Source organism: Kitasatospora sp. NPDC101157, assembly GCF_044768255.1.
GTDB lineage: Bacteria > Actinomycetota > Actinomycetes > Streptomycetales > Streptomycetaceae > Kitasatospora.
The window spans coordinates 1-57,000 of the sequence record NZ_JBIWPL010000006.1 but is presented as its reverse complement, the minus strand read 5'-3'; the positions used below and the strand labels follow the sequence as shown (position 1 = coordinate 57,000).

Below are 57,000 nucleotides of genomic sequence, written 5' to 3'. Positions count from 1 at the left end.
CGCGCGGGGGTGCGGGGGTGCGGGGGTGTGGGGGGTGCACGGGGCGCGGTACGTGGGTTCGTGCCCTTCTCCGTGGGCACGACGACGGGGCCCCGGACGGTGGGAACACCACCCGAGGCCCCGCCGCAGCTTCAGCGCGTCGCGCCCGCTGCGCGCTCCGCCGTCAGCGCCGCACTCAGCCGTTGCCGCCGTTCGGCGGCAGCTGGGCCTGGATCTGGCTCATCACCGTGCTGTCGGCGAGGGTGGTGGTGTCACCGACCTCGCGGCCCTCGGCGATGTCGCGCAGCAGGCGGCGCATGATCTTTCCGGAGCGGGTCTTCGGCAGCTCGCCGACCACCTTGATCTGCTTCGGCTTGGCGATCGGGCCGAGCGTGCGGCCGACGTGCGCCCGCAGCTCCTCGACCAGCTCGGGGCTCTCGGTGACGCCGCCGCGGAGGATCACGAAGGCCACGATGGCCTGGCCGGTGGTGACGTCGGCGGCGCCGACCACCGCGGACTCGGCCACGGACGGGTGGCCGACCAGGGCCGACTCGACCTCGGTGGTGGAGATGTTGTGACCCGAGACCAGCATGACGTCGTCCACCCGGCCGAGCAGCCAGATGTCGCCGTCCTCGTCCTTCTTGGCACCGTCACCGGCGAAGTAGCGGCCCTGGAAGCGCGACCAGTAGGTGTCGATGTAGCGCTGGTCGTCGCCCCAGATGGTGCGGAGCATCGACGGCCACGGCTCGGTGAGCACCAGGTAGCCGCCGGAGCCGTTCGGGACCTCGTTGGCCTCGTCGTCCACCACGGTGGCCGCGATTCCCGGCAGGGCGCGCTGGGCCGAGCCCGGCTTGGTCTCGGTGACGCCCGGCAGCGGGCTGATCATGATGGCGCCGGTCTCGGTCTGCCACCAGGTGTCCACGATCGGGCACTTGCCGCCGCCGATGTGCTCGCGGTACCAGACCCAGGCCTCGGGGTTGATCGGCTCGCCGACGCTGCCCAGCACCCGCAGCGAGGACAGGTCGAACTTCGCGGGGATGTCGTCGCCCCACTTCATGAAGGTGCGGATCGCGGTCGGCGCGGTGTAGAGGATCGTCACGCCGTACTTCTGGACGATCTCCCAGAACCGGCCCTGGTGCGGGGTGTCCGGGGTGCCCTCGTAGATGACCTGGGTGGCGCCGTTGGAGAGCGGGCCGTAGACGATGTACGAGTGGCCGGTGACCCAGCCGATGTCGGCGGTGCACCAGTAGATGTCGCTCTCCGGCTTGAGGTCGAAGACCGCGTGGTGGGTGTAGCTGGCCTGGGTCAGGTAGCCGCCGGAGGTGTGCAGGATTCCCTTGGGCTTACCGGTGGTGCCCGAGGTGTAGAGGATGAACAGCGGGTGCTCGGCCTCGTGCGCCTCGGGGGTGTGCTCGGTGGACTGGCGCGCGGTGATCTCGTGCCACCAGACGTCGCGGCCTTCGGTCCAGGGGATCTCCTGCTCGGTGCGGCGGATCACCAGGACGTGCTCGACGCCGTCGACCTTGGTGAGCGCCTCGTCGATGGCCGGCTTGAGGGCGGAGGGCTTGCCGCGCCGGTAGCCGCCGTCGGCGGTGATGACGAGCTTGGCCTGGGCGTCCTGGATGCGGGAGGCGACGGCGTCGGCGGAGAAGCCGCCGAAGACCACCGAGTGGGTGGCACCGATCCGGGCACAGGCGAGCATCGCGACGACCGCCTCGGCGATCATCGGCAGATAGACCGCCACCCGGTCGCCCTTGTGGACGCCGAGCTCCAGCAGCGCGTTGGCGGCCTGCGAGACCTCGTCCTTGAGCTGGGCGTAGGTGATCGAGCGGCTGTCGCCCGGCTCGCCCTCGAAGTGGATGGCGACCCGGTCGCCGAGGCCGTTCTCGACGTGGCGGTCGACGCAGTTGTAGGCCACGTTGAGCTTGCCGTCGGCGAACCACTTGGCGAAGGGCGGGTTGGACCAGTCGAGCGTCTCGGTCGGCTCGACGGCCCAGCTGAGGCGGCGGGCCTGCTCGGTCCAGAAGCCCAGCCGGTCCTCGGAGGCCTGGGCGTACGCGGCAGCGGTGACGTTGGCGGCCGCGGCGAGCTCTGTCGGCGGGGCGAAACGCCGCTCCTCCTTGAGCAGGTTGGCCAGGCTCTCGTTGCTCAACGCGCACTCCTCATCGAGTCATGATCTCGGGCGATCCCGTGCGTGGGGATTGTCCCGTGTGTCCCAGCGCACAAGCTCACCAGGCGAACGGGTCAGTTGACAAGAGGCTCCTTGGAATTGGTGTAGACCTATGACCGAAGATCGAACGACCGGCCGCGCGGTCCGCCGCGCTGGGCGGTGGGTCGCACGGCGGCCGGTGGGCCCGTGCCCCGGCCCGCCCGGCGGGGACACGGGCCCGGCTCTCAGGCGGCCAGCTGGGGGCCCTCCTCGCTTCCGTCGGCCGGAACCCGCCCGTCCTTTCTCACCCGTTCGGCCGACTCCCCGTCGGGTCGCCCGTCCGGCCGGGCGCCGGCGCAGGCTCCGGTGCGGGCCTCGACGCGGGCCTCGACCGGACTGAACGTCCCGGCGGCGCGGTCGAGGACGTAGGCCTGGGCGGTGGCGAAGTCGAAGTACATCCCGACCAACCGCAGGCTGCCCTCCTCGACCCGGCGCTCCACCGCCGGATTCGCCATCAACTGGTCCAACTGCTGCACCACGTTGGTGATGCAGAGCTGCTCCACGAGATCCACCACCGGCCGGTCGGCGAACTCGGCCGGGACCCGTCGCAGCCGGTCCAGCGAGCCGCGGCCGTTGCGCAGCCAGCGGGTCAGCGGGGTGGGCGATCCGCCGCGCTCGTGCACGCCCTCCAGCAGGGCCTTCATCGCGCCGCAGCCGGAGTGGCCGCAGACGGTGATCGAGCGCACTTCCAGGACCTCGACCGCGTACTGCACCGCGGCGGCCACCGAGTCGTCGGCCGCGCCGGGCTCGAACGGGGCCGGCACCAGGTTGCCCACGTTCCGGACGGTGAACAGGTCGCCCGGCCCGCTGTTGGTGATCATGCTGGTCACCATCCGGGAGTCGGAGCAGGTCAGGAAGAGCTGGGAGGGCGTCTGCCCCTCCCGGGCCAGCCGGGCGAGTTCGGGCCTGATCAGCGGAGCGGTGTGCTGCTGGAACACCCGGACGCCGTCCAGCAGCCGGCCGTGCGGGTCCTCCTGCTGCTCGATGCAGTGGTGGCCGACCCAGGGCGTCCAGGCCCGGCAGCGGTGCGGGCCCGGCGAACTGCCGGTACGGACCGTGCCGTCGGGGTCGAGCACCTCGTCGTCCTGGCGCCGCGTCACCAGCGAGACCCGGCCGCCCGCGGCCTGGTGGTTCGTCCGCCAGTCGTGCAGCGTCTCGTACGCGGCATGGTCCAGGAAGGAGCCGTCGTGCACCACGGTGACCTCGGCGGACACGGGGATCCCGGCCAGCGCCCGGCTCAGCCGGGGAACGGCGGTGAAGGTGAGCGGCCCGTGGGTCTGGACGGTGACCGAGCCGTCGGGGCCGGTCTCGACGTCCACGTGGGCGCGGGTCAGCCGGTAGAGCGCGAGCAGGACGGCGGTGGCGGCGCCGAGGCCGACGCCCCACAGCACACCGGAGGCGACCACGGCGAGCATGGTGATCAGGTAGACCGGGAACTCGCGGTGCCGGTGCACGTTGCGGATGTGCGCGAAGCTCACCATCTGCAGCCCGACCACCAGCACCAGCGCGGCCAGGGCGGCCAGCGGGATCCGGCGCAGCCCGCCAGCCAGCGCCAGCGCGGCCGCGAGCACCCAGACGCCGTGCAGCACCGAGGCCCACCTGGTCTGCCCTCCGGCCCGCACGTTGGCGGTGCTGCGCACGGCGCCACCGGCGATCGGCAGTCCGCCGACCAGCCCGCTGACCAGGTTGGCGAGGCCCTGCCCGCGCAGCTCGCGGTCGAGGTCACCGGTGCGCTGGGACATCCGGTCCACCGCCACGGCGGACAGCAGCGACTCCACGCTCGCGACGGCCGTGACGGTGAGGACGGCGGCGAGCACCCCGGCGAGCGAACCGTGCGGCAGTGCGGGCACGAGCGACTGCGTTTGCCAGGCGGGCAGTTCGATGTGGGCGAGCCGTAGGTCAAGTGCGAGGGCGAGCGCGGTGGCGACGGCCACGGCAGCCAGCGGGCCGGGCACCTTGGTCAGCCGGGCGCCGAACTCACCCGCGCGGCCGGGGAGTCGGTCGAGCCGGGGCCAGCCCAGCAGCACGACAACGGTCACCGTGCCGGCCAGCATCGCCGGCGGGTGCGGACCGGCCAACTGCCCCGGCAGGGCCAGGAGGTTGGCGATCGCCGAGCTCTGCGGGGAGCCGCCGAGGACGACGTGCAGCTGCGCGATGGCGATGGTGAGCCCGACCCCGGCCAGCATGCCGTGCACGATCGCGGGCGAGACGGCGAGTGCCGTCCGCGCCACCCGGCGTGCTCCGAGCAGCAGTTGGAGCAGCCCCGCGGCGACGGTGACGGCGCAGGTGGCCCGCCAGCCGTACTGGGTGATCAGCCCGGCGGTGATCACGGTCAGCGCGGCGGAGGGGCCGCTGACCATCAGCGGGGTGCCGCCGGACAGTCCGACCACGATGCCGCCCACGGCCGCGGCTGCCAGTCCGGCGGTGAGCGGGGCGCCGGTGGCGAGCGCGATGCCGAGGGAGAACGGCATGGCGATCAGGAAGACCACCAGGGAGGCGGAGAGGTCGTGGGCCCAGCGGGTCCGGGGGCTGGGGTCCGGTGGCGCGTGGTCGTTGGTGTCGGAGGCGATGGGGGCACTGGAGATGTCGAGGGTCATGGTCTTCCCGTCTGTCCGGGGGAACGAACGCAGTCAGGTCCGGTGGTGGGCCCGGGGTCGGGCTCCGGGGCGGATCGGCTGTCGTGGGTCGCGACGGTGTGGCGGGATGGCGTGGGCGCGGCGGGGGAGTGCGGGTGTCACCGGCCGGCGTCGACCATCTGACCCGCCGAGGGCCTGAGCGAGGTGCGGGATGTCTCGCCGAGGGCCGTGGGGGCGGGCCGTCAAGACTCGGTAAACCGAGGGTAATGAAAGCTTTGCACAGCGTCGTTCCCGTAGGGAAGCGGAAAATCCCTGGTTCACCCCATTGGGTGGTGCTCGAACCGACGGGAATTCGCTGGTGAGCGGGCTCCCGACGCCGAAACGGCGGACGGGCCGCAGGCTTCCCTGGGTGGAGGGGAGCCCACGGCCCGTCCGGACGGCGGCCCGCTTCTTGGCGCGCGGGATCAGGCGGTGGCTCCCGCTGGCGCGGCCGACGCGCCGTCGGTCGCGAACTCGCCCGGGAACCCCCCGAGCACGAAGCCCTCGTCCACCTGGGTCGCGAGGTCGATGCCGACCTTGGCGTTGGCCCAGCTCTCCGCGTTGCGCCGGTGGAAGAGCACGGCCTGCTCGGTGTAGCGGCGCGCGTCGCGCAGCCCGTACGCCGCCTCGGCCTCGGTCCGCAGTTCCTCCAGCACGGCCCGGTTGGCCGGCTCCAGGGACTTCAGCGGAGGCTCGGCGCCCTGCTCCAGCCGGCGCACCCAGTCCGACTGCCCGAAGGTGGTGAACAGGTCCTCGCCGACCTCGCGGCGCAGGAACGCCAGGTCGTCCGGGCCCTGCACCTTGTTGCCGATCACCCGCAGCTGGACGCCGAAGTCCCGCGCGTAGTCCTTGTACTGACGGTAGACCGAGACGCCCTTGCGGGTCGGTTCGGCCACCAGGAAGGTGAGGTCGAAGCGGGTGAAGAGGCCGGAGGCGAAGGAGTCCGAACCGGCCGTCATGTCGGTGACGAGATACTCGTCCGGGCCGTCCAGCAGGTGGTTGAGCAGCAGCTCCACCGCGCCGACCTTGGAGTGGTAGCAGGCCACCCCGAGGTCCTCCTCGGTGAACGCGCCGGTGGCCAGCAGCCGGACCGAGCCCTCGTCCAGCGCGATCGGGCGGGCGCAGGCGGCGTAGACCGGGTTCTCCTCGACGATCCGCAGCAGGCGCGAACCACGGCCGGGCGGCGTGGTTTTGATCATCTCGTCGGCCGAGCGGATCAGCGGATTGCTGCCGCGCAGGTACTCCTTGATCTGCGGCAGGTGGCCGCCGAGCGGGGGCAGTTCGGCCGCCTGGGCGTCGGTCAGGCCGAGGGCCGGCCCCAGGTGTTGGTTGATGTCGGCATCGACGGCGATGACCGGCCGGCCGATGGCGGCCAGGTGGCGGATGAACAGTGCGGACAGCGTGGTCTTCCCGCTGCCGCCCTTGCCGACGAAGGCGATCTTCATCTGGGGCTCCGGCTCTCGCTCTGGGCCCTGGGGGCGGGCCGCGTGCTCAGGGGTGCGTGCGGGGGCACCCTAATTGGAAATCGTTATCGTCTCCGATAGTGGCCATGCTAGCGGGGGTTTGCGCGCCGCCGGGGGAGGGAAGCGAGGATTGCCTCGAACGGGTGATGCGGGGTTGCTGTTCCGGGAGGGGCGGGCCGTTCATTACTCTCGGGTAGGTGAGCACTGGAACAGATTCCCTCGCCCCGCTGGCCCAGCTCCCCGGGGTGCCCGACGCCGTGGCCGAGGTGCGCAAGGCCGTCGACCGGCTCTACGGCCACCGGGTGATGCGCCGCCGCGCGGCCGAGGTCACCTCCGAGTCCGCGCTGCGCGGCGCCCGCGCGTCGGCGGCCGTGGCCGGGGCCGACTGGCCGCTGGAGGAGGTCCGTCGCCGCACCGACTTCAGCCTGGACGCCGAGGCCCGCACGGTCGGCGCGGCCCTGCGGATCGCCGCCGAGGCGGGGCAGCTGCTCAGCGTCTGGCGGCACTCGCCGCTGCAGGTGCTGGCCCGGCTGCACCTGCTTGCGGTCGGCGACGCGGACCCGTCCGCCGGTCGGCCGCGCCGGGCGGGGGAGCACGCCGAGGAGCTGTTCCCGCTGGAGCTCAAGCCGGTGGAGAGCGTCGAGGTCGAGGCCGGGACGGGGCCGCTGCCGGTGCTGCCGCCCGCCCCGGGCGCGGAGGAGGTCGCGGCCCGGCTGGACCAGCTCTCCCGGCTGCTGGTGGCCCGCGCGGAGGGCCACGGCGTGGGCACGCCGGCCCTGGTGGTCGCCGCGGTGGTGCACGGCGAGCTGCTGGCTCTGCGACCGTTCGGCACCCACAACGGACTGATCGCGCGGGCCGCCCAGCGGATCGTGCTGATCGCCGAGGGCCTCGACCCGAAGGCGATCTGCCCCGCCGAGGTCGGCCTGGCAGAGCTGGGCACCGACGCCTATCGCCGCGCCCTGGCCGGCTACCTGGCGGGCACGCCCGAGGGGATGGCGGCCTGGATCGGGCACTGCGGAAGGGCGCTGCGGCTCGGCGTGCGCGAGAGCACGGCGGTCTGCGAGGCGATGCAGCGCGGCATGGCCTGAGCGGGCCGGCCGTCCTCGCCGGAGGGCGCTGCGGGCGTGGTGGGCGCTGACGGTCGGCGGCTGCGGCGGGCATCGCCGGCCTCCGCGAACACGAAGATGCGGCGGCACCTGATCCTGCTGGGTGCCGCCGCTGGTGCAGATACCGGGTGACCAAGCATGCACCGGAAGTGCCGATCAGACGGGGATCCTGCCCGTTCGTCTGGTCCGGCGGCCCGACAGCGGGTCGGCTGCATGTGGGTGCCCGGATATCTGTACGTGCGGTCCGTGGGGCCTGAACTGCGTTGTCGGTTTGACCTCTTCGGTCCTGACCGGGTCTCGCGGGCCGTGCTTCATTTGTATCGCGTTTCGGCCGAAAGGGGAACCCGAAACGAGAAGTCTGTGTCGATTGCCCGTTTTGGCAGCTTTCGTGCTAGATCACGGCTTCCGTCGGCAGCCCCGGACGGTGGGCCGGCGCCGACGCGCCAGGTACCAGATGACCCCGGCGGTCACCGCGGCCGTCCCGATCGCCACCGCGGTCAGCACCGAGCCGCTCGGCGCGGAGAACTCGGGCAGCCGCCGTCGCAGTTGCACCGGCCGGTCGAAGACCAGCACCGGCCACTCCCGGGCCTGCGCCTCCTTGCGCAGCGCGCGGTCGGGGTTGACCGCCGAGGGGTGGCCGACCGCCTCCAGCAGCGGCAGGTCGGTCGAGGAGTCGCTGTAGGCGTAGGACTCGGCCAGGTCGTACCCCTCTGCCCCGGCCAACTCCCGGATGGCGGCAGCCTTGTTCTCGGCGTACGCGTAGTACTCGATCTCGCCGGTGTAGCACCCGTCCTCGACCTTGAGCCGGGTCGCGATCACGTGGTCCGCGCCGAGCAGTGCGCCGATCGGCTCGACCACCTCGGAGCCGGAACTGCTGACGATCACCACGTCCCGGCCGGCCGCGTGGTGCTGTTCGATCAGTGAGGCGGCCTCGTCGTAGATGAGCGGGTCGATCAGGTTGTGCAGGGTCTCGGCGACGATCTCGCGGACCTGCTGGACGTTCCAGCCCCGGGTGAGCGCGGAGAGGTACTCGCGCATCTTCTCCATCTGGTCGTGGTCCGCGCCGCCGACCAGGAAGACGAACTGGGCGTACGCACTGCGCAGTACGGCCCGACGGTTGATCAGGCCGCCCTGGTAGAAGGAGCGGCTGAAGGCCAGTGCGCTCGACTTGGCGATGATGGTCTTGTCGAGGTCGAAGAAGGCGGCCGTGCGCGGCCCGTTCGGCCGGGGACGGGCGGGCGAGGTCGGTTCGTCGGGCCCGGTGGGGCCGCCCTGGGACTCGTCGGCGTGGTCGTCGGCGTTCTCGGTGGTGTCCACGGGAACCGAGGATAGAGGGAGCCGGAAAACACCCCGCCATTCGGCGTACTCGTGGGCGTGCGGGTTTGTGTTTCTGGCCGCTCGGGTACACCATGGAAGTCACGGATCGTTCGCGACCGTGCTAACCCGGTCCGGCTCCTCCCCCCCCGAGTCGGGCTGTGGATAGACGACCCCCGCTCTCCCCCCCGGCGGGGGTCGTCGCACGTCCGGGGCCATTTTCAGGGCTTGAAGCCCATCCCGGCAGCTTCCGCGAAGCCTCGTCGTCGGGGTCCAGGGCTTGTCGACAGCTCCGTCCGTTCACCACCTTTCGTCACTCTGCGTCGCCGTCTGCTCATGCGGGCCCCTCGGGCGTGGTGCGGGTTCCGGTCCGTTCCGCAGGCCGCTCCGGCGGAGTGCGGAGGGCGCGGCCGCGTGGGTGTCGGGGAGGCGGCCGGGCAAGTGTCGACGGAGGGCCGGTTCATCTCCGTGGCCCCCTTTCGTCAATTCTTCGCCGAATAGCCCCCCGCCCGGGTGAACGTTTTCATCCACAGCCCCCGAGTTATCCACAGGCAATCGGAACGTGGATGACGCAATCCCGATCTCCCCCCACCGTGATGGTCGGCGGCGGTCGCCGGGCGGAGTCTCATCCCCTTCTTCGAGAGGTCCGCTCGGCGGCCGTCCGTCGGAACCGTCCGACGTGCGTCGTGGCCGCCCCGGTGGCCCACGGCGCAGAGGGGAGAGGACCATGTCGACGCCGATCGCCGACCACGTCACCACCGAAGGCCCCGCGCCCGCCGGGCCGCTCGTCGTCACCGAGGACGAGGGCCTGGCCGAGCACCTGCTGCGGCTCTGCGCGGCGGCCGGCACCGAGCCCAGGCTGATCAGGGGTACGTCGCCGCCGCGCGAGCTCTGGGACGCCGCCCCGCTGGTCCTGGTCGGGGACGACCAGGCCGAGCGCTGCGCCGGGCTGGGCAGGCGCTCCGGGGTGCTGTTGCTCGGGTTGGACCTCGACGATCCCGGGGTGTGGGTCAGAGCCGTCCAACTGGGCGCCGAGCACGTGCTGTTCCTGCCCGACGCCGAGGCCTGGCTGCTGGACCGGATCGCGGACGCGGCCGAGGGCGTCGGCTCGCCGGCGGTCACCGTCGCCGTGCTCGGCGGCCGGGGCGGGGCCGGGGCCTCGACGCTGGCCTGCGCCCTCGCGGTCACGGCCGCGCGGACCGGGCGGCGGACGATGCTGCTCGACGGTGATCCGCTGGGCGGGGGCCTGGACATCCTGCTCGGCGGGGAGACGGCGCGCGGGCTCCGCTGGCCCGACCTGGCCGGTGCGCGCGGACGGGTCAGCGGAGCCGAGCTGGCCCGGGCGCTGCCGGCCCTCAAACGGCTCTCCGCGCTGTCCTGCCTGTCCTGGGACCGCGGCGACACCCTGACGGTGCCCCCCGAGGCCATGCGCAGCGTGCTGGCCGCCTCCCGGCGGCGCGGCGGCCTGGTGGTGGTCGACGTGCCCCGCCATCTCGACGCGGCGGCCGGGCAGGCGCTGCAGCAGTGCGACCTGGCCCTGCTGGTGGTCCCGGCCGAACTCCGCGCGGTGGCGGCCGCAGATCGGGTCGCGGCGGCGGTCCGGATGCGGCTCGGGGACGTCCGGGCCGTGGTCCGGCCGATGCGGGTCGGCGGGCTCCCCGCGCACCGGATCGCCCGTGGGCTGCGACTGGAGCTGGCCGGGGAGTTGGAACCGGAGCCGGGCCTGGCCGAGGACGTCGAGAAGGGCGTCCCGCCCGGCATGAGGGACGGCGGCCCGCTCGCGCGCTTCTGCGCGACCTTCCTGAACGAAGTGCTGCCGCCGGTGTCGGCGGTCGGAGGAGGTGTGTACTGATGGTCCGTCTGCGCAGAACAGGTCTTCGGAGCGGTGCCCCGGGCCCGGGCGACGGTGTGCGGGAGCACCGGCCGCTCAGGAGTGTGCCGCTCGGTCGCGCGCCGCTGAGGAGTGTGCCGCCGCCCGGCGGGCCGCCGTCGGCCGAACACGGGCCCTGCCCGTACGGCCGGACGGCCCGCGAAGAACGGACGGCGGAGCTGGTGGACGCGGTGCGGCTGCGGCTCGCCGAGTCGGGGGCCGCCCCGACGGCGGGGTCGGTCGCGGCCGTGCTGCGTGCCACCCGGCCGCCGCTCGGCGGGGACGAGGTGTTGGACACCGTGCGTTCGTTGCGCGCCGAACTGGTGGGCGCGGGCCCGCTGGAGCGGCTGCTGTCGGCTCCGGACGTCACGGATGTGCTGGTGAACGGTCCGGAGGAGGTGTGGGTCGACCGTGGCGGCGGCCTGCACCGAGCCACCGGGATCCGGTTCGCCGATGCCGAGGCGGTACGGCGGCTGGCCCACCGGCTGGCCACCGCGGCCGGGCGGCGGCTGGACGACGCCCGGCCCTGGGTGGACGCCCGGCTGCCGGACGGCACCCGGCTGCACGCGGTGCTGCCGCCCATCGCGGCCGGCTGCACGCACATCTCGCTGCGGGTGTGTCGGCCCCGGCCTTTCACGCTCGACGAGTTGACGGCGGGCGGGGCGCTGCCACCGGACGGCGCCGAACTGCTGGCCGGCATCGTGCGGGCGCGGCTGTCGCTGCTGGTCTCCGGTGGGACGGGTTCGGGCAAGACCACGCTGCTCGCGGCGTTGCTCGGCCTGGTCGGGCCGGACGAGCGGATCGTGGTCGCCGAGGACTCCGCCGAGCTGCGGCCGGCCCACCCGCACGTGGTCCGGCTGCAGAGCCGACCGCCGAACCAGGAGGGGCTGGGCGAGTTCACCCTGCGGGACCTCGTCCGGCAGGCGCTGCGGATGCGGCCGGACCGGCTGGTGATCGGCGAGGTGCGCGGGGCCGAGGTGTCGGACCTGCTGGCCGCGCTCAACACCGGGCACGAAGGCGGCTGCGGGACCGTCCATGCGAACACCGCGTCGGACGTGCCGGTCCGGCTGGAGGCGCTGGGCTCGCTCGCCGGGCTCGACCGGCCGGCGCTGCACAGCCAACTGCGCGCCGCGCTGGACGTGGTGGTGCACCTGGTCCGGGACCCGGGCTCGGGGCGCCGCCGGGTGGCGGAGATCCACACCCTGACCGGGGACCGTGACGGGCTGGCCGTGACCACTCCGGCGGTGGAGTTCCCCGCGACGGGCGGCCTGGTGCCCGGGGCGGGCTGGGAGCGGCTGGTCAGGCTCCTCGCGGCGCGCGGGGTGGTGCTCGGGGCGGTGGCGCCATGAGTGCGGCGGCGGTGGCGGAGGTGTCGCTACTGGTCACGTCGGTGTCGATGGCATCGGCGGCCCAGGCGGAACGGGAGCTGCGGTTGGTCGAGATCGGGTTCGTCCTGTTGCTGGCCGCGTGCGCGACGGTCGCTTTGGTGCTGCTCAGGTCGTGCGGCCGGAAGGGGCGATGACGTGGAGGTGAGAGACATGGCGCAAAGTCAGGTAGCGCTGTGCTGGGCGGCGGTGCTCTGCCTGCTGGCGGTCGCCGGGTGGCGTGCCGTCCAGGATCAGTTGCCGGGCGGGCGGCGCTCCAGGCTGGTGCTGGCGGGCAGCGGGCCTCCGGCCTGCGGGCCGGATCCGCAGGCGGCGCGCTGGGAGCGGGCGCGGCTCCCGGGGCTGCTGGCGCCCGAACTGCTGCTCCTGTCGGCGGGCTTGGCCACCGGGCTGGCCACCGCCTCGCCGGTGCCGGTGCTCGCGGCCGTACTGGCCGTCCTGCCGGTGCGGCGGTGGCGGCTGCGGCGGCGCCTGGTCATGGAGGCCGGGCAGCGGGCCGCGGCGGTGGTGGAGCTCTGCGCCGCGCTGGCGGGGGAGTTGCGCAGCGGCGCGACCCCGGAGCAGGCGCTGCACCTGGTCACCGTGCGGCTCGCCGCGGAGCCGGACGGACTGCGCCGGCTGGGCGCCGAACCGGTGGCCCGGCTGGCGGCGGGCCGCTACGGCGGGGACGTTCCCGCCGCGCTCCAGCTACTGGCGGAACTGCCCGGCGGCAGCGGGGCGGCGGCGATCGCGGCCTGCTGGCGGGTCGCCTCCGACGGCGGATCGGGGCTGGCCGCGGCGCTGGACCGGGTCGCGGAGGCGCTGCGCGGCGAGCGGGCCCTGGCGGAGGAGATCGCCGGGGAACTGGCCGGGCCGCGGACGACGATCGCGGTCCTGGCCGCCCTGCCGGGCGCCGGTCTGCTCCTGGGCAGCGGGCTCGGGGCCCGCCCGTTGGAGGTCCTGCTGCACACCTCGGCCGGGTTGGGCTGCCTCGCGGCGGGGGTGGTCCTGGAGGGGCTGGGAGTGCTCTGGACGGCCCGCATCGTCCGGGTGGCGGCCCAGGGTGCACTGGAGGCCCCGCGAAGCGCTGAAGGGCTCGGCGGCGACGGTGAGGGGCGTCGAGGACTCCTGCGGACGCGGGCACGGGCACGGGCGCGGACCGCACTCGGCGCCGGGGCGGGGGTGGCGTGATGCGGGGCCTCGGATGGCTGGCGGCCGGACCCCTGGCCGCGGCGGTGGCGGTGGCGACCTCGGCGGCCGTGGCGGTGGGGTCGGTGCGGCGCACCGCCGAGCGGCGGACGTTGGCCTGGGCATCCGAACGGGAAGAGGTGCGACCGCGAACGCGCCCGAGACGTGAGGGCGTTGGGCCATGGCGGCGATTGCTCTCGACAGTTGGCGCCGGGCTGGCGGTGGCGGTGCTGGTCGGGGGTGTCGTCGGCACTGCGGCCGGGGTGCTGGCAGCGGTGGGAGTCCATCGGTGGTCGGCCCGCGTCCGGTCGCCGACGGATCGCCGGGCGGCGTTGGAGGAGGAGCTGCTGACCAGGCAACTCCCGCTGGGTGCGGAACTGTTGGCGGCCTGCCTCGGGTCGGCGGCGCTGCCCTCGGTGGCGGTCTCGGCGGTGGGTCGAAGTGTGGGCGCACCGCTGGGGCCCAGGCTGGTCGCGATCGGGGCCGAACTGGCCCTGGGCGCACCGCCGGAGCTCTGCTGGACCAGGCTGGGTGACCAGCACCCCGCACTGGCTCCGCTGGCGCGGTGCCTGATCCGGACGAGCCTCGGCGGAGCTCCCGCGGCCGATCCGCTCATCGGGCTGGCCCAGGCGCAGCGGACGGCGGCCGCCAGGGCGGCCCACGCCCGGGTCCGCCGGGCGGCGGTGCTCGCCACCGCTCCACTCGGGCTGTGCTTCCTCCCGGCCTTCGTACTGATCGGGGTGGTGCCGGTGGTGATCGGCCTCACCAGCCGCTTCGCCCAGGCGATGTGAGTGCGCGTCGGCTCCGAGGCCACCGGAGCCGCCGGAGCCACGGGAAAGACCGGAACGAACCGGAAGAAGATTCCAGACAGGAGAGTAGTGATGACTGTGGTGCTGATGATCAAGGCCGGGACCGGGCTGCCGCTCCGGCAGGCACTCCGGCAGTTGCTCGGGGCGTGGCGACGGAGGAGTCGCGGTGCCGAGGGCCGGGTGCGCCGGGCGGTCCGGTCCCGGGACCGGTCGGACGCCGGAATGACCACCGCCGAATACGCGGTGGGGACGCTGGGCGCGTGTGCCCTCGCGGCCGGGCTCTACAAGGTGGTGACCAGTACGGCCATCACCGGAGCGCTGACCGAGATGCTGGAACGGGCACTCCATGCGACGTAGGCGTAGGGGCAGGCCGGTGCCGCGTGCCGCGCCCGCCCTTCGGGCGGCCGACGGGAGTTGCGGGAGCTCGGCGGCGGTGCGGCGCCCAGCGGGGCTGCGCCAGGCGGTGAGGTGCCCAGCGCTGCGACCGCGGCGGCGCGGGGACGGTGGCTTCGTCACGGCGGAGACGGCGGTGGTCCTGCCGGCGCTCGTCCTGCTCGCGGCGATGCTGATCTGGGGCGTGCTCGCGGCGGCCGCGCAGATCACCTGCGTGGACGCGGCCCGGATCGGTGCCAGGGCGGCCGCCCGCGGGGAGGCGGACGCCGTCGAACTCGCCCGCGCGGCGGCCCCGCCGGGAGCACGGGTGCGGTTGGCGGTCGCGGCGGACACGGTGCGGGTCGACGTGGACGCCCCGTGCGCGGCGCCGGGTCGACTGAGCGGTCTGCTCGCGGTGCGGGTCGGCGCGATGGCCGTGGCCGCCAGGGAGGACGTGCTGGGCACCACGGAGGGAGGTGGAGGCCCGTGGCCCGCCTGACCGGCCCCTGGCGCGCGGCGGAGCGGCTGAGGCGGGTCCGCACCGCTCGGGCCGCTGCCGCCGGTCGGCGCGGGTACGGGCCGGACGCGGGCTCGGCGACGGTTTGGCTGCTGACCCTGGCGATGCTGGGCACGGTGGCCTTCACCGCAACGATCGCGGTCGGTGCGGTGGTGGCCGCTCGGCACCGGGCCGAGTCGGCCGCCGACCTGGCGGCCCTGGCGGCAGCGGACCGGTTGCTGCTGGACCCGGACGGGGGCTGCGGTCGGGCCGCCGGTATCGCCGGTACGCAGGGCGCCGCTCTGGCGTCCTGCACGGTGGACCGGTCGGCGGACGCCGTCGAGGTGGTGGCCGAGGTACCGGTCGGCGGGCTTCCGCTGAGGCTGCCGGTCGGTCCGGCGCGGGCGAGGGCCCGGGCCGGACCGGTTCGGGCTCCGGTCACCGCGGCCGACGCCGAGGCCGGCGCCGGCGCCAGTCCCAGTGCCGGTCCCAGTGCTGCTACCGATGTCGGTACCAGCACCAGCACCAGCACCAGCGCTGCTACCGACGGCGTCCGGAGCAGCCCGAGCGGTGCGGCGGTGGTGTCATGAAGCGGCCGGCGCTCCACCGTCCGGGCCCGCCGCGGAGTCGGTTGCCGGCGCCCCGGCCAGCAGGACGTCCAGCAGCCGGACGGCTGCCGCCTTGTCCAGCGGGTCGTTCCCGTTGCCGCACTTGGGCGACTGGACGCAGGACGGGCAGCCGCGCTCGCACTCGCAGGAGGCGATCGCGGCGCGGGTGGCGGTCAGCCACGGGACGGCCCGCTGGAAACCGCGTTCGGCGAAGCCGGCCCCGCCCGGGTGGCCGTCGTAGACGAACACCGTGGGCAGCCCGGTGTCGGGGTGCAGTGGGACGGAGACGCCGCCGATGTCCCACCGGTCGCAGGTGGCGAACAGCGGCAGCAGGCCGATCGAGGCGTGCTCGGCGGCGTGGGCGGCGCCGGGCAGCCGGTCGAGCGGGAGGTCCGCGTCGAGCAGTTGCTCCTCGGTGACGGTCCACCAGACCGCGCGGGTGCGCAGGGTCCGGGGCGGGAGGTCGAGCTTGCTCTCGCCCATGATCTCCCCCGTGGAGATCCGCTTGCGGAGGTAGCCGACCACCTGGTTGACCACCTCCACCGAACCGAAGCTGAGTCGGCCCTCGCCCCACCGGACGGTGGTGTCGGTGTCGAGGACGGAGATGGAGGTGATGTCACGGGCGGCCGTCGTGTACGGCGGGTCGGCCGGCTCGACCAGGGCGACCGAGTCCTCCAGGTCCAGCTCCCGGACCAGGTAGGTGCGGCCCTGGTGGAGGTGGACGGCGCCGGTGTGCACGGTGGTGTGGGCGGCCGCGGCGTCCACCGTGCCGAGCAGCCGGCCGGTGTCGGCCTCGACGATCTGCACCGGGCTGCCGCCGCTGCCGCGCAGGTCGACGGCGTCGGCGGCGCGCTCCCGGCGGGTCCAGTACCAGGAGCCGTCGGCGCGCCGGCGCAGCAGGCCGCGCCGCTCCAGCACCGGCAGCAGCGGTGCGGTGGAGGGGCCGAACAGCTCCAGGTCGGCGTCGGTGAGGGGCAGTTCGGCCGCTGCCGCGCACAGGTGCGGGGCTAGCACGTGCGGGTTGTCGGGGTCGAGCACGGTGGCCTCGACGGGCGTCGCGAACAGCGCCTCCGGGTGGTGCACCAGGTAGGTGTCCAGCGGGTCGTCCCGGGCGATCAGGACGGCCAGCGCGCCCTGGGCCTCACGGCCCGCCCGGCCCGCCTGCTGCCAGAGCGAGGCCCGGGTGCCGGGGTAGCCGGCCATCAGGACGGCGTCGAGGCCGGAGATGTCGACGCCGAGTTCGAGAGCGGAGGTGGAGGCGAGCCCGAGCAGTCGGCCGGAGTGCAGGTCGCTTTCCAGGGCCCGGCGTTCGTCTGTGAGGTAACCGCCGCGGTAGGCCGCCACCCGCTCGGCGAGCGGTCGGCCGAGCTGGTCCTGGGCCTGCAGGGCGACGAGTTCGGCGGCGCGGCGGGAGCGGACGAACACGACGGTCCGGGTCTGCCGTTCGACCAGGTCGGTCAGCAGGTGCGCGGCCTCGGCGGTGGCGGTGCGGCGCACCGGGGCCCCGTGCTCGCCGACGTTCTCGGTCAGCGGCGGCTCCCAGAGGCCGAAGACCATCGGCCCGCGCGGTGAGGCGTCCTCGGTGACGGCCACGGCGGGCAGGCCGGTCAGCCGCCGGGCCGTCACGGCCGGGTCGGCGGTGGTGGCGGAGGCGAGCAGGAAGGTGGGTGACGAACCGTAACGGGCGCAGATGCGGCGCAGCCGCCGCAGCACCTGGGCGACGTGCGAGCCGAACACGCCCCGGTAGCTGTGGCACTCGTCGACGACCACGTAGCGCAGTGCCTTGAGGAAGGAGGACCAGCGGGCGTGCGCGGGCAGGATGCCCCGGTGCAGCATGTCCGGGTTGGTGAGGACGTAGGAGGCGTACTGGCGGACCCACTCGCGCTCCTCGGGCGGGGTGTCGCCGTCGTACAGGGCGGCCCGGACCCTCGGCGGGGCGAGTTCGGCGGCGCGGCGGCGCTGGTCGGCGGCCAGCGCCTTGGTCGGGGCCAGGTAGAGCGCGGTGGCGCCGCGGCCGTTGCGGGCTTCGGTGCCCTCCAACAGGTCGCTGAGCACCGGCGCCAGATAGCCCAGCGACTTGCCCGAGGCGGTGCCTGTGGCGATGACCACAGTCTGGCCGCTTTTGGCCAGATTCATCGCTTCTGCCTGGTGCGCCCAGGGCTGTTCCACTCCGACGTCCAGAGCCGAGGCGACGATCTCCGGTCGGATCGAGTCGGGCCACGGTGAATAACGCGCAGGTCGGGCGGGAAGGTGCTCCGTATGGGTGAGCCGGTCGGCCCGCCCCCGACCGGTGGACAGGGTCGTGAGCAGTGCCTCGGGCAGGCTGTGTCGGGGCGGCATGGGGACCCAGTGTGTCACCGGCGTGACGGAGAATCGTCGTAAGCCATCGTGCGGGCATGGTCGCAGGTGGTTGAATGTGGCCGTGACGGCCGTACGGCCGTGGGTCGCAGCGCTGAGGCTTGCCACGCTCTGGTTGGCGCGCCCGGGGCTCGCGACCATGCGTGGCGGCCGTCCGGCCGAGGATCGCACATGACGTAGCAAGGCAAGGTGCTGGAGGTTCCGTGGACCTGTCCCTGTCGACCCGTGCAGTCGGCGATCGTACGGTCGTCGAGGTTGGCGGCGAGATCGATGTGTACACCGCCCCGAAGCTGCGGGAGCAGCTGGTCGAGCTCGTCAACGACGGCAAGTACCACCTCGTCGTCGACATGGAAGGCGTGGACTTCCTCGACTCGACCGGCCTGGGCGTGCTGGTTGGTGGCCTGAAGCGGGTGCGTGCCCACGAGGGCTCGCTGCGCCTGGTGTGCAACCAGGAGCGCATTCTCAAGATCTTCCGGATCACCGGTCTGACCAAGGTCTTCCCGATCCACACCTCGGTGGACGACGCGGTCGCCGCGACCGACTGACGCGTCCGGGCCGGTCCACGCGGCCGGCCCGCCCGTTCCAACGCGTCCGGGGCGCAGGGGCCCTCGCGGCCCCGTGCTCCCCGGACGCCTCAGGGCCGGTCGAGTGCCGGTCCACGGGGCCGCACTGTCGGCCCCGGTCGGAGTACCCCGAGGGGGAGAGATGGCAACCGTCGAACTTCGATTCAGCGCGCTTCCCGAGCACGTGCGGACGGCCAGGCTGGTCGCCGCGGCCGTCGCCAGACGGGCCGGGGTCGACGAGTCGGTGCTCGACGAGGTGCGGCTCGCGGTCGGTGAGGCGTGCTCGCGTGCGGTGGGTCTGCACCAGCGCGGTGGCATCGGCGGCACGGTGCGGGTCGCGCTGACCGACCAGGAGAAGCGTTTCCTCATCGAGGTCGAGGACGAGGCGGGCCCCGCCGCGGTCCCGGCCCCCGGCGCCGCCGAGGGCGGCGATCCGGACGATGACACCCTGGGTCTCGCCGTGATCACCGGCCTGGTCGAGGACCTGGAGGTCAGCAACGGTACCGACGGCGGCGTGATCCGGATGAGCTGGCCGGTCTCGGTCGCATCCGTCGCGGTCTGACACCGCAGTCTGCCGGGCGCACCGGACTCCTCTCGCCGCGATTCCCTCGCTCCGATTCGTCTCGCCGTGATTCCTCTCGGCGCGATTCCTCCCGCGCAAGTCCTCTCGTGCAAGTCCTCTCCGCAGAGCTCCTCGCCACGGCCTTCCCGTCCCGGCAGTCCGTCCTCCGGGCACTCGTTGACAAACTGTTGATCCTGGCGGTTCGCTGCTTCCGGCACGACCGGGTCCGGTCCTCGATCGGACCAGTCGCGGAAGAGGAACCACATGCGGATTCGCATCCTGTGGCCGGCCGGGCAGGCCACCGCCACGCTGGCGGCCACCCCCACCACCGAGGCGCTCTGGGCCGAGCTGCCGATCACTTCGACGGCCAGCACCTGGGGCGAGGAGGTCTATTTCGGCACGCCCGTCAGCGTGCCGCGCGAGGACGGTGCCCGGCAGGTCGTCGAGCCGGGAACGGTCGCGTTCTGGACCGACGGCGACAGCCTCGCGCTGCCGTACGGCCCGACCCCGATCTCGCACGACGGCGAGTGCCGACTGGCCGGCCCCTGCAACGTCCTCGGTGCGCTGGACGGGGACGCCGGGGTGCTGCGCACCGTCCGGCCGGGCGACTCGATCAGGGTCGAGCGGGCCTGAGCAGCAGCGAGGGCGTGCTTCGAGGGCGTGCCGGGGGCGGGAGCTCGGGGAGGGGCGGTCCGGGAGGCGGGCAACCGGGAACCGGGCGCCCGGTGACGGCCGTGTAGGTTCGACGACCGAAGACGACCGAAACCGAAAGGCTTCTCCCGGTGAACAAGCGACTGCTGGCCGTACCCGCCCTCGGCGTGCTGCTCGCGTTCGGAGCCGTCGGCTGCGGCGGCGACGACAACAGCAAGCAGCTGGAGTCCTGGGCGTCGAACGTCTGCGGCGCGGCCAAGGATCCGATCGCCCAGGCGCAGACCGCCCTCGCCGACACCGGCCAGGTGAAGACCGGCGAGTCCCCGGCCGACCTGCAGAAGCGGCTCTCGACGGACATCGGGCGGCTCGCCAAGACCAACCAGGACATCGCCGCCGCCATCGACGCCGCCGGTGCGCCCAAGGTGGACAACGGTGCGACGCTGCAGAAGGACACCGTCGACGAGCTGAAGAAGGCGTCCGACGGCTACCTGGACGTCCAGAAGAAGCTGGACGGTCTGCCCAGCAACGACCAGGCGAAGTTCGCGGACGCGCTGCACAGTGTCGCCGACCAGCTGCAGCGGCTGTCCTCGCTGTCCACCCAGGCGCAGGCCAAGCTGCAGCGCGGTGACCTGGGCGCGGCGATGGCCAAGCAGGAGGGCTGCAAGCCCACCCAGGCCACCCCGAGCGCCGGTGCGAGTGGCAGCGCCGGTGCGAGCGGCAGTGCCGGGGCTTCCCCGGCCGCCGGCGGTGCGAGCGGCACCCCGGGCGCCGGTGCCTCCGCCTCGGCCGGTGCCCCCGGCGGCACGCCCGCCCCGGGCGCGACGGACACCGCGAGCCCGTCGGTCACCCCCTCGGCGGGCGCCGGAACCACTCCGGCGGCCCCGGCCACGACCCCGGCCACCCCGGCACCCAGCGCGAGCTGATCGCGGGCGGGGAGAACTCGGAAGAAGGCGCAGGGGTCGGGGTCGTTCCCTCGAACGGCCCCGGCCCCGGCCCCTGCGTCGGCGTCGGCGTCCGGCTTTCCGGTTCGGCGGGTGGGGCGCCTCGGCCGTGGCGGGGGCGTGCGGATGACCGCTCGCTCCCGGTGAGGATCGGGCCCCGGGGTCGGGCGGCGAAGTGGTGGTTCACCCGTCGCCCGGAACCGGACCGGCGGCCGGTCGAAGCCCTCGCCCCTCCTGTGCGGGCCGGTGGGGCCGTGGTGGGGCGGGCCGGGGGACAATGGCGGGGTGATCAGTAGTCCCGTTCTCGACCCGACCCGTCTGGCCAAGCTGCGCGAGGCGCTGCTGGCCGCCTCCTTCACCGCCGATGGGTGCCTGGACCTGCTGGGGCCCACCGGCTACGCGGCGTTGGCCCGTAGCGAGGCGGTTCCGGCGCTGCGCGCGACGCGCGGCGGCACCCCGCTGGAGACGCTGGTGCGGCTGTTCCTGCTGCAGCAGCCGGTGCCGTACAAGGCGGCGGCCGCCGCGCTGCCGGTGGAGGACTGCCTGGCGGACGGCTGGCTGCGCCCGGACGGCGATCTGGTGCGCGCCACGGTGGACGTCCGGCCGTACGCCAACGAGGTCGCCGGGCTGCCCAGTTCGGATGCCTGGGTGGTCTCCGACCTGGGGTGCGCGGTGGGCGGCGCGGGCGGGATCGGCTCCGGCGAGACCGCCCACGGGGTGGCCCGCAAGGACCTGGTGCTGGGGGTCGGCGGGGCGTCGACGACGCTGGCCAACATCACCGTGCGCCGGCCCGTCCGGGCCGCGCTGGACCTCGGTTCGGGCTCCGGCGTGCAGGCGCTGCACGCCGCCCGGCACGCCCGTGGCGTCACCGCCACCGACCTCAACCCGAGAGCGCTGCGGTTCACCGAACTGACCCTGGCGCTGTCCGGGTTCGAGAACACCGAGGCGCTCACCGGGAGCCTCTTCGAGCCGGTCGGGGAGCGGAAGTTCGACCTGATCGTCTCCAACCCGCCGTTCGTCATCTCGCCGGCCGGCCGGTTCACCTACCGCGACGGAGGCATGGCCGGGGACGACCTGTGCCGCAGCCTGGTGCGCTCGGCCGCCGAGCACCTGGAACCGGGCGGCTACTGCCAGTTGCTCGCCAACTGGCAGCACGTCAGGGGCGAGGACTGGCGCGAGCGGCTGGCCGGCTGGGTGGCGGGCACCGGGCTGGACGCCTGGATCGTCCAGCGCGAGGTCCAGGACGTGGCCCAGTACGCCGAGTTGTGGCTGCGCGACGGCGGTGACCACCGCGGTCCGGGCGGCGACTACCAGGCCCGGTACGGGGAGTGGCTGGACGCCTTCGAGGCGGGCCGGGTCGAGGGCATCGGCATGGGCTGGATCACCCTGCGGGCGGGCGGCGCCGAGCGTCCGACCGTCCGGGTGGAGGAGTGGCCGCACCCGGTGGAGCAGCCGCTCGGCCCGCACATCGACGAGTGGTTCGACCGGCAGGACTTCCTGCGCTCGCACGACGACGCCGCCCTTCTCGCGGCCCGCTACGTGCTGGCCGACGAGGTGGTCCAGGAGCAGGTCGGCGCGCCGGGGGCGGAGGATCCGGAGCACGTGGTGCTGCGGCACAACCGGGGCATGCGGCGGGCCACCAAGGTGGACACCGTCGGCGCCGGGTTCGTCGGGGTCTGCGACGGGACGCTGTCGGCGGGCGAGATCGTGGACGCCATCGCGCACCTGCTCGGCGAGGACCGGGTGGTGCTGCGGGACCGGGTGCCGGAGTCGCTCCGGCTGCTGACCGAGCAGGGGTTCATCAACCCGGTCCGGTAAGGCCCGCGCGGGGACCCTCGGTTCACCTGCTCGTGCCCCTCGGTTCGCCCGGTGGTCCCTGTCCGGCTGCCCCCTGTTGGCCGGGCGCTGTGAGGCTCTGTCCACAGGCTGTGGACAGAGCTGGGGAGCCGGGGGCCAGGGGTGGACACGACGACGGCGGCCGTGAGCGGGCTGGTGCTCGCGCTCTTCGGTGGCGTGCTGTTGCTGTGGTGCGCCGCCGAAGTGCGCCTACGCCACCGGGTGCGCCTTCGGGGGGTGCCGACGGTGGCCACGGTCGTCGCGGAGAACGACGCCCACGGTCAGCTCGACAGCGCGCCGCTGCTCTCCTTCTCCGTGCTGCCGCAGGCGGCCGGCGCCGACGGTTCCGGGGCGGCCGGCCGGATCGCGGAACTCGTGCTCACCCGGCCGCGCGGGCACACCCCGCTGCGCCGCCCGGAACGTTTCGCCCCCGGCACCCCGGTGCGGATCTGCTACGACCCGGACCGCCCCTGCCGGGCCGTGCTGGCGGTCGGCGAGGCCGGCCGGACGGCGGTCGTCGACCTGCTGTGGAGCGTCCTGGGCACGGCCTGTCTGCTGGCGGGCGCCGGACTGCTGGCCGCGGTCGGCCGCTGAGGCCCCGGCGCGGGCCGGGCAGGAACCGGACGCGGGTGCGAACCCGGCACGGACCGAACGCCCGGCGCGGACCGGGCAGGAACCGGACGCGGGCGCGAACCGGGCGAACCGGAGAGCGCGATACCGCAAGCGCGCCGGTTTTTCCGTTGACAGATCTTGAAATCCGTCATTCCATCCTCCGGAACCTGCCGAAGCCCCCCTCCACGGGGCGCGAACCTCCGTCATCGGGTTACCGTTCGAGTGGCGTCGGTGAGCGCGGCAAGCGAAAAAGCGGGATCCGTCCGTTTGACAAGGGTGGCCGGGGTACGGTCACACTCCGCTGGTGGGGTGTCGTTCAGCGGCGGCCCCGGGACGGTGGAGGGGTCGGGCGGAGCGCAGCCCGTGCTGCCAGCGCCGACCAGCCAATAAGGACCGGGAGAGAAGAGCGAAGGTGTCCCCGAGCAGCGAGACCGCGCACGGACAGCGACTCGTCATTGTCGAGTCGCCGGCCAAGGCGAAGACGATCAAGGGCTACCTTGGCCCCGGCTACATCGTCGAGGCGAGCGTCGGGCACATCCGCGACCTCCCCAGCACGGCGGCCGAGGTACCGGACAAGTACACCGGTGAGGTGCGCCGCCTCGGAGTGGACGTCGACCACGACTTCGCGCCCATCTACGTGGTCAACGCGGACAAGAAGTCCCAGGTCAGCAAGTTGAAGTCGCTGCTCGCGGAGTCCGACGAGCTCTTCCTCGCCACCGATGAGGACCGCGAGGGCGAGGCCATCGCGTGGCACCTCCAGCAGGTGCTCAAGCCCAAGGTGCCGGTGCACCGGATGGTGTTCCACGAGATCACCAAGACGGCGATCCAGGAGGCGGTGGCCAACCCGCGCGAGCTGAACCAGCGCCTGGTCGACGCCCAGGAGACCCGCCGCATCCTCGACCGCCTCTACGGCTTCGAGGTCTCGCCGGTGCTGTGGAAGAAGGTCATGCCGAAGCTGTCGGCGGGCCGGGTGCAGTCCGTGGCGACCCGGCTGGTGGTCGAGCGCGAGCGCGAGCGGATGGCCTTCCGCACCGCCTCGTACTGGGACCTGGTCGGGACCTTCGGCACCGGTCGCACCCCGGCCGACGCCGCCAACCCGGAGACCTTCGGCGCCCGGCTGGCCTCGGTCGACGGCAAGCGGATCGCCAGCGGCCGCGACTTCGGTTCGGACGGGCAGCTCAAGGCCGGCAGCACCAACACCCTGCACCTGGACGAGCAGGCCGCCCGCCAGCTGGCCGCCGCCCTGGCGCAGACCGCGTTCAGCGTCCGCAGCGTCGAGTCCAAGCCCTACCGCCGCTCGCCCTACGCGCCGTTCCGCACCACCACGCTCCAGCAGGAGGCCGGCCGCAAGCTGGGCTTCGGCGCCAAGCGGACCATGCAGGTGGCCCAGAAGCTGTACGAGAACGGCTTCATCACCTATATGCGTACCGACTCCACCACGCTGTCGGACACCGCGATCGCCGCCGCCCGCACGCAGGTCACCCAGCTCTACGGCGCCGACTACCTGCCGGACGCCCCGCGCACCTACGCCAGCAAGGTCAAGAACGCCCAGGAGGCGCACGAGGCGGTGCGTCCCTCCGGCGACCGCTTCCGCACCCCCGCCGAGACCGGCCTGAGCGGCGACGACTTCAGGCTGTACGAGCTGATCTGGATGCGCACCGTCGCCTCCCAGATGAAGGACGCGGTCGGCCAGTCGGTCACCGTCCGGGTCGGTGGCGCCTCCGCCGACGGGCGGGACGTCGAGTTCTCCGCCTCCGGCAAGATCATCACCTTCCACGGCTTCCTCAAGGCCTACGTCGAGGGAGCCGACGACCCGAACGCCGAGCTCGACGACCGCGAGCGCCGGCTGCCGCAGGTCGCCCAGGGCGACCCGCTGGCCGCCGACCGGATCACCCCGGAGGGCCACGCCACCAAGCCGCCGGCCCGCTACACCGAGGCCTCGCTGGTCAAGGAGCTGGAGGACCGGGAGATCGGCCGCCCCTCCACGTACGCGTCGATCATCGACACGATCATCCAGCGCAAGTACGTCTTCAAGAAGGGCACGGCGCTCGTCCCGTCCTTCCTCTCCTTCGCCGTGGTCAACCTGCTGGAGAAGCACTTCGGCCGACTGGTCGACTACGACTTCACCGCCAAGATGGAGGACGACCTCGACCGGATCGCCGCCGGTGAGGCGCAGTCCGTGCCGTGGCTGAAGCGCTTCTACTTCGGCGAGGGCGAGGGCGCGGCCGGTGCCGCCGCCGAGGCCGGCAACGGCGACGGCGACCACCTGGGGGGCCTGAAGGAACTGGTCACCGACCTCGGCGCGATCGACGCCCGGGAGATCAGCTCCTTCCGGATCAGCGACGACATCACCCTGCGGGTCGGCCGCTACGGCCCGTACGTCGAGCGCGCCTCCGCCGTCGAGGGCGAGCCCGGCCGGCGCGCCGACATCCCGGACGACCTGCCGCCGGACGAGCTGACCGTCGAGCTGGCCGAGGAGCTGCTGGCCAAGCCCAGCGGCGACTTCGAGCTCGGCCCGGACCCGGTCACCGGCAACATGCTGGTCGCCAAGGACGGCCGCTACGGCCCGTACGTGACCGAGATCCTGCCCGAGGGCACGCCGAAGACCGGCAAGAACGCGGTCAAGCCGCGCACCGCCTCGCTCTTCAAGACGATGTCGCTGGACACCGTCACCCTGGAGGACGCGCTGCGGCTGCTCTCGCTGCCGCGGGTGGTCGGCACCGACCCCGAGGGCGCGGAGATCACCGCGCAGAACGGCCGCTACGGCCCGTACCTCAAGCGGGGCACCGACTCGCGCTCGCTCACCAGCGAGGACCAGCTCTTCACGATCACCCTCGAAGAGGCGCTGGCGATCTACGCCCAGCCCAAGCAGCGCGGCCGGGCCGCCGCCGCCCCGCCGCTCAAGGAGCTGGGCACCGACCCGGTCAGCGAGCGTCCGGTGGTGGTCAAGGACGGCCGGTTCGGCCCGTACGTGACCGACGGCGAGACCAACGCCACGCTGCGCAAGGACGACGACGTCGAGACCATCACGCCGGAGCGCGGCTACGAACTGCTCGCCGAGAAGCGGGCGCGTGGACCGGTGAAGAAGGCGGCGAAGAAGGCCCCGGCGAAGAAGGCCGCGGCCAAGAAGACGACCACCACCAAGACGGCGGCGACCAAGACCGCCGCCAAGAAGACGGCCGCGAAGAAGACCACCACCGCCAAGACGGCGACGGCGAAGAAGACGGCCGCGAAGAAGACCGCGGCCGGCAAGGCCGCCGCCGGCGACGAGGGCTGATCCTCCGACAGCGGTGCTCCGGGCCCGTCCCCCCGTCCGGGGGTGCGGGCCCGGGTCTGTGCAGGGATCGTCACAGGGCGGTGATGAGGGGGAACCGGAACCCCGTTCATCTCAATCGGGCAAAGCCCGGACCGCTACGCTGACCGTATGACGAGCGAGGAGCAGCCCACCCCCAGCGCCGCCCCGGCCGCCAGCGCCACCGGTCCCGACCTGCCCGAGGTCGCGCCCGCCGGAACCCCCGTGGACCGGGCCCGGGCGCTGTTGCGGACCAGGTCCTACCGGCGCCTGTGGACCACCCAGCTGATCGGCGGCACCGCCGACCGGCTGGGGCTGCTGGTGCTGCTCGCGCTCACCGTGATCGCCGCCGCCCAGGCGGGCCGGCTCGGCGACCTGCCGCGCAGCCTCGCCTTCGCCACCGCGGCCGTCCTGGCCGTCCGGGTGGCGGCCACCGGGCTGGTCGGCGTGGCGTTGCTGGAGCCGGTGCACCAGCTGGTCGCCGGGAAGCTCGACCGGCGCTGGACGCTGTTCGGCGCGGACGCGCTGCGCGCCCTGCTGATCGGTGTCGCCCCCTGGTGGACGGTCTGGCTGGGCTCCGGACCGAAGCCCTCCGGCGCGGCCACCTACGTGCTGCTCGCCACGGTGTTCCTCACCGGTGCCGCCGAGCGGGTCTGGGGCATCGCCGAGGCCGCGGCCGTCCCCGGCCTGCTGCCGCCGGCCAACCCGTACGCGCCCGCGGCCGAGCAGCGGCCGGCCGCCGCCAACCTGGACACCGTCCGGAGCATCGACCGGTTCACCGGCTGGATCACCGTGGCGCTCGGCGCCGTCGGCCTGGTCGGCTTCACCCTGGCCAACAACGTCGGCGCGGCGCTGGGCTCGGACTGGCTGCGCGCCCACCAGCTGACCTTCGCGGCGCTCGGCGCGGCCGGCCTGTTCGCCGCCGCGGCCGTCCGCGGCTACCTCCAGCAGCTGCCCGGCGGTCCGGTGGCCGTCGCCCCGCACTCGCCGCTGACCGGCCTGCGCGCCCCGACCGACGCGACCCCCGGCCCCGCCCTGCGCAAGGGCCGCACCGGAAGCGCCCCGTACTTCACCTTCGCGGTCGCGGCCGGCTTCGCCTCGATGGCGGGCGTCGCCGCGCTGGCGCTGCTCACCGCCGCCGAGCACCGGGCCGGACCGATCGGCTACGGCCTGATCGTGCTCGCCGCGGTCGGTGCCCCCGCGTTCGGCGCCGGGCTCACCCGGGCCGTCCTGCCCTCGCTCTCCCGCCGCCGACTGCTCGGGCTGGCGCTGCTCACGGAGGGCGTCGCGCTGATCCTGGCCGGGCTGGTGCTGGACTTCGTGCTGGTCCTGCTGCTCACCGTGCTGGCCGGGCTGGCCGCCGGGATCGTCATCTCGGCCGGGCGCACCCTGCTCGCCCAGGAGGTCGAGGAGGCCCGGCTGCCCAAGGTCACCGAGCACCTGCACGCGGTGCTGCGGGCCGTGGTCGCCGCCGCGCTGGTCGCCGTCCCGCTGATCGCCGCGGCCTACGGGGACGTCGAGTACGGCACCGTCGAGCCGGGTTCCTTCACCTTCATCCACGGCGGAGCAGCCCTCGCCGTCGCCACCTCGGGGCTGCTCATCCTGGTGCTCGCCGCCGTCGTCCTGCTGCGCACCGACGACCGGCGCGGCACCGTGCCGTTCGCCCGGGACCTGGTGGACGCGGTCCGTGGCGGCAGCGGCCCGGTGCCCCACCGGGGCGCGGGCACCGGCTTCTTCATCGCCCTGGAGGGTGGCGACGGCGCCGGCAAGTCCACCCAGGCCCAGGCGCTCGCCGAGTGGATCCGCGGCAAGGGGCACGAGGTCGTGCTCACCCGCGAGCCCGGCGGCAGCCCGGTCGGCCAGCGGCTGCGCGGGCTCGTCCTGGACGTCGGCAACACCGGCCTGTCGCACCGTGCCGAGGCGCTGATCTACGCCGCCGACCGGGCCGAGCACGTCGAGAACGTCATCCGCCCGGCCCTCGCCCGCGGCGCCGTGGTGATCACCGACCGGTACATGGACTCCTCGATCGCCTACCAGGGCGCCGGGCGCGACCTGGCCGCCACCGAGGTCGCCCGGATCTCCCGCTGGGCGACCGGCGGGCTGCTGCCCGACCTGACCGTGGTGCTGGACGTCGACCCGACCAAGGCCCGGGAGCGCTTCACCGAGGCGCTGGACCGGCTGGAGTCCGAGCCCACCGAGTTCCACCAGCGGGTCCGGTCCGGCTTCCTCGCCCTCGCGGCCGCCGACCCGGCGCGCTACCTGATCGTGGACGGCAGCCAGGCCCCCGGCTTCGTCACCACCGCCATCCGGCACCGGCTCGACCGCGAGCTGCCGCTCTCCGAGCAGGAGAAGGCCGCCCGCGCTGAGCAGGAGCGGCTGGCGAAGGAGGAGGCCGAGCGGCGCGCCGCCGAGGAGGCCCGAAAGAAGGCCGAGGAGGAGGCCGCCGAGCGCAAGCGCCAGGAGGTGCTGGCGCAGCTGCGCGCCGAGCAGGCCGAGAAGGAGCGGCTGGCCAAGGAGGAGGCCGAGCGGGTCGCCGCCGAGGCCCGGCGCAAGGCCGAGGAGGAGGCCCGCCGCCGCGCGGAGGAGGAAGCGCGCCGCCGCGCCGAGGAGGAGGCCCGTCGGCGGGCCGAGGAAGAGGCTCGGCTGGCCGCCGAGGCCGCCGAGCGCCGGCGGATCGCCGCCGAGGCGGCCGCCCAGGCGGAGCTGCAGCGGCAGCGGGAGCTGGCGCGCGAGGAACAGCGGCGCCGGGCGGAGGAGGCGCTCCAGCGGGCCGAGGAGGCCCGGCTGGCGCAGGCCGCGGCGCTGGCGGCGGCCGCCGCGGCGGCGGAGACGGCTTCGGACCGGGCGGCTGCGGGCTCGGGGGCCGGTGCGGTCTCTGCGGCCGGTGCGGGTTCGGGCCCTGCGGCCGGGGATGCGGTCACGACTGAGCTGCGGGCGGTCCCGGAGGCTCCGCAGGGCGCGGTGGACGGCATCGGAGACGAGGCGACGCGGGAGCTGACGCTGCGCGACCGGCAGGCCGCGGTCCGGGCGGCGGAGGCCGCCGACGCGACCGCCCGGCTGCCCCGGGTTCCGGCGGCGGACGAGACGGCGGTGCTGCCGAGGGTTCCGGCAGCGGACGAGACGGCGGTGCTGCCCAAGGTGCCTGCCGTGGACGAGACCGCGGTGCTGCCGCGGGTCGAGCCGGGGCGCCCGGGGGAGCGGGCGGACAGCACCCGCGAGCTGCCGGTGGTGGACGGTAGGTCCGCCGTGGAGCCGCTGGCCGCCCCGCCCGCGGTCGACCCGCAGTCCACGGCCGAGCGGCCCCGGCCCGAGTGGGCCGAGGAGACCCCGATGGACGACCTGCCGAGCCTGACCGACACCCTGCTCGGCTCGCGCGACGAATGGGCACGCTGGGAGCAGGGCGGCGGCGACCAGGGCGAGCCGGGCCGGCGTGACGGGGACGACCGGCACGGCGGGGACGACCGCGGTGAGGGCGGCGGCAAGGGCAAGGGCCGTCGCTGGGGTCGTCGGGGCTGAACCGGCACCGACGACGGACAGGCGGACGGGCGGACGGGCGGCATCGTCGGGGCACTGGTCCCAGGGGCGCCGCCCGTCGCCGTACTGCCGTACTGCCGTACTGCCGTGCTGCCGGCCGGGTGGCCAGGCGGCCACGTCGCTCCGGGGCTCCGTGACTGCGCAGGCCCCGTGGTCGCGCCATCTGGTCGCGCGGCTCGTGGCCGCGCAGCCCCGTGACCCGGACGGAGCAGGGGCTGTCGGAGCGGAGACGTATGCTCGACGACGGGGAATCGGCGCCGGGAGCGCTGCCGTACGGATCTTGGGAGCAGCAGTGGCCGTCTGGGACGACCTGGTGGGCCAGGATCGGGTGGTCGACCAGCTGACCGCCGCGGCCCGGGCGGCCGGGGCGACTGTCGAAGCCGGCCGCGGCGCCGCTCCGGCCCAGGGCGGGAACGCCTCCCTGATGACCCACGCCTGGCTGTTCACCGGCCCGCCCGGGGCCGGGCAGGTCACCGCGGCGCGCGCCTTCGCAGCCGCCCTTCAGTGCACCAGCCCCGACCTCGCGCTCGGCGGCACGCCCGGCTGCGGGTTCTGCGACGGCTGCCACACCGTGCTGGCCGGCAGCCACGCCGACGTCAAGTACGTGCGGACCGACGGCCTGTCCATCGGCGTCGGCGACATGCGCGACCTGGTGCTGCGCGCCTCCAGCTACCCGACCGGCGGCCGCTGGTCGGTGATCCTGGTGGACGCTGCCCACCGGCTCACCGAGGCCGCCGCCAACGCGCTGCTCAAGGGCGTGGAGGAGCCCTCCCCGCGCACCGTCTGGCTGCTCTGCGCCCCTTCCGTCCAGGACGTGCTGCCGACCATCCGTTCGCGCTGCCGCCTGCTGGTGCTGCGCACCCCCGCCGCCGACGCGGTCGCCGACATGCTGGTACGCCGTGACGGTGTCGACCCGGAGACCGCCCGGCTGGCCGCGCTCGCGGGGCAGGGCGACATCGAGCGCGCGCGCCGCCTCGCCGTCGACGAGCAGGCCCGCACCCGCCGCGCCGAGGTGCTGCGGATCCCGCTGGAGGTCGCCGACATCGGAGGCTGCCTGACCGCCGCCCAGCGTCTGGTCGACACCGCCAAGGCCGACGCCGAGGCGCTCGCCGAGACCCAGGACGCCAAGGAGACCGGCGACCTGAAGGCCGCCTACGGCGCCGCCGAGGGCGGCAAGGCCCCGCGCGGCATGGCCGGGGCGGTCAAGGAGCTGGAGAAGCGGCAGAAGAGCCGAGCCACCCGCACTCGCCGGGAGACCCTCGGGGTCGCGCTGCTCGACCTGCTCGGCTTCTACCGGGACGTGCTGGCGATCCAGCTCGGCTCCACCGGCGTGCTCGCCAACGAGGACCAGCGGCAGGCCCTGAACCGGGTCGCCCAGGCCGGGCCGGCGGAGGGCACGCTGCGTCGGATCGAGGCGGTGCTCGCCTGCCGCACGGCGCTGGACCGCAACGTGGACCCGCTGCTCGCGGTCGAGGCGATGACGGTGGCGCTGCGGGCGGGCTGAGGCTGCCCTCCTGGAGGCGTCCGCGGGCTCTTCCCCCGCCGCTCGCCCCCTTCCCCCGCCGCTCCGGTTTCCCGTGCCGCTCCGGTTTCCCGTGCCGCTCCGGTTTCCCGTGCCGCTCCGGTTCCCCGCGTCGTTCGCCCTCCCCGCGCCACCCGCCCTCCCGCGTAGCCCGCCCTTCCCGAGCCGCTTCGGCTCCCCGGGGTAGGCCTCCCGGAGTCGGCCCGGCGTCCCACCTTCGAGTGAACAGGCGATACTCGCCGGGCACACCCGCGTGTGACGGCGCACCCGTTGTGCACGCTGGGGGCCGACTGTGCCCCGGCCGTGTCCGGGCCTCCCCGTCCGGGAGGGCCCGCCGCCGGAGCGGTCGCCTCCCGTACGGCACCGGGTTCGGTCCGGCGTCGGCCCTCCTCCCGAGGTGGTGCGTTCCGTGGTTCGTCCGCTCCTCGTCATCCCCCTGTTGGCCGCCGCCCTCGGCGGGATCTGGCTGGCGCGCGGCGCGCTCCAGCGCTGGCGCGACCTGCGGGCCGCCGAGACCTACGAGCTGGCCGGCGACCGGTTGCCGATGCTGGTGCGGGCGGGCGGGGCGATGATCTGCGGGGTGTGCGTCACCGCGCTGACGTTGCTCACCGCGCTCGGGGCGTTCGGCGGTCTGAGCAGGAACCGGACGGGGGCGGACCAGGCGCAGTCCGCCGTGGACGCGGCCGGGGCGGGCGCCTGGCCCGGGTCGGCCCCGGGTGCGGCGGTCCGGCAGCAGGCGGCGCCGCCCACGGCCCCCGTCGGGGACGTCGCGACGCCGGCCGCGAGCGCGGCACCCGCCGCAGGGACAGCCGCGGCCAGCCGCTTCGACAGCGTCGGGCGCCCGGGCGGCGGCGAGCTGCTCCAGTCCGCCGTGCTCGGGCCCGACGGGAAGCCGCGCAACGTCCGGGTCTGGCTGCCGCCGCAGTACGCCAAGGAGCCGAACGCGCGCTTCCCCGTCGTGGTGATGCACGCCGCCACCCCGAGCAAGACCGCCGACGCGGAGGTGCCGGACGTCTTCGAGGGCGTCAGCGCCGCCCTGCAGGCCGGCCGCGCCCGGCCGTTCATCCTGGTCGCGCCCGAGGCCCCGAACGGCACCGCGCACCCCTGCGAGCTGGTCGCCGCCGCCCCGGCCGCCGTCGCCGACGACGCGACGCTGCGGGCCACCGTCGCGGCCTCCTTCCGCACCCTCCAGCCCGGCCCGGCCTCCTGGGGCGTCCTCGGGGTCGACGGCGGCGCGCCCTGCGCGGCCGCGGCCGGGCTGGCCAGGCCGGATCTCTACGGTGCGGCCGCCGCGGTCTCCGGCCGCTACGACGCCGCCTCGCTCGCCCAGGCCGGTGCCGAAGCCCCGGCGGGCAGCTCGGCCAAGCTGCTGCTGGCCGCCGCCAAGGGCGACGCCGCCGGGTTGGAGGCGGCCCGCAAGCTCCAGAGCGCGCTCAAGGCCGGGCCGGGCCCGGCGGCCAAGGCCGAGGTGCGGGTCTCGGACAACGTGCAGGACTACACCCCCGACCGGGAGCGGCTGAGGCTGGTCCGGCAGGCGGCGCAGTTCCTGGCCGAGGCGCTGGCCAAGGCGTCCTGAGCGCCGACTGCGCGGGCGTTACGCTGCCCGGTACCCGGGGCGGGTACCGGGCAGCGACGTTTCCCGGTTCGTACTTTGCTCGGTTTCCCGGAGTGGTGGAGAGGAAGCGGATGAGGGCCGTCGGGCGGGCGCGGGCGCTTGTAAGAGTGCGGTTGCGGGCGTGGTTGCGGTTGCGGGCGCGGTTGCGGCTACGGGCGCGAGGCCGGGTTCCGGTCCGGGCGCGAGTGCTCGCGGCGGCGGTGCTCGCGCTGGGGCCGGTCGCCGTCTCGGCGGGCGGGTGCAGCGGGCCGACCACCGCGTCCGGGGGCCCCGACACGTCCGACTCCACCGTCTCCACCGGACCCGGCGCCCCCTCCGCCGCCACCCCGCTGGAGCCGCTGCCCGCCGCCGTACCGGCCGCGCTCGCGCCCTATTACGCGCAGCAGCCGACCTGGCAGCCGTGCGACGGCGGGTTCGAGTGCACCACCTTCCGGGTGCCGATGGACTACGACCGCCCCGGCGACGGCGACCTCACCCTCTCGGCCGCCCGCGCGACCGCCGAGACGAGCGGTTCGGCCGACCCCCGCCTCGGTTCGCTGCTGCTCAACCCGGGCGGCCCCGGCGGGTCGGCGATCGAGTACCTGGAGGCCGTCGCCAGGACGTACGACCGCGCGGTGCACGCCCACTATGACCTGGTCGGCCTCGACCCGCGGGGGGTGGGCCGCAGCAACCCCGTCAGTTGCCTGAGCGGTGACCGGATGGACGCCTTCACCGCCGCCGACCTGGCTCCCGGGAACCAGCGGGCGGTCGACGCGCTGGTCGCCGCCGACAAGGAGTTCGCCGAGGGCTGCCGCAAGCAGGCCGGACCCGCACTCGGTCACCTCAGCACCGTCGAGTCGGCCCGCGACATGGACGTGCTGCGCGCCCTGCTCGGCGACGAGCGGCTGAACTTCGTCGGCAAGTCGTACGGCACCTTCCTCGGTGCCACCTACGCCGGGCTGTTCCCGAGCCGGGTCGGACGGGTGGTGCTGGACGGCGCGATGGACCCGGCGCTCGACTCGGTCACCGGCAACCGCACCCAGGCCGGCGGCTTCGAGACCGCCTGGGCCGCCTTCGCCAAGGACTGCGCCAAGCGGGAGGACTGCCCGCTCGGCCGCACCGAGCAGCAGGCCGGCGACCAGCTCACCGCCCTGCTCGCGGCCATCCACGCCGACCCGCTGCCCAGCACCGACCACGGACGCCGGCTCACCGGGTCCCAGGCCACCACCGGCGTCGTCCAGGCCATGTACGCCGAGTTCCTGTGGTCCCAGCTGCGCACCGCGCTCACCGACGCCGAGGCGGGCGACGGCACCGGGCTGCTGAAGCTCTCCGACGCCTACTACGGGCGCGCGGCGGACGGCTCCTACCCCAACCTGATGTCCGCCAACACGGCGGTGAACTGCCTCGACCTGCCCGCTCCGTTCGGTTCACCGGAGGACGTCCGGCGAGCCCTGCCGGACTTCGAGCGGGCCTCGCCGCACTTCGGGCGCGACATGGCCTGGATGGCGCTGACCTGCGCCTACTGGCCGGTCCGGGCCACCGGCGCGGCGCACACCATCCGGGCCGCCGGCGCCGCCCCGATCGTCGTCGTCGGCACCACCCGCGACCCGGCCACCCCGTACGACTGGGCCCGGTCGCTGGCCGGGCAGCTGGAGTCCGGTCGGCTGCTCACCTACGACGGCGACGGCCACACCGCCTACGGGCAGCGCAGCGCCTGCGTGGACGGCGCGGTCAACCGCTTCCTGCTCACCGGGGAGGCGCCGGAGCAGGGCAAGCGCTGCGACTCCTAGCCGTGCTCGCCTGCCGCTGTGCTCGCCTGCCGCTGTGCTCGCTGCCCTGCTCGTCGTGCCGCCGCCGGTCAGGCGGAGGAGACCGCCAGCTTCGCGGCGAAGCCCGCGAACAGCACGGCGACACCGCTGGTCAGGGTCGCGGACAGGCGCCTGCGGCGGCGGAAGGCGGTGGCGAGGGTGGTGCCGGCGAAGATCAGCAGCGAGAGGTAGAGCAGGCTGAAGGTCTGCAGGATGCCGCCGAGCAGAACGAAGGAGAGCACGGGTCGCCCGTAGGACGGGTCGACGAACTGGGTGAAGAACGACAGCAGGAAGAGGATCGCCTTCGGGTTGAGCAGGCTGATCACCAGCGCCCGCCGGAACGGCCGCTCACCCGCCTCCGGTGCCGCCTCGGCCGCCGGATCGGCCTCCGCCCGGCGCTCGCGCCAGAGCTGCCGGGCGGCCCGCAGCATCCCGAACCCGATCCACAGCAGATAGGCGGCCCCGCCGAACTTGACCACCGCGAACACCGCCGGGTTGGCCTTCAGCAGCGAGGCGGCACCCAGCGAGGTCAGGCTGATCAGCGTGAGGTCGCCGACGAACACGCCCGCCGCGGCCCGGTACCCGGTCCGGATGCCCTTGCGGGCGGCGACCGACAGCACGTACAGCGAGTTGGGGCCGGGCAGCAGGATGATGACGAGGGCGCCGAGGACGTACGTCGCCAGGTCGTTGACACCGAACACGGTGCGCTCCGGAAGTGGGGGAGGGTGACAGGGGCCGCTCATCGTAACGTCGTACCGGCGTTCGATTGAAGCGACAACCATCCGCCCCTCACCCACCCCCGACCACCCCCGCCCGCCCCCCGACCACCCCGGCTACGGATCACCAGCGAACCTGTGTAGACTGACCCGCGTTGCCACCACACGTGGCAACGGTGCCGCCTTAGCTCAGTTGGCCAGAGCAACGCACTCGTAATGCGTAGGTCGCGGGTTCGAATCCCGCAGGCGGCTCAGTTGGTGGAAGGCCCGGTCAGGTTTCTGACCGGGCCTTTTGCGTTGCTTGGACGGCGGGCCGGGCTGCTAGTGGTCGAGGTAGGTGGCGGAGGGGGCGTGGAACGGCGCGGCGCCCGCTCCGGGGAGGGGCGGGCGCCGTGCGGGCGGGGGTGGGGGTCAGCCGAGGCGGGCGAAGCCCTTGGCGTTGCGGCGGGCGAGGCCGCGGGAGACGAGCAGGGGGTCCCAGTCCGGGCCGCGGTCGGGCAGCTTGGCCGGGTCGCCGAGGACGGCGCCGGCTGCCACCTCGGGCAGCAGCCGGCGGCCGAGGATCTGTCCGGCGGCGGCCATTCCGCCGGTGGCGACCGCGCTCAGGCCGCTGCCGAAGCGGATGCTCTGGCCGACCACGTAGAGGCCCTCGACGTCGGTGCGCACGTCCGGCCGCTGGCTGACGTTGCCCCAGCGGGCCATGCCGTACGGGGTGCCGCCGGTGCCGCGGATGTAGCGCTCCTGGCTGAGCGGGGTGGCCGCCTCCAGGTGGGTGACGCGGTCCCGGAAGGGGCCGATCACCTTCTCGGCGGTCGTCACCATCAGTTCGGTGAACTGCCGCTTGCGGGCCTGGTAGGCGGCGTCGCGGCGGTAGGGTTCGCCGTCGACCGGGCCGCCCCGGACGCCCCAGAAGTCGTAGCCGGGCGGGCAGAGGGTCATCAGCTGGAAGTTGCTGTGGCCGGGCGGGCAGACCGCGGCCGCGCCCGGGTCCTTGTGGGAGGCGAAGGAGAACAGCAGCTGGGGGATCGAGTCCACCATGCCGTCGCGTTCCCAGTCCTCGACCATCGCCGCGTAGGCGGCCTCCATGTCGTCGCTGCCGTGCCACCAGATGTTGGCGTTGGGCAGGCCGGGCAGTTCGGTGTCGAGTGCGACGTACACCGCGACCAGGCCGCCGCGCATGGTGGCGGCGCGGGTCCGGGCGACCAACTCGGCGGGGAAGGCCTCCTCGCCGCCGCACAGGTCGAGCACGGTGCGGCGGTAGTCGGCGTTGGAGATCACCAGGGGGGCGGATATCCGGGCGCCGTCGGCGAGTTCGACACCGGTGGCACGGCCCCGGTCGATCAGGATGCGGCGCACCTCGCAGCGGGTGCGCAGCTCGCCGCCGTAGGACTCCAGGGCCTCGACGAAGGCGGCCACCAGGGTCTGTCCTCCGCCCTCCGGGTAGTAGGCGCCGCGCATGTAGTGGTCGAGCATGGCGGCGTGCTCGGCGAAGGTGATGCCGTCCGGCATGGTGCCGTAGTTGCCGGCCTGGGCGGCGACCAGGGTGCGGGCCTTCGCCGAGAGCCCGCAGTGGTCCAGGGCCTCGGCCAGGGACCGGTTCCGGCGGGCCCACCGCATGGTGTCCGGGAACTCGCGGAACAGCTCGACCATGTGGTGGCCGACCAGGCTCTCCCGGGTGGCACCGGACACCGTCTGGGCTATGTGGACGAAGCGGTCGACCCCCTCGGTCTCCTCCGGCAGCGCCGCGCGGAGCCGGTCGCGGTAGGCCTCCCAGCCGGCCGGCACGTCCAGCGTGGCGGTGGGGGTGATGATCCGGTCGAAGCCCTGCTCGTCCATCGGACGGAAGGCCACCCGGTCGCGGACGCCGAGGCCGGACAGGATGGCCGGGAGGATGCCGTTCGGCCCGCAGTCGCCGATGTAGTGGGTGCCCACGTCGAACTCGTACTTGCGCCGGCGCCGGAAGACGTGGGCGTTGCCCCCGGCCACGTCGTGCTGTTCGAGGACGAGCACCCTGCGCCCGTCGGCGGCCAGGTAGGCCGCGCTGACCAGTCCGCCGAGGCCGCTGCCGACCACGATCGCGTCGTAGTGGTCCCCGCCGGCTCTGGCCGCCGGACCTTGCACTTCCCGCATTTCCGCCCCCACTCGTCTGCCCATCGGAAGGTGCCGCCGCCGTGGACGTGGATCTCGAAGGCCGGCCCGTCGATGTGCGTCGCCCGATCGGACGGCAGGGAGGAGACCGGATCAGCCACCTCTCGGGCTTGCCGACCCGGTCGAGCGCAACGTCCCCCGCATCCGTTCCAGCGCGGCCCCGGGCAGGTCGCCGACCGTGTCGGTGGCGATCGGACCCGGGGCGACCACGTTGGCTCGCACGCCGCGCGGGCCGCACTCCTCGGTCGGGGACCCGGTGAATCCGATGATCCCCGCTTGAAACACGGCATAGTCGGCGCGGGCGACGTTACCGCAAATCCCTGACGGTGACGACGGGTTGACGATCAGTCCGCTGCTGTGCTCGTCGGACGGCCGGTGGCAGGACGGGAGCCGGCGGGCGCGGCCGTGCCGTCACCGCCGCAGGACGGTCCCGCCGTCGATGACCCAGAGACTGGCCGGGACCGCACCGCATGTGACGACCTCGGAGTGCAGGACGGGGTCGGTCCGGCTCCAGCCGACCCGGCGCTGGTGCTGCTCGTCGGTCGGGTAGAAGGTGAGGCCGGCCTCGGGGTGGTGGCCCTCGTCGTAGAGGCGCGGCTTTCCTCCGAGCGGGGTGAGCACGACCTTCGAGATGGGCCCGGTCACGGTGATGGCGCCGTTCCCGTCGACGGTCAGGCAGTCGACGTCGAACTCGGCCCGGACGGTGCCGGAGGTCTCGAAGACGTGCTGCACCACCACGTGCCCTTGGGCGCGGCCGTTGACCGTGCGGGCGCTGACCTGCGCGGTGAGCCGCTCGCCCGGGGTGGGGCCCGGTCCGTGGTCGCTGAGCAGGGTCCAGCTGTGCAGCGTGAGGTGCGTGGCGGGGCGCTGGGACGGTGCGGGCGCTGCCGAGGCGTTGCCCGCGGTCCCGGCGGCCAGGGCCACGGCCGCGGTGGTGAGCGCGACGGCGGCGGTGAGCTTGTGCATGGTCAATCCTCCACGAGGAGAAGGGAGTCGGCCGATTGGCCGGCTGCCTCAAAACTCCCAGCCCACCCCCGGTCGCGGCCTCCGCCACGGGGACGGACCGGCTCCCCCCGGCGGGGGAACCGTCCATCCTCCGTCCGGCGCACCGAGTGGCGTGTCACCGGGCGGCGTGTCACCGGGCGGGGTTTCACCGGGCGGCGTGGCGTATCGCGTCCAGGGCGAGGGCGGCGGCGGCGAGCGCGGCGGCCAGGCCCGCGACCGCCGGCGGGGCCGGGGCGCGATCCCCGGAGACGCCGAGGAAGTCCAGCCCGGAGACGTGGTTGATCATCCCGTACCAGAGCAGCGGGTAGACGGTCTGGAACAGCCGGGGGCCGCGGGTGAGGCCACCGCAGAGCAGCGCCAGGGCGGGGATCAGCAGGGCACCCGCGAGTGCGCCGGCCGCCGCCCGGGCCTGCCCGGCGCCGACCAGTCGCAGAGCGGGGACGGCCGCCACCGCCAGTGCCGGGACGATCCCGGCGAGCAGACCGGCCAGACCCCGGCGCAGCGGGGACGGGCAGGCGTCGAGCAGCTGGTCGATGCTGCCTCCGTCGGCCCGGTGGCCCATCCGGGACCAGAGCGCCAGCGGCCAGAGCATCGCGAACGGCAGCACCGCGTGGCTCGGTCCGTCCGGGGCCACGGCCGCCGCCGCCATCGCGAGCACGACCACCCCGGCCCACCAGAGTCGCTGCCCCCGCACCAGGATCCGCAGCTCCCCGAGCAGCGCGTCGTACCCGATCCGCCCCTGGCGGGGAGCGGTCAGCCGGGTCGGGTCCAGGGCGAAGCCCGCCGGGCCGGCCGAGGACGCCGCCGCGCCCCCGGCCGGACCGTCCGAGCCGGTCGGGTCGGTCGAGCCGGTCGGCCGGGCCGCCCCGAAGGACCCGAAGGGCCTGAGCGACCCGAGCGGCCCGGCGTCCGGGTGGGCCTGGGGCCCGTCGAAGCGCCGGAACCACAGCGCCCCGAGCAGCGCGGTTCCCACCGCCGCACCGGCCAGCAGCACCCCCGTAGCCGCCGGTCCGGACGCCTCGCCCAGCCCGAGGCCGGGCCAGTCGAAGGTGCCGAGCACCCGGTTGTCCGCCGTCAGGCCGACGCCGAACTCCACCCCGTCGACCGGTCGCCCGCCGGCCGTGAGCACCTGCCGGATCGAGGTCGTGATCCGCTGCATGCCCAGCAGGTCCGGCCCGCCGCCGGCCTGCGCGCCCAGCACGAGGACCAGCCAGACCGCGAACCAGACCGCCGCCCCCAGCCCGCCGCGCAGCCCGGGCACCGTGTCGAACAGCACCGCGCACCCGGCCACCGCCGCCAGCAGCGGCAGCGTGATCAGGACGTACGGCAGCAGCAGCCGTACCGCGTCCACCCGGTCGGAGTCGCCCTTGATCAGTTGCACCGCGAGCGCCGTCCCCGCCAGTGCGAGCAGCATCGAGCCGAACAGCAGCAGGTGGCTGACGAACTTGCCCGCCAGATAACCGATCCGGCTCAGCGGGGTGGCTGCGAGGAGCCGGCCGACGCCGCTCCGCTCGTCCCGCCCGATGGTGCCCCGCGCGATCCCGAAGCCCGCCAGCGAGAGCCAGACCGCGCCGCCGAGCGCCGTCACCGTCCCCACGTAGCCGCTGGTGTAGCGGCCGTGCAGGTCCGTCACCTGGAAGACCTCCCAGCGGGAGTCGCCCACCGGCGCGGCCAGCAGCCCGAGCGCGAGCGTGCCGAGCAGCACGACCAGGTAGCCGGGCCGCCGTCGGCGCTCCCGGAAGTCGGCCAGGGCCAGGGCCCCGATGCGCGTCACCATGCGGCCACCTGCTCCACCGCGGCCTGGTCTGCGGTGAGGAGCAGGTACGCGTCCTCCAGCCGGGGCGGCACCGGCCGCGCCTCGGCGGCGGGCGCGTGCCGGGACAGCACCCGCGCCCGGACGCCCTGCGGGGTGCGGGTGGTGCCGCCGAGGAGGAACCGCGAGCGCAGCGGCGGGAGTCGGTCGGCCGGGACGGTCAGCTCCCAGACCGCGCCCTCGGCGCTGCGCAGCAGTTCGTCCGCGCTCCCGTGGTGCAGCAGCCGCCCGGCGCCCATCACCGCGATCCGGTCGGCGGTGGCCGACACGTCCGGGACGATGTGGGTGGAGAGCACGACGATCCGGTCGGCGCCGAGCCCGCTCAGCAGACTGCCGAAGCGCAGCCGCTCCTCGGGATCGAGCCCGACCGTCGGCTCGTCGACGATCAACAGCGCCGGGTCGTTGAGCAACGCCTGGGCGATGCCGACGCGTTGGCGCATCCCACCGGACATCGCGCCCAGCCGCTGCCCGGCCGCGTCCGAGAGGTTGACCAGTTCGAGCAACTCCTCGATCCGGGTTCGGGCGGAGCGCCGCCGCAGCCCCTTGGCGGCGGCCAGGTAGGCGAGGAACTCGTGGGCGGTGAGCTGCGGGTAGACGCCGAAGTCCTGCGGCAGGTAGCCGACGGCACGGCGCAGCGGCCCGGGCCGGCGGGCGATGTCCACCCCCTCCCACAGCACCCGCCCCGAGGTGGGCCGAGTGACCGTGGCCAGGATGCGCATCAGGCTCGACTTGCCCGCGCCGTTGGCACCGAGCAGGCCGAGCACGCCGGGCCGGAGCGTCAGCGTGAAGGAGTCCACGGCGCGCTTCCCGCCGCGGTACTCCTTGGTGAGGTCGAGGATCTGGAGTTCGGTCACGTCCGAAATGCTTCCGTCCGGGCCGCGTCCGCACATCTGCCGTTCGGCAGATATCCGAGGGCTTCCGGCACGGAAAACGCCGGAGGGGTGGGCCTTTCGGCACACCCCTCCGGTCATCTGATCCGATGTCGGGCCCGATCGACCCTTCAGCCCTCGTCAGCCCTCGTCAGTCCGTGTCAGTCCTCGTCGCCGAAGTCGCCCGCGAGGTCGCTCCCGGCGTCGCTCCCGTCAGGAGTGCCGCTGAGCGCGTACCCCTGGCGGCGCGCCTCGTAGCAGGCCACCGTCGCGGCCGCCGAGACGTTCAGCGAGCCGACCCGGCCCAGCTGCGGCACGAACACCACCTGGTCGCAGAGCGCCAGCGCCTCGGGCGTGATCCCGCGGTCCTCGTGCCCGAGCACGAAGGCCACCGCCGGGGTCAGCTCGGCGGCGAACATCGGCACCGCCTCGTCCGCCAGCTCCAGTCCGACCACCTTGAAGCCGTCCGCCTTCGCGGCCGCGACCGCCTCGGCGACCGTCGGGAAGTGCTCCACCTTCAGGTACTTGTCGGTGCCCATGGCGGCCTTCTGCGCACCGGACGAGCGCACCGACGGGGTGTCCCCGGTCAGGTACAGCTTCTCGGCGCCCATCGCCGCCCCGGTCCGGACCACCGAGCCGACGTTGAACGGCGACTGCAGGTTCTCCAGGATCATCGCGAGCCGGAACTCGTTGCTGCGCCGCCACGAGCGGTGCAGTCGCTTCAGTTCGGTCCCGCGCAGCTGCTTCACGACGTCGTTCCCCGTCCACTCTCCGAGCCCTCGCCCTCAACCGGGCGGGGCCGCGCTTCCAGAATCCGGAACCCGTTGACCGACGTGACCCGGGAGGTCGGGTAGCCCTGCTCGTTGAGCCACTTCTGCAGCGAGTCCGAGCCCAGGTGCTTCTGCACCACGAGGAACGCCGAGCCGTCCGGGGTCAACCGGCCGAGCCAGCGGGTCAGCAGGCGGCGCAGTTCGGCCTTGCCGATCCGGATCGGCGGGTTGGAGTAGATGGTGGCGAACCGGAGGTCCTCGGGGACGTCGTCCGGCAGCGCGGCCTGGACGTTGCCCAGCCGCAGTGCCTCGGCGTTCAGCCGGACCAGTTCCAGCGCGCGCTCGTTGACGTCCACCGCCCACACCGGCAGCCGCCTGCGCCTGGTCGCCCAGGTCAGCGCGATCGGGCCGTAGCCGCAGCCGACGTCCAGGATCGGGCCGCGCACCCGCGGCTGCGGGGCGTGCTCCAGCAGGATCCGGGTGCCCGGGTCGAGCCGACCGTGCGAGAACACCCCGGTGTCGGTGGTCAGTTCGAGGGTCAGGTCCGGCAGCGAGACCGTGATCGGCCGGCGCTCGCTGGCGACCTCGGGTGCACTGGAGAAGTAGTGCGAGCCGGACATCTTTTCCCCGTCGTCGGTATGGGCTTCGGGGCCACCGGGTGGGTGTGGGTAAGCCCTGGGTACGGCACCGATCGTACCCCCGGTGGCCTGCGGCGCGTTCCGCCCGGCCCCGCGGTGCGGGCCCGCCGGGGCCTGGCCCCGGACCCCGGGGACCGAGCGGACCGGATGGACGGGATGGACGGGACGGACGGGACGGACGGGAGGGACCGGGCGCACCGGGCGGACCGGGCGGACCGGACGGACCGGACGGACCGAAGGAACCGGACACCGGGGACCACCGGGCCGGTCCCGGCGGACCGCGGCTGCCGCGGCTAGCGGGTGCCCGGAGCCTTGCGGGTGGCGATGTTGATCCGGTTCCAGGTGTTGATGGTGAAGCACACCGAGATCAGCTGAGCCAGCTCCGCCTCCGCGAAGTGCTCGGCGGCCCGGGCGTACACCGCGTCCGAGACCCCGTCGCCGATCCGCACGATCTCCTCGGCCAGCGCGAGCGCGGCCCGCTCGCGCTCGCTGTACACCCCGGCCGGGGCCTCGTGCCAGACCGGCAGCAGGTAGATCCGCTCGTCGGACTCGCCGGCCTTGCGGGCGTCCCTGGCGTGCATGTCCAGGCAGTACGCGCAGTTGTTCAGCTGCGAGGTGCGCATCTGCACCAGCTCGACCAGCGCCGGGTCCAGGCCCTCGCGGGCGGCGGCGTCCAGGGCGATCATCGCGCGGAACACCTTGGGGACGGTGCGGGCGTAGTCGAGGCGGGCGGGGGCGGTGGTGGTCTCGTTCGTCGTCATGGCTACGACTCTAGGAGCGGAATGCACCCGTGCCATGGGTCATTCAGCGACGGGATTCATGGGTCAATTCCGATCCCGGCGGCACGGCCGGGACAACACGCCGGAGCGGCCCCGGCGCGTCGCGTCCGCGCGCCCGGCGACGGATACTGCCAGTACGCCATCCGGGCCCTGGGAGTTGCCGACAGTGAGGACGGACACCATGCCGCAGGACCACGAGGAGTACCTGATCGACGAGGCCGTCGAGACCGTCGAGCCCGACGAGGAGGAGATCACCAGCGACGAGTACGACGAGGTCGCCGAGCGCCGGGCCCTCGGCGCGGACCCGGCCACCGACGTCGCGGACGCCGCCGAGCAGAACCGGGTCGTCCAGCTCGACGAGGACGACTACCGCGAGTAGGCCGCCCGCACCGCGGCTCCCGCAGCGCCCCCGCCCCTTACAGCACCCGCCCCCGACAACCACGGCGCCTTGCAGCTACAGCTACCGCTGTAGCCGCAGCTACAGCGCTTTGCGGCGCTGCAGCCAGGTCATCGCCGCCCAGCCCGGCAGCACCGGCAGGATCAGCGTCAGCAGCCGGAACAGCACCACCGCCGCCGTGGCACCGCCCTGTTCCATCGACGCGGTCTGCTGCATCAGGCCGATCAACGCCATGTCGGCCGTGCCGGCCCCACCCGGGGTCGGCGCGGCGTTGCCCGCCGCGTTTCCCACCAGGAACACCACCGCCACCGAGGCGAAGGACGGCTCCTTGCCGATCGCCAGGGCGCAGCAGTACAGGCAGGCGATCAGGCAGAGCGACACCAGCAGTTGCCCGGCCACTCCCACCGCCAGCCGCCCGGGGTTGCGCAGCAGGTCCAGCAGCCGCGGCAGCACCTCCGCCGTCAACGGCCGCAGGCGTGCTGCCAGCCAGCGCCGGGCCGGCGGAATGGCCGACACCACCGCGAGCAGCACCGCGGCCACCACCAGACCGGCGACCACGGCGGGCAGCGCCTCCAGCTCCGAACCGCCCGGCTGCGCGTCCACCAGGTAGACGAAGGCGCCCAGTTGCAGCAGGTGCAGCACCAGTCCGATCAACTGCCCCACGCCGACGCTGGACAGGGCCTTCGCGGTCGGGATGTTCGCCTGCTGCAACAGCCGGGTGTTCAGCGCGATCCCGCCGACACCACCGGGCGACACCAGTTTCACGAACGCCCCGGCCACCTGCGCCAGCACCGCGTTGCGGAAGTTCAGCCGCTCCGGCACGAACCCGACGAATCCCATCGCGGCGGCCACGTGGCTCAGCCCCGCCGCCGACACCGCCAGTGCCAGCCACCACGGATCGGCGTCCGCCAGGGCCGCGATCGGGTTGTCCTCCGTCGCGAAGAACTGCGGGATCAGCAGCCACCCGGCCACCACTCCGCCCACCACGGCCAGCAGCGTCCGCGGCCGCAACCGCTCCAGCCGCACGGGCCGCCCGATCACCTCCGGGCGACCGCGCAGCACCTCCGCCCGGATCTCCTCCAGCAACCCGCCGGTCGGGTCGGTCTCACCGGTGGCCCGGTCCCGCTCCTGCCCCGCGGGGGCGACGGCGGCCGTGCCGGACCGGCCGCCGTGCGGGCCGTGCGGCCGGTGGCCGGCGGCGCTCCCGGGCGCTGGTCGGCGTCGGCCTGACTCGGCCCAGGCTCCGTCCCTGGGGGCGGGGACGGGCGCCGCCGCCGGTCGGACGCCCCCGAGCCGTCGGGGTGGCGTAGCGGCGGGCCCGGTGCCCGTCGCCTCGGTCGGAGCCGGAGCCGGAGCCGGAGCCGTCGCCTCGGTCGGAGCCGGGGCCTCGGTCGGAGCCGGAGCCTCGGGTGACGGTGCGGCGGACGACCCGGTGGGGACGGCGGCGCTGCCCGGGCCGCCGTCCCCACCCGCGGTCGTCCCGGCAACCGCGGCACCGGACCCGTCGGCCGATCCGCCGAACGGCGCGGGGTCGGCGCTGCCGCCGTGCCCCGGCCGCCCCTCGGCCAGTGGCACGGCCGGTACGGGTTCCGACGTCCCGACCTCACGGGTGAGCAGGAGCGGAGCCGTGTGCCGCCCGGTCGGGTCCGCACCGCCGGGCGCCTCCGCCGGGCCACCCTCCAGCATCTGCGGGCCCGCGTCCGCCGCCTTCTGGCCCTGACCACGCTTGAGCGACTGGCGGGTGGTGCGGGCGAGGGCTATCGGCTGGAGCAGGGGCAGGGCGGCGCCCAGGGGATCGGGGCCGAGGACGGCGGTGGCCGTGCGGACGGAGCGGGCGGCGCCGGCGCGCAGGGCGAGGGTGGTGAGGAGCTGGACGACGTCGCAGCGCAGGACGAGTTCGCTCGCCGCGATGTCGCCGTCGGCGAAGTCGACCAGATGGACCGCGCCGCCGTCGTCGACCAGCAGGGAGGACGGGACGAGGGCGCGGTGGGCGATCTCCCGGCGCTGGAGCAGGGCGAGCTGGCCCCAGGCGTCGGTGAGGAGTTCGTCGGTGATCTCCGCGTCGTCGAGCTGGTCCAGGGTGCGCCCGGCCAGGTGTTCGTACGCGATCAGGGCGGTGTCGTGGCCGAGGCCCGCGGTGGCGGCGATCCGGCGGGTGCGCACTCCGGCGGCGAGGGCCGCGTACGTGACCAGGGCCTCGTGCTCCAGCCCGGTGCGCGGTGAGCGCAGGGCGCGAGGGTGGGGGGCGGTGCGCAGCCGCAGGCGGCGCCAGGCGCGTCGGACGGCCGCGGCGGTGACGGCCTGCCGGTCGAGGAGCTGGACGTCGAGGTCGGGCTGGTCCTCGGCCTGCCGGATCAGGTAGCGGTCCGGTCCGGCGGGGAGGGCCTCGACGGGCCGCAGTCCGCTGTCCCGCAGGGCGCGCAGCACTTCCCCCGGCCTCGGCCGCGGGTCCGGGGTGCCGACGGCGTAGAGGGTGCCGTGGGCGCCGGTCCAGCCGATCAGCAGGCCGAGCAGCAGCGCGGTGGGGGTGGCGTACCCGCCGGCCAGTCCGGCGAGGCCCGAGAGGGCGAGGACGGACCAGGGCAGGCGCCGGTCGCGGCTACCGGAGGCGGTCATGAAGGCGAGGACGGGCGCGAGGTAGCCGTAGACCGGTTCGGTGTGCCCGAGGACTTCGCCGGGCAGCCGCTGGGTGAGGGCGGTGAGCAGCGAGGTCGGGGCGATGTCGTCGGCCCACAGGTCCAGGGCGAGGGTCGCGCCGTACGCGGTGACGGCGGCGAGCAGGCCGTCGGAGACCTGCTGGAGGGCGCGCCGCCGGTCCGGACCGAGCAGGCGGCGGACGGCGAGCCCGACCGGCAGCAGCAGGACGGCGGCGGTGGTGAGCCCGCCCGCCAGGCTCGCCAGCGGTCGCGGCACCAGTGCGGCGGCCTGGGCGACGTCGGCGGCGAAGCCCCCGGTGGTGGCCCGGGCGTAGTCGGCGAGCAACAGGGTGAGCGCGATCGCGAGCAGACCGGTGAGCAGCCGGATCGGGGCGACGGGCTGCCGGATCCGGCCGGTGTCGGACAGCGGCCGGGCCCGCCGCCGCTCGCCGCCCGGCCGCCCGGATATGCCTCCGCCGGCACCTCTGTCGGCACCTCCGCCGGTACCCCTGTCGGCACCTCCGGTACCCCGGCCGGTATTCCCGCTGCTGCTCTCCGGCCGTCCGGCCGGGCCGGTGCTGCCGCCCCCGCCGGTGTCGCCGTTCGTTCTCCCCGTCACGATCGCCACGGGTGGCATGCTCCCATGCCACTCGTGGGCCCGGAGCAGGATCCAGGGGCCGTCCGTCACGCCTGCCGGGTCGGCAGCACCACCTGGTGGCGCAGGTTGACGTGCCGGGGGCGGCTGACGGTGTAGGCGATGAGGTCCGCGACGTCCTCCGCGGCGAGCGCCGGGATGGCCGCGAACATGCCGCCGAGCTGCTCCCGCAGGGCGGGGTTGTCGATGTGGCCGCCGAGCTCGGTGTCGGTCAGGCCGGGCTCGACAGCGCTGACCCGCACGTCGCGCGGGCCGAGTTCGGTGCGCAGGGCGGCGGACAGCTGGGTGAGGGCGGCCTTGGTGGCGCCGTACACGGCGTAGTCGGGGAAGACCACGTGGGAGGCGATGGAGGAGACGTTGACCAGGTCGGCGGTGCGGCCCTCGGCGGCGGCCGCGGTGAGGTCGGCGGTGAAGGCGCGGACGATCCGCAGGGCACCGGTGAGGTTGGTGTCCACCATCCGGGTCCACTCGTCGATCCGGCCCTCGGCGAGCGGGTTGGGCAGCATCACCCCGGCGTTGTTGACCACCAGGTCGGCGGGGCCGTAAGCGTCGTGGACGGCCGCGGCGGCCGAGTCGACGGAGTCCTGGTCGGTGATGTCCGCGGTGACGGCGAGGGCCTGCCCGCCGGCCCCGGAGATCTCGGCGGCGAGCGCCTCGATCCGGTCGGTGCGGCGGGCGAGCAGGGCGACCCGGGCGCCGTTGGCGGCGAGCAGCCGGGCGGTGGCGGCGCCCATGCCGCTGGCGGCTCCGGTGACGACGGCGGTGCGGGTGGCGAGGGCGGGGTAGCTCATCGGGGACTCCTGGATCGGGTCGGCGGGCTGACGTCGACCACTCTGCGCCGGTGCCGCGCGCCCACCCAGGGCCACGTCCTTCCCGGGAACCCGGTACCCGGGAACCGCTCACCCGGGAAGTCCTTTCCTGGGAAAGGCAGTACCACCCTCCACCGCCCGCCCGGAGCTACCCTGCCTGGCATGGAGAACACCCTGGGGGACTTCCTCCGCTCGCGCCGGGCCCGGATCCAGCCGGAGGAGGTGGGCCTGCCCGCCCACGGCCGCCGCCGGGTGCAGGGCCTGCGCCGGGAGGAGGTGGCGCAGCTCGCCGGGGTGAGCGTGGACTACTACATCCGGCTGGAGCAGGGCCGCGGCGGCAGCGCCTCGGACGCGGTGCTGGACGCGGTGGCCCGGGTGCTGAGGCTGGACGAGGTGGAGTCGGCGCACCTGCGCTCGCTGAACCGCCCGCCGAAGGCCCCGGCCGGCCGGGCCCGGGGAGACCGGCGGATCCGCCCGGGGACCCGGCTGCTGCTGGACCTGATGACCGGGGTACCGGCCTTCGTGCTGGGACGCCGGATGGACGTCCTGGCCTGGAACGCCCTGGGCGACGCGGTGAACGGTTTCTCCGGCCGCGCGGGCGCCACCGCGGGCTCGCCCCCCAACCAGGCCCGGGACGCCTTCCTCGACCCCGCCGCCCGTGAGTTCTACCCCCAGTGGGACGCCGTCGCCGCGGAGACCGTCGCCCAGCTGCGCCGGGACGCCGGACTGCACCCCGACGACCCGGCCCTGGGCGCCCTGGTGGGCGAACTGTCGCTGCGCAGCGAGGAGTTCCGCCGACTCTGGGCGGATCACCTGGTGCGGGAGAAGACCGGCGGCGTGAAGCTGCTCCGGCACCCGCTGGTCGGCGAGCTGGAGTTCGGTTACGAGACCCTGACCGTCAACGGCTCGCCGGACCAGGTGCTGGTCGTCTACACCGCCCCGCCGGACTCTCCCACCGCCCAGAAGCTGGCCCTACTGGCCAGTTGGGCGGCCTCGGACGCCGCGTCCGCCGCACCGTCCGCCGCACCTCCCGCCACACCGCCGGCCCCGGGCGCGTCCTGAAGCGGCGCTCCGGCCCGGGCCGTCATAGCCTTCGAACATGAGCGCCTGCGAAGACCTCGCCGTGGCACCCCGGGAGATCGACCCCCTCCCGCCCACCGACGGCTGCGCCGACTGCCTGGCCCAGGGCCGCCGGGACTGGGTGCACCTGCGGATCTGCCTGGACTGCGGCCACATCGGCTGCTGTGACTTCTCGCCGCAGCGGCACGCCACCGCGCACTTCCACGACACCTCTCACCCGGTGATCCGCTCGTACGAGCCGGGGGAGGACTGGCGCTGGTGTTTCGTCCACGAGGTCATGGGCTGAGCGCACGCCCCGCCCCGGGACAGACACCGGCTTCCGCGATGTCACCGGGCGTCGCGGTGAAACCGGCCTCCGCAGCGACGCCGGCCTCCGCAGCGACGCCGGCTCGCAACCCGGGTAAAATCCCGACATAACGCCCATGCGGCCCCTCCGGTCGGCACCCGCCCGGCCGCGGCCGCCGAAGGGAGGTCGAGGATGACCAAGCACACAGCGGGCAGCAGTGCCAAGTTCCGCCAGGGAGCCCAGGACCTGCTGGATCGCCGGAGCATGGCGAGCACGCCCAGCCGGCTCGGACCGAAGCCGCGGGCCGGCCTGGTGACCACCGACTCCGGGCGAAGGGACGGCGCCTTCCGCCACATGGGCCGCGATGTCACGTCCTCGGGGGCGCACTCCGCACCACCGGTCCAGGGGGAGCTCAAGGGGCACCGGCACCGCGGTGCGGAGAAGCACTCCGCCCACTGACCGGCGGCCCCCAGGGGCGGACGCCGCCGGCCCGGCGTCCGCCCCTGACGTGGGCTCAGGGGCCTTGCGCGGCAGGCACCGGGGATGTCGGTGGCGTGCGCTACCGTCGTCCCGTTCACCAGCACGCGGCAGCACGACGGGGGCGCACGCACCATGACCGATGTGATCACGGAGGAGCCGGTCGAGCTCCAGCTGGAGCGGTACCGCACCGAACTCACCGGCTACTGCTACCGGATGCTGGGCTCGGTCTTCGAGGCCGAGGACGCGGTGCAGGAGACCATGGTCCGCGCCTGGCGCGGCCACAAGGGCTTCGAGGGGCGGGCCGCGCTGCGTTCCTGGCTGTACCGGATAGCCACCAACGTCTGCCTGGACGCGCTGAACGGCCGCAAGGGCCGCGCCCGTCCCATGGACCTCGCCGGGCCGGTCACGGTGGCCACCGCGAGCGACACCCAGCTGCCCGAGGTGACGTGGATCGGTCCCGCGCCGGACGGCCGGGTGCTCCCCGAGACGGGGGACCCGGCCGAGGTGGCCGCCCAGCGCGAGTCGGTGAAGCTGGCCTTCGTCGCCGTGCTGCAGCGCCTCGCGCCCCGGCAGCGGGCGGTGCTGATCCTGCGCGAGGTGCTCGGCTGGAAGGCCGCCGAGGTGGCCGAGCTGCTCGGCGTCACCGTCGCGTCGGTCAACAGCGCGCTGCAACGGGCGCGTTCGGTGCTGGCCGCGGACGCCTCGGCCGCCCGCCCGGCACCCGCGCTGGACGACGCCCACCGGGCGCTGCTGGACCGCTACGTGCGCGCCTTCGAGGCGTACGACATGGACGGCCTGGCCGTGCTGCTGCACGAGGACGTCACGCTCAACATGCCGCCGTTCTCGATGTGGCTGCAGGGCCAGGAGGAGATCCGGGCGTGGATGCTGGGCCCGGGGCAGGGCTGCCGGGGCTCCCGGCTGCTCCCGGTGACGGCCAACGGCGGGCCGGCCCTGGCCCAGTACCGGCCGAGTCCGGCCGGCGGGCACGAGCCGTGGGCGCTGATCGTGCCGGAGGTGTCACAGGGCCGGATCACCGGGCTCACCAACTTCCTGGACACCGACGTGCTCTTCCCGCTGTTCGGCCTCCCGGACCGGCTCCCCGCCGAGTAGGGCGGCCCAGGCCGGTTCCCCGGCGTCCAGCGGATCGTCCGCTCCCGGCAGCAGCGCCGCGAGCCCGCTGAACGCGAGCAGTTCCCGCAGCGGGCCGCTCGCGTTCAGCAGCACCACGCCCACCCGGTGCCGCCCGGCGGCCAGCCGCAGTCGGGCGAGCGCGTCGACGACGGCCAGGTCGGGGGCGGTCAGCGCGCCCAGGTCACAGGTCAGTACGGCTTCGGCCGCGATGGTCTCCATGCGGATTGGACCGTCGCGCGGGCGCCGACTCATCGGTCCGGTCCCACGGCGGTGGCAGAGTGGGGACGACCGAACCGCCCTGCCCCTGGAGGAAACCGTGACGGCTGAGCCCTTGAGATCCCGCGAGGAGTGGCTGGCGTCCCTGCCCCGGATCTACGCGGCGGCGGGCTGCCTGTTGCGCGACGAGTCCGGCCGGATCCTGATCGTCAAGGCCGGGTACCGCGAGCACTGGCAGTTCCCGGGCGGCACGATCGACCTCGGCGAGGGGCCGGTCGAGTGCGCCGTACGGGAGTTGGAGGAGGAGACCGGCATCGTCAAGGAGGCCGGTGACCTGCTGGCCATCTCCTGGACCCACGCCTCGGCCGAACTCGACCACCCGGCCCAGCACTTCATGTTCGACTTCGGCACCGTCCCGGACGGCACCCCGGTGACCGTGCCGGCCGGCGAGCTGGACACCCACCGCTGGGCCCCGCCGGAGGAGGCGCTGGAGCTGCTCGGTCCGGCCCGTTCCGCCCGGCTGCGGGCGGCGCTGGAGGCGGCCGTCGACGGCCGGGTCCGGATCGTCACCACCCACGTCTCCGGCTTCTGATCGGACGCGCAAGCGCCGTGCCCGGGGCGGGAGTTCGCCCCGGGCACGGCCGGCCGACGGGTGGCTCACCGCTGCTGCTCGGACTCCGCGTCCCGGGCGGCGACGATGGCGGCGATGGCCTCCGCGGTGAAGGTCTCCACCTCGGACTTGTCCACCTTCAGTCCGGTGAGCACGCCCTCGCCGTTCTCGAACTCCAGCAGAGCGAGCAGGATGTGCTCGGTGCCGACGTAGTTGTGGCCGAGCTTGAGCGCCTCGCGGAAGGTCAGCTCGATCACCTTCTTGCCCTGTGCGTCGTACGGGATCAGCGCGGGGATCGTCTGCTCGACGGCGGCCGGCAGGGCGGCGGTGGCAGCCGTCCGGACGGCCTCCGGGGTGACGCCCTGGGCGGCGAGCGCCTTGAGGCCGATGCCTTCGGGCTCGGCGAGCAGGCCGAGCAGGATGTGTACGGGGGTGATCTCGGGGTTGCTCGCCTTCCTGGCCTCCTCCTGCGAGGCCACGATGACCTTGCGGGCCCGGGGGGTGAACCGGGAGAAGCCCTGGCTGGGGTCGAGGTCGGCCGTGGTGCCCGGGCCCTTGGGGACGAAGCGCTTCTGGGCGGCCTGCTTGCTGACGCCCATGCTGCGGCCGATGTCGGTCCAGGAGGCGCCGGAGCGGCGGGCCTGGTCCACGAAGTGGCCGATCAGGTGGTCGGCGAGATCGCCGAGGTGGTCGGCGGCGATGACCGCGTCGGAGAGCTGGTCGAGCGCGTCCGTGTGGACCTTCTTGATCGCGGCGATCAGGTCGTCGAGGCGCAGCGGAGTCGTGCTGGGAACAACGGGATTCTCCATGCGTCAACCGTAGGTTGTCGATCCGAGGATCGTCAATCATCAGTTGACGATTACCTGTAGGTAGCTTGTTTTCGCGCTTTCTCGAACGCCCCCACCGGTCCCGAGCCCCGCCGCCTTGGGCCCTGTGGGCCCTGAGTCCCCGAAGTCCGACGCCCTACGCGCCGGGCAGCAGCCGCTCCCGAACGGCAGCGATCCGGGCCGGCGTGACCCCTGCCGCGAGCAGGTAGTCCACCGGGTCGAGCCCTTCGAGGGTGGCCTCCAGGGCGGCCTCGGCGGTCGTCCCGGCCTCGGCCAGCACCGTGTCGATCCGGCGGTACGGGTCCGGCAGGCCGAGCATCCCGTACAGCGGTCGGACGTTGGGGCCGCTGAGCAGGTAGTCCTCGGCGATCGCGCCCCGGTCGACCCCGGCCAGGGCGAGCACCAGCAGGGCGGCCAGGCCGGTGCGGTCGCGGCCGGCGCCGCAGTGCACCACCAGTCCGCCGGGCCGGGCGTCGGCGATGGCGGTGACCAGTGCGGCGGCGGCGTGCGGGCAGTGCTCCAGGTAGGGACGGAAGACCAGCGGGGTGCCGTCCAGTCGGCCGTGGGCCTGCCACCAGGCGGGGCCGGCCAGTTCGTCCAGCGGGACGCGGACCAGCTCGACGTCCTCGGGGAGCGGGAGGAGCGGCTTGTACTCCTCGGCGTTGCGCAGGTCGACCACGGTGCGGACGCCGTGGTCGAGGAGGGCGTCCCAGCCCTCGTGGGTGAGGCGGTCCAGGTTGTCCGCCCGGACTATCGCGCCACGGGCGGTCGGACGGCCGGAGGCGGTGGGCAATCCGCCCAGGTCGCGGACGTTCAGGCAGCCGTCCCAGACGAGGGTGCGGTCCTCGGTGGTGGTCAGCGCGTCGGTCCGCATGGTGGGGCTCCCCGTTTCCTCGATCGGGGGTCCGTTACCCCCTCGTTATAAGGACTCCCGGGAAACCCCGATGGTTCCTGACTGTCCGAACGGTCGTAACCGGCAGTTCGGACAGCGGTCGGAGCGGGCCTCAGGCGGCGGTGGGGGCCTCGGCCTCGGCCTCGACGAGCTTCTCGATCGGCTCGACCGCGATCTGGCCGAGCAGCGAGCCGCCCACGATCGCACCGATCAGGAACACGGTGGACAGCCAGGCCATGGTCGAGACCGGCAGGGTGAAGGCGCCGACCACCCGGGCAGCGCACTCGGTCAGCAGGGCGGTGCCCCAGATGCCGGCGAACGCCCGCTCGTGGCGCCGGAAGGCCCGCGAGGCGGCCGCCCGGCCCTCGACCAGCCGCTGCCAGGCGGCGGCGCGGTCCCGGTTGCCCTTGGTGACGAAGGGCATCAGCATCGGGGTCATCACCGGCCGGCCGATGAGTGCCGAGGCCAGGATCGCCAGCGCCACGCTGCCGCTCAGCAGGCCGTCCTTGGCGATCATCATCCGGGCGTCGCCGCTGACGAAGGTGAGCGCCAGGCCCGCCAGGTTGACCACCAGCATCAGCGAGGCCCACAGGTTGAGCTTGCGCTCGCGCAGCAGGCCGAGGACGGTCCGGCCGGCCGAGAAGGCGCTGCTCCAGGCCAGCGCGGCGAACTCGCTCAGGCCGCAGGCGGAGTGCAGCAGGTAGTACCCGGCGAGCGGGGCGACCACGTCGAGGACGAGCGGGCGGAGGCCGGAGACCAGCGGGTTGGGCGCCCCGGCGTCCTGAGCGACAGCGGCGGTGGCGGCGGTGACGGTCTGGCTGCTCATGGTGGGTTCCTCCCCCGACTGGTGACGGCGGGCCGCTGCCCGCGTCGTGCCTCCAGTCTTTCCGGCCGACCCTCCGTCAGAGCAGTGCCGTCCGTTGCGGGATCCGCATGACAGTTGTCACTGCGCGGCCCGTGACACGCCCGCTGACCTGCGGGGGAGCGGTGGGTGTCCCTACCGGTGGGGGTACTCGCCGGTCCCGGCCCGCCGGACCTCGGAGCCCGGACCGGTGCGGCGGTCGGCGCCGGGCCCGCGGGCGAACGCCCCCCGGTCGGAGCCGGGGCGCCCGACCGGGCCGAGCAGCATCCGGTGGGGGTCGTCGGTCAGGCCGAAGGTCCGCTGCCGCTCCCCGAGGCCCAGGCCGCGCAGGGCGGAGCGCGGTCCCTTCGCGTGGAGTTCGGGGCAGTGGTCGTCGCTGGTCGTGCGGTCCTCCCAGCCCCGGGCGGCCATACGGGCGCGGCGGGCCGTCCACGATTTCGGCCGAAACGATTCGCCTACCGACAACCCCGGCGGGGAGGGCATCCGGGGCCACGGGCGGGCGACAGCCGTCGGCGGGATCTTCGCGCCGACCGCTCCGGTCCTTCGACCGGAGCCGACGTGTTCGCCCGGATGGCGCATGATGTGGCGGGTGCAGAGTGCAGAACGCCCCGGAGCGGGCACCGGCAGCCCCCTCGGCCGGTCCGGACCAGTACCACCGGGCGGGGGCCCTGTTCCCACCGACCTGACCGAGGCGGTCCGCGCCGCCCAGGAGGGGGACGAACAGGCGTTCCGGCTGCTGTTCCGGACCGTTCAGCCGGGCCTGCTGCGCTACCTGAGAGTGCTGGTCGGCGGACGGCCGGAGGACGTGCAGGACGCCGAGGACATCGCCTCCGAGACCTGGCTGCAGATCGCCCGCGACCTGCGCGGCTTCTCCGGCGACGGGGACGGCTTCCGCGGCTGGGCCGCCACCATCGCCCGCAACCGCGCGATGGACCACCTGCGTGCCCGGCGCCGCCGCCCGGTCGCCGACCTGCCGTTCGAGTACCTGGTCGAGCTGGCAGCCGGGGACGACACCGCACGCGCCGCGCTCACCACGGTCGGCACCGCCGACGCACTGGCGCTGATCTCCCGGCTGCCGCGGGACCAGGCCGAGGCGGTACTGCTCAGAGTGGTCATGGAGCTGGACGCCGAGAGCGCCGCCCGGGTGCTCGGCAAGCGGGCCGGCACCGTCCGGATGGCCGCCCACCGGGGTCTGCGGCGGCTGGCCAAGCTGCTGGAGCAGCCCTTCGCCGCCGACGCCGGGATCCCGGCCGCCAGGAAGGTCACCGAGGAGGCCGCCGGAGAACCCGCGAAAAAAAGTTCTCCGCAGGGTGTGACAGAACGCCGGGCCGCGACGCTGAAGGACATGAGATGAGCACCAACCGATCCCGTCGGATCGACCGTGATGCCGCCGAGCAGCTGCTCGGCGGTGCCGTGGGCGGCCCGTCGGCCGGGCAGGACGCCTCGCTCACCGGACCGGACGGTCCCGGGCAGGTCGCCCGGGTACTGGCCGCGGCCGCCGCCCCGGCGACGTCCGCGGAACTGGCCGGGGAGGAGGCGGCACTGGCCGCGTTCCGGGAGGCGAGTCTCACGCCCGAACCCGTAGTGACCCCCGTCCGGAGACGATCGATGGCAACCGCCGCGCTGGCCAGGGCCTTCAGCACGAAGGCCGCTGCCGCCGTGCTCGGCGCCACCGCGCTGTGCGGGGTCGCGGTCGCCGCCGGCACCGGGAACCTGCCCGCCCTCGGCGGCGGCCCGACCGAGCCGGAGCACGCGGTGGCCGCGTCGGGCAGCCCCACCGAGTCCACGCACGGCACCACCGGCAAGTCCGGCACCGCCTCCCCGAGCGGATCCGCGAGGCCGAGCGCCGGCGCCCAGGCCGACCCGCCGCGCGGCCTCGCCCCGTCCGCCTCCGCTACACCCGGCGCGTCCTCGCCCGGCACCCGCGGCGCCCACCCCAGCCCGCCCGCCGCACTGGTCCCGCTCTGCCAGAGCTTCACGGACCGTACGAACAAGGGCGAGCGCCCCGGCCAGCTGACCGCTGACCCGCTCTTCGGCCCGCTGGTCGCGGCGGCCGGCGGAGCGGAGGAAGTGCCGGACTTCTGCTCGGTCGCCCCCGGCCACTCCACCGGCGACCACCCGAGCACCCCCGCCCAGCCGAGCCCGTCCGGCCACAAGGGCAACTCGAACGGCAACGCCAACGGCAACACCAACGACGAGGACAACAACGGCGGCAACGGCGCCAAGCCCGGCAAGGGCGGCGTGACCGTCCCCACCCCACCGACCCTCCCCACCCCGCCGGACGCCCGTCCGAGCAGAACCGGCCCCTCCGAGGACGAGCAATCGGCCCGGAGATGACCCCCAGAACTCCGGGTGGGCGGCGAGCGACTCCCCCCGGGCTCGCCGCCCATCCGGACCGCACCACCCCGCAGTAACCGCAGGACGCACAACCACCCGAACCCCGGGTGGCCGGTCGGCTCCCCCGTGCCCGCCGTCCACCCGGCCGGCCCCGGCCGGACCGGCAGGCGCTCACCCCGGACGCGCCCCGGCCCGGCCGGCCCGGAACGTGCGGCCCGCCCGCCCGCAGTCAGGGCGGGCCGCACCCCGATCCGGCGGTCGGGGGACCGCTGCCCGGTCCCCCGGCCGCCCACCCCCCTTTCACGGCCGCGGGCAACGCCCCGCGCGCCAATACCCCTCCCCCTCCCCCCTCCCCCCTCTGTGGGCGCGCGGGCAACG

The 57,000-nt window shown here is 74.4% G+C and carries 48 protein-coding genes, 1 tRNA gene and 1 pseudogene; 29 read left to right on the top strand and 21 right to left on the bottom strand.

The genetic code is table 11. The features are described from left to right. Positions 1-175: 175 nt before the first annotated feature. From acs to ACIRVF_RS15220, 3 genes are all read right to left on the bottom strand, one after another. Positions 176-2,131 (bottom strand): acetate--CoA ligase, encoded by a 1,956-nt coding sequence (gene acs / locus ACIRVF_RS15230; RefSeq protein ID WP_402816950.1) that lies wholly within the window; start codon positions 2,129-2,131, stop codon positions 176-178. 242 nt (positions 2,132-2,373) lie between these two features. After that, positions 2,374-4,785 (bottom strand): SulP family inorganic anion transporter, encoded by a 2,412-nt coding sequence (locus ACIRVF_RS15225; RefSeq protein ID WP_402816948.1) that lies wholly within the window; start codon positions 4,783-4,785, stop codon positions 2,374-2,376. A 443-nt stretch (positions 4,786-5,228) separates the two neighbouring features. Further along, positions 5,229-6,248: an ATP-binding protein gene (locus ACIRVF_RS15220; RefSeq protein ID WP_402816946.1), complete on the bottom strand. Its 1,020-nt coding sequence runs from the start codon at positions 6,246-6,248 to the stop codon at positions 5,229-5,231. A gap of 215 nt (positions 6,249-6,463) precedes the next feature. Between ACIRVF_RS15220 and ACIRVF_RS15215 the strand changes: the two genes are divergently transcribed. Beyond that, the gene (locus tag ACIRVF_RS15215) at positions 6,464-7,354 is read left to right on the top strand and encodes an oxidoreductase (protein WP_402816944.1); all 891 of its coding nucleotides are present in this window, start codon (positions 6,464-6,466) and stop codon (positions 7,352-7,354) included. Positions 7,355-7,768: 414 nt separating this feature from the next. Here the strand turns inward: ACIRVF_RS15215 and ACIRVF_RS15210 are convergent, their stop codons facing one another. Beyond that, positions 7,769-8,689 (bottom strand): HAD family hydrolase, encoded by a 921-nt coding sequence (locus ACIRVF_RS15210; protein ID WP_402816942.1) that lies wholly within the window; start codon positions 8,687-8,689, stop codon positions 7,769-7,771. A 724-nt stretch (positions 8,690-9,413) separates the two neighbouring features. Between ACIRVF_RS15210 and ssd the strand changes: the two genes are divergently transcribed. The 8 genes from ssd to ACIRVF_RS15170 all read left to right on the top strand — a co-directional run bounded on the left by ssd (position 9,414) and on the right by ACIRVF_RS15170 (position 15,375). Continuing rightward, a complete protein-coding gene (ssd, locus tag ACIRVF_RS15205) occupies positions 9,414-10,538 on the top strand; it encodes a septum site-determining protein Ssd (protein WP_402816940.1) in 1,125 nt (374 codons plus the stop codon). A 113-nt stretch (positions 10,539-10,651) separates the two neighbouring features. Then, positions 10,652-11,905 (top strand): TadA family conjugal transfer-associated ATPase, encoded by a 1,254-nt coding sequence (locus ACIRVF_RS15200; RefSeq protein ID WP_402816938.1) that lies wholly within the window; start codon positions 10,652-10,654, stop codon positions 11,903-11,905. After that, the gene (locus ACIRVF_RS15195) at positions 11,902-12,078 is read left to right on the top strand and encodes a hypothetical protein (RefSeq protein WP_402816936.1); all 177 of its coding nucleotides are present in this window, start codon (positions 11,902-11,904) and stop codon (positions 12,076-12,078) included. Before ACIRVF_RS15200 ends, ACIRVF_RS15195 begins: the two co-directional genes overlap by 4 nt. A gap of 16 nt (positions 12,079-12,094) precedes the next feature. Next, on the top strand, positions 12,095-13,111 hold the full coding sequence (locus ACIRVF_RS15190) for a type II secretion system F family protein (RefSeq protein WP_402816934.1): 1,017 nt from the start codon (positions 12,095-12,097) through the stop codon (positions 13,109-13,111). A gap of 188 nt (positions 13,112-13,299) precedes the next feature. Beyond that, positions 13,300-13,899: a type II secretion system F family protein gene (locus ACIRVF_RS15185; RefSeq protein ID WP_402816932.1), complete on the top strand. Its 600-nt coding sequence runs from the start codon at positions 13,300-13,302 to the stop codon at positions 13,897-13,899. A gap of 90 nt (positions 13,900-13,989) precedes the next feature. After that, positions 13,990-14,274: a DUF4244 domain-containing protein gene (locus ACIRVF_RS15180; protein WP_402816931.1), complete on the top strand. Its 285-nt coding sequence runs from the start codon at positions 13,990-13,992 to the stop codon at positions 14,272-14,274. Between the two features lie 76 nt (positions 14,275-14,350). Next, the gene (locus tag ACIRVF_RS15175) at positions 14,351-14,788 is read left to right on the top strand and encodes a TadE family type IV pilus minor pilin (RefSeq protein WP_402816929.1); all 438 of its coding nucleotides are present in this window, start codon (positions 14,351-14,353) and stop codon (positions 14,786-14,788) included. Next, positions 14,776-15,375: an Rv3654c family TadE-like protein gene (locus ACIRVF_RS15170; RefSeq protein ID WP_402816927.1), complete on the top strand. Its 600-nt coding sequence runs from the start codon at positions 14,776-14,778 to the stop codon at positions 15,373-15,375. Before ACIRVF_RS15175 ends, ACIRVF_RS15170 begins: the two co-directional genes overlap by 13 nt. Here the strand turns inward: ACIRVF_RS15170 and ACIRVF_RS15165 are convergent. After that, on the bottom strand, positions 15,370-17,733 hold the full coding sequence (locus ACIRVF_RS15165) for a DEAD/DEAH box helicase (protein WP_402816925.1): 2,364 nt from the start codon (positions 17,731-17,733) through the stop codon (positions 15,370-15,372). The genes ACIRVF_RS15170 and ACIRVF_RS15165 overlap by 6 nt on opposite strands. A 221-nt stretch (positions 17,734-17,954) precedes the next feature. On the opposite strand from ACIRVF_RS15165, the gene bldG reads away from it, so the two are divergent. The 11 genes from bldG to ACIRVF_RS15110 all read left to right on the top strand — a co-directional run bounded on the left by bldG (position 17,955) and on the right by ACIRVF_RS15110 (position 34,648). Next, positions 17,955-18,296, top strand: a complete 342-nt coding sequence (bldG, locus tag ACIRVF_RS15160; RefSeq protein ID WP_188305076.1) for an anti-sigma factor antagonist BldG — start codon at positions 17,955-17,957, stop codon at positions 18,294-18,296. A gap of 160 nt (positions 18,297-18,456) precedes the next feature. Next, entirely contained in the window at positions 18,457-18,876 is a 420-nt protein-coding gene (locus tag ACIRVF_RS15155; RefSeq protein WP_402816923.1) for an ATP-binding protein, read from the top strand. A gap of 264 nt (positions 18,877-19,140) precedes the next feature. Continuing rightward, entirely contained in the window at positions 19,141-19,509 is a 369-nt protein-coding gene (locus ACIRVF_RS15150; protein WP_402816921.1) for a cyclophilin-like fold protein, read from the top strand. Positions 19,510-19,658: 149 nt separating this feature from the next. Continuing rightward, a complete protein-coding gene (locus ACIRVF_RS15145) occupies positions 19,659-20,450 on the top strand; it encodes a small secreted protein (protein WP_402816919.1) in 792 nt (263 codons plus the stop codon). A 303-nt stretch (positions 20,451-20,753) separates the two neighbouring features. Next, positions 20,754-22,286 (top strand): methyltransferase, encoded by a 1,533-nt coding sequence (locus ACIRVF_RS15140; RefSeq protein WP_402816917.1) that lies wholly within the window; start codon positions 20,754-20,756, stop codon positions 22,284-22,286. Between the two features lie 141 nt (positions 22,287-22,427). Further along, positions 22,428-22,898 carry a DUF3592 domain-containing protein gene (locus ACIRVF_RS15135; protein WP_402816915.1) on the top strand — a complete coding sequence of 157 codons (471 nt, stop codon included), beginning with the start codon at positions 22,428-22,430 and terminating at the stop codon, positions 22,896-22,898. Between the two features lie 430 nt (positions 22,899-23,328). Further along, positions 23,329-26,193 carry a type I DNA topoisomerase gene (gene topA / locus ACIRVF_RS15130; protein ID WP_402816913.1) on the top strand — a complete coding sequence of 955 codons (2,865 nt, stop codon included), beginning with the start codon at positions 23,329-23,331 and terminating at the stop codon, positions 26,191-26,193. A 147-nt stretch (positions 26,194-26,340) separates the two neighbouring features. Then, on the top strand, positions 26,341-29,724 hold the full coding sequence (gene tmk, locus ACIRVF_RS15125) for a dTMP kinase (protein WP_402816911.1): 3,384 nt from the start codon (positions 26,341-26,343) through the stop codon (positions 29,722-29,724). A gap of 310 nt (positions 29,725-30,034) precedes the next feature. Then, positions 30,035-31,246 (top strand): DNA polymerase III subunit delta', encoded by a 1,212-nt coding sequence (locus ACIRVF_RS15120; RefSeq protein WP_402817511.1) that lies wholly within the window; start codon positions 30,035-30,037, stop codon positions 31,244-31,246. 427 nt (positions 31,247-31,673) lie between these two features. After that, positions 31,674-32,840, top strand: coding sequence for a hypothetical protein (locus ACIRVF_RS15115; protein ID WP_402816909.1), 1,167 nt, complete (start codon positions 31,674-31,676; stop codon positions 32,838-32,840). 110 nt (positions 32,841-32,950) lie between these two features. Continuing rightward, positions 32,951-34,648 carry an alpha/beta hydrolase gene (locus ACIRVF_RS15110; RefSeq protein WP_402816907.1) on the top strand — a complete coding sequence of 566 codons (1,698 nt, stop codon included), beginning with the start codon at positions 32,951-32,953 and terminating at the stop codon, positions 34,646-34,648. 68 nt (positions 34,649-34,716) lie between these two features. Here ACIRVF_RS15110 and leuE read toward each other — a convergent pair whose 3' ends face one another. Then, positions 34,717-35,367 (bottom strand): leucine efflux protein LeuE, encoded by a 651-nt coding sequence (gene leuE, locus ACIRVF_RS15105; protein ID WP_402816905.1) that lies wholly within the window; start codon positions 35,365-35,367, stop codon positions 34,717-34,719. Between the two features lie 193 nt (positions 35,368-35,560). Between leuE and ACIRVF_RS15100 the strand changes: the two genes are divergently transcribed. Continuing rightward, positions 35,561-35,634 (top strand) — tRNA-Thr (locus ACIRVF_RS15100). Positions 35,635-35,793: 159 nt separating this feature from the next. Here ACIRVF_RS15100 and ACIRVF_RS15095 read toward each other — a convergent pair. The 8 genes and pseudogenes from ACIRVF_RS15095 to ACIRVF_RS15060 form a co-directional block, all read right to left on the bottom strand. Continuing rightward, the gene (locus ACIRVF_RS15095) at positions 35,794-37,512 is read right to left on the bottom strand and encodes a phytoene desaturase family protein (RefSeq protein ID WP_402816903.1); all 1,719 of its coding nucleotides are present in this window, start codon (positions 37,510-37,512) and stop codon (positions 35,794-35,796) included. Between the two features lie 111 nt (positions 37,513-37,623). Next, positions 37,624-37,881 (bottom strand): annotated as a pseudogene (locus ACIRVF_RS15090) (SDR family oxidoreductase); the annotation flags it as partial. Positions 37,882-37,941: 60 nt separating this feature from the next. Beyond that, positions 37,942-38,496, bottom strand: a complete 555-nt coding sequence (locus ACIRVF_RS15085) for a hypothetical protein (protein ID WP_402816901.1) — start codon at positions 38,494-38,496, stop codon at positions 37,942-37,944. Positions 38,497-38,680: 184 nt separating this feature from the next. After that, on the bottom strand, positions 38,681-40,312 hold the full coding sequence (locus ACIRVF_RS15080) for an ABC transporter permease subunit (protein WP_402816899.1): 1,632 nt from the start codon (positions 40,310-40,312) through the stop codon (positions 38,681-38,683). Beyond that, positions 40,306-41,238, bottom strand: coding sequence for an ABC transporter ATP-binding protein (locus ACIRVF_RS15075; RefSeq protein ID WP_402816897.1), 933 nt, complete (start codon positions 41,236-41,238; stop codon positions 40,306-40,308). Before ACIRVF_RS15075 ends, ACIRVF_RS15080 begins: the two co-directional genes overlap by 7 nt. A gap of 140 nt (positions 41,239-41,378) precedes the next feature. After that, positions 41,379-41,966 (bottom strand): TrmH family RNA methyltransferase, encoded by a 588-nt coding sequence (locus ACIRVF_RS15070; protein ID WP_402816895.1) that lies wholly within the window; start codon positions 41,964-41,966, stop codon positions 41,379-41,381. After that, a complete protein-coding gene (locus ACIRVF_RS15065; protein ID WP_402816893.1) occupies positions 41,963-42,607 on the bottom strand; it encodes a class I SAM-dependent methyltransferase in 645 nt (214 codons plus the stop codon). Before ACIRVF_RS15065 ends, ACIRVF_RS15070 begins: the two co-directional genes overlap by 4 nt. Positions 42,608-42,918: 311 nt before the next feature. Next, positions 42,919-43,386: a carboxymuconolactone decarboxylase family protein gene (locus ACIRVF_RS15060; protein ID WP_402816891.1), complete on the bottom strand. Its 468-nt coding sequence runs from the start codon at positions 43,384-43,386 to the stop codon at positions 42,919-42,921. 199 nt (positions 43,387-43,585) lie between these two features. Here ACIRVF_RS15060 and ACIRVF_RS15055 point away from each other — a divergent pair, with 199 nt between their 5' ends. Beyond that, positions 43,586-43,783, top strand: a complete 198-nt coding sequence (locus tag ACIRVF_RS15055; protein WP_402816889.1) for a hypothetical protein — start codon at positions 43,586-43,588, stop codon at positions 43,781-43,783. A 99-nt stretch (positions 43,784-43,882) separates the two neighbouring features. Here the strand turns inward: ACIRVF_RS15055 and ACIRVF_RS15050 are convergent, their stop codons facing one another. Continuing rightward, the gene (locus ACIRVF_RS15050) at positions 43,883-47,065 is read right to left on the bottom strand and encodes a YbhN family protein (protein WP_402816887.1); all 3,183 of its coding nucleotides are present in this window, start codon (positions 47,063-47,065) and stop codon (positions 43,883-43,885) included. 56 nt (positions 47,066-47,121) lie between these two features. Then, positions 47,122-47,883, bottom strand: coding sequence for an SDR family oxidoreductase (locus tag ACIRVF_RS15045; RefSeq protein ID WP_402816885.1), 762 nt, complete (start codon positions 47,881-47,883; stop codon positions 47,122-47,124). Positions 47,884-48,063: 180 nt separating this feature from the next. Between ACIRVF_RS15045 and ACIRVF_RS15040 the strand changes: the two genes are divergently transcribed. From ACIRVF_RS15040 to ACIRVF_RS15025, 4 genes are all read left to right on the top strand, one after another. After that, positions 48,064-48,963, top strand: a complete 900-nt coding sequence (locus ACIRVF_RS15040; protein WP_402816883.1) for a helix-turn-helix transcriptional regulator — start codon at positions 48,064-48,066, stop codon at positions 48,961-48,963. Positions 48,964-49,000: 37 nt separating this feature from the next. Further along, positions 49,001-49,267: a UBP-type zinc finger domain-containing protein gene (locus ACIRVF_RS15035; RefSeq protein ID WP_402816881.1), complete on the top strand. Its 267-nt coding sequence runs from the start codon at positions 49,001-49,003 to the stop codon at positions 49,265-49,267. Positions 49,268-49,459: 192 nt separating this feature from the next. Further along, positions 49,460-49,726, top strand: a complete 267-nt coding sequence (locus ACIRVF_RS15030; protein WP_402816879.1) for a hypothetical protein — start codon at positions 49,460-49,462, stop codon at positions 49,724-49,726. 153 nt (positions 49,727-49,879) lie between these two features. Continuing rightward, on the top strand, positions 49,880-50,857 hold the full coding sequence (locus ACIRVF_RS15025) for a sigma-70 family RNA polymerase sigma factor (protein ID WP_402816877.1): 978 nt from the start codon (positions 49,880-49,882) through the stop codon (positions 50,855-50,857). Here the strand turns inward: ACIRVF_RS15025 and ACIRVF_RS15020 are convergent. Continuing rightward, entirely contained in the window at positions 50,765-51,097 is a 333-nt protein-coding gene (locus ACIRVF_RS15020) for a hypothetical protein (RefSeq protein WP_402816875.1), read from the bottom strand. The genes ACIRVF_RS15025 and ACIRVF_RS15020 overlap by 93 nt on opposite strands. Before the next feature lie 97 nt (positions 51,098-51,194). On the opposite strand from ACIRVF_RS15020, the gene ACIRVF_RS15015 reads away from it, so the two are divergent. Further along, positions 51,195-51,686 carry an NUDIX domain-containing protein gene (locus tag ACIRVF_RS15015; protein ID WP_402816873.1) on the top strand — a complete coding sequence of 164 codons (492 nt, stop codon included), beginning with the start codon at positions 51,195-51,197 and terminating at the stop codon, positions 51,684-51,686. A gap of 65 nt (positions 51,687-51,751) precedes the next feature. Here ACIRVF_RS15015 and ACIRVF_RS15010 read toward each other — a convergent pair whose 3' ends face one another. From ACIRVF_RS15010 to ACIRVF_RS14995, 4 genes are all read right to left on the bottom strand, one after another. Then, positions 51,752-52,513, bottom strand: a complete 762-nt coding sequence (locus tag ACIRVF_RS15010) for a Clp protease N-terminal domain-containing protein (protein ID WP_402816871.1) — start codon at positions 52,511-52,513, stop codon at positions 51,752-51,754. A 154-nt stretch (positions 52,514-52,667) separates the two neighbouring features. After that, positions 52,668-53,405: a tyrosine-protein phosphatase gene (locus ACIRVF_RS15005; RefSeq protein ID WP_402816869.1), complete on the bottom strand. Its 738-nt coding sequence runs from the start codon at positions 53,403-53,405 to the stop codon at positions 52,668-52,670. A gap of 130 nt (positions 53,406-53,535) precedes the next feature. Next, positions 53,536-54,249, bottom strand: coding sequence for a VC0807 family protein (locus ACIRVF_RS15000; RefSeq protein ID WP_402816867.1), 714 nt, complete (start codon positions 54,247-54,249; stop codon positions 53,536-53,538). A 171-nt stretch (positions 54,250-54,420) separates the two neighbouring features. Further along, a complete protein-coding gene (locus ACIRVF_RS14995) occupies positions 54,421-54,696 on the bottom strand; it encodes a hypothetical protein (protein ID WP_402816865.1) in 276 nt (91 codons plus the stop codon). Positions 54,697-54,865: 169 nt separating this feature from the next. On the opposite strand from ACIRVF_RS14995, the gene ACIRVF_RS14990 reads away from it, so the two are divergent. Together ACIRVF_RS14990 and ACIRVF_RS14985 are read left to right on the top strand one after the other, a co-directional pair. Continuing rightward, positions 54,866-55,639, top strand: coding sequence for an RNA polymerase sigma factor (locus tag ACIRVF_RS14990; RefSeq protein WP_402817509.1), 774 nt, complete (start codon positions 54,866-54,868; stop codon positions 55,637-55,639). Next, a complete protein-coding gene (locus tag ACIRVF_RS14985; protein ID WP_402816863.1) occupies positions 55,636-56,622 on the top strand; it encodes a hypothetical protein in 987 nt (328 codons plus the stop codon). The genes ACIRVF_RS14990 and ACIRVF_RS14985 overlap by 4 nt, the downstream gene beginning before the upstream one ends. Positions 56,623-57,000 lie beyond the last annotated feature (378 nt).

Bases quoted from the DNA above. Each gene is read 5' to 3' on its own strand.
- ACIRVF_RS14990 (WP_402817509.1), top strand. From the start codon at position 54,866: ATGTGGCGGGTGCAGAGTGCAGAACGCCCCGGAGCGGGCACCGGCAGC.
- ACIRVF_RS15155 (WP_402816923.1), top strand. From the start codon at position 18,457: ATGGCAACCGTCGAACTTCGATTCAGCGCGCTTCCCGAGCACGTGCGG.
- ACIRVF_RS15035 (WP_402816881.1), top strand. From the start codon at position 49,001: ATGAGCGCCTGCGAAGACCTCGCCGTGGCACCCCGGGAGATCGACCCC.
- ACIRVF_RS15045 (WP_402816885.1), bottom strand. From the start codon at position 47,883: ATGAGCTACCCCGCCCTCGCCACCCGCACCGCCGTCGTCACCGGAGCC.
- ACIRVF_RS15165 (WP_402816925.1), bottom strand. From the start codon at position 17,733: ATGCCGCCCCGACACAGCCTGCCCGAGGCACTGCTCACGACCCTGTCC.
- ACIRVF_RS15005 (WP_402816869.1), bottom strand. From the start codon at position 53,405: ATGCGGACCGACGCGCTGACCACCACCGAGGACCGCACCCTCGTCTGG.
- ACIRVF_RS15075 (WP_402816897.1), bottom strand. From the start codon at position 41,238: ATGTGCGGACGCGGCCCGGACGGAAGCATTTCGGACGTGACCGAACTC.
- ACIRVF_RS15055 (WP_402816889.1), top strand. From the start codon at position 43,586: ATGCCGCAGGACCACGAGGAGTACCTGATCGACGAGGCCGTCGAGACC.
- ACIRVF_RS15095 (WP_402816903.1), bottom strand. From the start codon at position 37,512: ATGCGGGAAGTGCAAGGTCCGGCGGCCAGAGCCGGCGGGGACCACTAC.
- ACIRVF_RS14985 (WP_402816863.1), top strand. From the start codon at position 55,636: ATGAGCACCAACCGATCCCGTCGGATCGACCGTGATGCCGCCGAGCAG.
- ACIRVF_RS15220 (WP_402816946.1), bottom strand. From the start codon at position 6,248: ATGAAGATCGCCTTCGTCGGCAAGGGCGGCAGCGGGAAGACCACGCTG.
- ACIRVF_RS15060 (WP_402816891.1), bottom strand. From the start codon at position 43,386: ATGACGACGAACGAGACCACCACCGCCCCCGCCCGCCTCGACTACGCC.
- ACIRVF_RS15110 (WP_402816907.1), top strand. From the start codon at position 32,951: ATGAGGGCCGTCGGGCGGGCGCGGGCGCTTGTAAGAGTGCGGTTGCGG.
- ACIRVF_RS15080 (WP_402816899.1), bottom strand. From the start codon at position 40,312: ATGGTGACGCGCATCGGGGCCCTGGCCCTGGCCGACTTCCGGGAGCGC.
- ACIRVF_RS15020 (WP_402816875.1), bottom strand. From the start codon at position 51,097: ATGGAGACCATCGCGGCCGAAGCCGTACTGACCTGTGACCTGGGCGCG.
- ACIRVF_RS15010 (WP_402816871.1), bottom strand. From the start codon at position 52,513: ATGGAGAATCCCGTTGTTCCCAGCACGACTCCGCTGCGCCTCGACGAC.
- ACIRVF_RS15225 (WP_402816948.1), bottom strand. From the start codon at position 4,785: ATGACCCTCGACATCTCCAGTGCCCCCATCGCCTCCGACACCAACGAC.
- ACIRVF_RS15150 (WP_402816921.1), top strand. From the start codon at position 19,141: ATGCGGATTCGCATCCTGTGGCCGGCCGGGCAGGCCACCGCCACGCTG.
- ACIRVF_RS15065 (WP_402816893.1), bottom strand. From the start codon at position 42,607: ATGTCCGGCTCGCACTACTTCTCCAGTGCACCCGAGGTCGCCAGCGAG.
- ACIRVF_RS14995 (WP_402816865.1), bottom strand. From the start codon at position 54,696: ATGGCCGCCCGGGGCTGGGAGGACCGCACGACCAGCGACGACCACTGC.
- ACIRVF_RS15040 (WP_402816883.1), top strand. From the start codon at position 48,064: ATGGAGAACACCCTGGGGGACTTCCTCCGCTCGCGCCGGGCCCGGATC.
- ssd (WP_402816940.1), top strand. From the start codon at position 9,414: ATGTCGACGCCGATCGCCGACCACGTCACCACCGAAGGCCCCGCGCCC.
- ACIRVF_RS15025 (WP_402816877.1), top strand. From the start codon at position 49,880: ATGACCGATGTGATCACGGAGGAGCCGGTCGAGCTCCAGCTGGAGCGG.
- ACIRVF_RS15190 (WP_402816934.1), top strand. From the start codon at position 12,095: ATGGCGCAAAGTCAGGTAGCGCTGTGCTGGGCGGCGGTGCTCTGCCTG.
- ACIRVF_RS15000 (WP_402816867.1), bottom strand. From the start codon at position 54,249: ATGAGCAGCCAGACCGTCACCGCCGCCACCGCCGCTGTCGCTCAGGAC.
- tmk (WP_402816911.1), top strand. From the start codon at position 26,341: ATGACGAGCGAGGAGCAGCCCACCCCCAGCGCCGCCCCGGCCGCCAGC.
- ACIRVF_RS15195 (WP_402816936.1), top strand. From the start codon at position 11,902: ATGAGTGCGGCGGCGGTGGCGGAGGTGTCGCTACTGGTCACGTCGGTG.
- ACIRVF_RS15085 (WP_402816901.1), bottom strand. From the start codon at position 38,496: ATGCACAAGCTCACCGCCGCCGTCGCGCTCACCACCGCGGCCGTGGCC.
- ACIRVF_RS15030 (WP_402816879.1), top strand. From the start codon at position 49,460: ATGACCAAGCACACAGCGGGCAGCAGTGCCAAGTTCCGCCAGGGAGCC.
- ACIRVF_RS15180 (WP_402816931.1), top strand. From the start codon at position 13,990: ATGACTGTGGTGCTGATGATCAAGGCCGGGACCGGGCTGCCGCTCCGG.